Raw genomic sequence first — 56,587 nt, 5'->3', positions numbered from 1 at the left:
GCCAGCAACCCCCAGGGCGCGGTCGCCAGGGACAACGGCATGATGGCCGCGGCGCCACGAAGGAATGCAGTGCGCGGCATGAATGAGTTGGACATAACGCTCTACAACCAGGAAAAGTCTTCAGACTGTGCCAGCAGTCATGGCCGATGGCTTGAACAATCTTGCGCACTTGCAACGACTTCACGATTGACAAATACCCCGTCGGCTTTTAAAACTGGGCGCCTCATTCAGGGTGTAAGCAACCATGTCCGCAACCTTCAACCTCAACACTGTCGTCATTGGCTTGATTGCCAAGGCGCAAGGTTGCGTTGCGCACGCCCCTAAATCGAAGAAACAGTCGCTCATGTGACCGGGGCGCGCTGTCCCGTCAGATGAGCTGACAGGACATTGAGCGCGACGGACACCCCTCCTCTTGCTGACTTCCTTCTACGCTTCTGACGGTGACGAAATCGGTCAACCTTCAGGAGAAAGTGCATGTCATCGTTTCAAGGTATCTGGGTTCCCATCGTTACGCCGTTTCACAACGGTGCGATCGACTTTGCCGGATTGCGGCGGCTGGTCAGTCATCTGCTGGAAAAAGGCGTCGATGGCATAGTGGTCTGCGGCACCACCGGGGAAGCCGCGGCGCTGGCCAAACATGAACAACTGGCGGTGCTCGATGCGGTGCTGGAACAGGTTCCACCAGAACGCGTGGTCATGGGCCTGGCCGGCAACAACCTCACCGAGTTGCTGCACTTTCAAAGCGAAATCCTGAAGCGTCCCCTGGCGGGCTTGCTGGTGCCGCCGCCCTACTACATCCGCCCTTCCCAGGCCGGCCTCGAAGCCTTTTTCAAGACCGTCGCCGATGCGTCCAGCGCCCCGACTATTCTCTACGACATCCCCTATCGCACCGGCATAGCCTTCGAGCAGGCGACCCTGCTCCGGATCGTCGCCCATGAGCGGATCGTCGCGATCAAGGACTGCGGCGGCAACCCAGCCAACACCTTGGCACTGCTCTCCAGCGGTAACGTCGACGTGCTGTGCGGCGAAGATAATCAGATCTTCGGCGCGCTATGCCTGGGGGCCAAAGGCGCAATTGCCGCCTCGGCCCATGTTCATCCCGAGCTGTTCGTGACGCTGTATCAACAGCTTCGCGACAACCGCTTAGCGGCCGGCCGAACGACCTTCTTCCAGTTGCTGCCACTGATCCACAGCCTGTTCATCGAGCCCAATCCCGCCCCGGTGAAAACTGCCCTGGCCCTTGAAGGATTGATCCGCGACGAGCTGCGAGCGCCAATGCAACGCAGCAGTGAAAGCACGACGGTGCGTTTGAAAGAAGTACTGGCAGCGCTTGAAGGCGGCAATCGATAGAGCACAAGCGTCCAGCCCGAGTACCATGGAGCGATTCACCCAACACGTCAGGGAATCGACATGCTTTACCGAATCGCCGCCGACGGGCTGGTGCTGTCTCACTTGTTGTTCATTCTGTTCGTGCTGTTCGGCGGGCTGCTGGTGCTCAAATGGCGCCACCTGATCTGGTGGCACCTGCCCGCCGCTGCATGGGGTGTGATCGTGGAAATCTTCCACCTGGCGTGCCCACTCACCGAATGGGAAAACTGCATGCGCCACGCGGCCGGGCAAACCGGTTACGGCGGCGGTTTTATCGAACATTACGTGTGGCCGATTATTTACCCGGCCGGGCTGACGCCCACGATTCAACTGGCACTGGGCAGCGTGGTGCTGGCGCTCAACGTGCTGATCTATGTGCGGCTGTTCCGGCAATGGAAGCATCCGACCCGTTCAGGCAGTAACCACCGGTCCGGTTGAACTCAGTTGGCGATAACACTCATGTTCCGGCCACTGGCCTTGGCCACATACAGCGCCTTGTCCGCGGCGCCGACAATGTCGTCGGGCTGGGCTTGCGAGGCCGGGTCGTAAGCGCAGACACCCACGCTGACCGTGACCACGCCCCCCACACCCTCAACGTGTTTGATGCCGGCCTGCTGAACCGCACGGCGGATGTTTTCCGCTACCAGAAACGCCCCCACGTAGTCGGTACCAGGCAGCACCACCGTAAACTCCTCACCACCGAAGCGAGCCGCGAGATCGCCGGGGCGCTTGATGTTTTCGGTGATGATCGTGCTGATTTTGCGCAAACACTCATCGCCCGCCAAATGACCGTAGTGATCATTGAAGTTCTTGAAGTGGTCGACATCGATCATCAACAGCGCAAGATGGGTCTGGCTACGCCTGGCGCGGCCCATTTCCGCGAGAATGAACAGGTCGAATTGACGCCGATTGGAAAGCCCGGTCAGTGCATCCTCCAGTGCCAGCAACTCCAGGCTGCGGTTGACCTCAATGAGTTTGTCCTGAGTCTCCAACAGATTGTTCTGAATATGATTCTGCTGCTTCATGAGGCGGATCAGGCGATAACCGAGAGCCCCCAGAAACCCCAGCAGCAACAGGACGATGCCCGCACTGAATATTGATTCCTGCCGCCAACTGGCCAGGACTTCATCCTTGTCGAGCCCGGCAAAGACGACAAGCGGATACCCCTCGACCCGTCGAAACCCCACGACCCGCACCACCCCGTCGACAAAGGACCTGACCGTTGCCGTACCGGAATCGCCCTTGGGCAACAGCTGGGTAAACAGCGGCCCTTTGGCAACACTGGTGCCAATATCGGCTTCGTTGAACGGGCGCCGAACGACAATGGTGGTGTCATCGGAGATCAGGTTGATCACGCCGTTATTGCCCATGTCGATGCTGTTATACAAATCCAGGAAATGCTTGAGGTAGATCGAAGCCACCACCACGCCGGCAAACCGGCCATCAGGGTGATTGATCCGGCGTGACACGGTCATGATCCACTCACCGGTCGAGCGACTTTTTATCGACGGACCGATATGAGGACCGCGGTCGGGATGATCACGGTGGTAGATGAAATATTCACGGTCGGAATTATTGGCATTGGGCGGTATGACGTTAATGGCGTTGGCGAGCCAGCGTCCTTCTTCGTCGAACACGAACAGCCCATGGATCTGTACCAACTCACTGCGCTGAGCCTGGAGCAAACGTTGCAGTCGGGGAAATTTTTCCGGTTGCATGCCATCGATTTCGAGGCGGTCCACCAGGGAGAACAGTAGCGTGTCGGCCTGTTTGATCGATGCCTGCGCCTGCGAGGCCAGGGTTTGCGCCAGGTTGGACATCGCCACTTCGCTCTCACGCAGATGGTACTGACGCGAGTTCCAGCTTTCACCGATCACAATGGCCATCAAGGACAGGCACACCGCAATCAGCAGAGAAACCGCGTATCGAACCTTGAGCGTTGTCTCAACCGGCTCGGGCACCCAAGGCGTGGCGAACCGGGTGTGTTCAATACGATCTTTGACGGACGGATGCCCCATGACGCTCCCTGAATCCCTTATGACATGGCGAATTTTCCCGTTCGCCCTTTTAGCGCCAGCCAGCCGTGACCGGCGCTCAAACCATTACAACTCGACACCGATACGATAGGTGATTTACACAAAAACGCTCATTGCCAGCGATCGTAATCGCTACATCGGCGTCTGTTTGATCGCCTCAAACCAGGCCGGATTCAATCGCCTCTGTTCGGTCTCGATGCCCAACGCGTCCATCCGTGCCTTGTGCTGATCCATCTCTCGGGTCAGCTGACTTTGGTCGCTGGAGTTGCCGTCCAACTGGTGCATCTGGCTCAGCCCCAAGTGATAAAAGCGCAGCAGCTTCATGGCGGCAGGGTCGCCCTGCTCCACCGCCGCCGTCACCTGGTGCATGACGTTGGTGACGCTCATCAGGCTGCGCTTGAGCTGCCAACCATAGACCGCTGGCGCCATCCACTCCTGGCTCCAGAACTTGCCGCGCATCAGCGCCACCGTCAGCAACAACGCGGCAAACACACCGCCCACGTTGAACCGCAGATTATCGCCGCCGGGTTCACCGAACAACGTCACCGCCGCCGTCGACAGCTCCATCGCCAGCGCCAGGAACATCAGGGCGATGATCACCGTGCTGCGCCGCGTCTGGCGTCGATAGGTTTCGGCATTCATTGGCTGGATTTCGAACATCGCGACGGGGTTCCTTGCATCGATGGTAAAAGGCGCTGTGACAAAAAGACTGCGAGGCATTATCGCCTCCCCGAAGGATTTAGCTATGCTGGAGCTCCTTTTCATCTTTTCATCGTCAAACGGGAGCATGGCGATACAGCGCAGTTCGTGCCATCTTCATCATGGATACACACTATTCGGATGCCATGCGCCGTTGCTGGCGGGTGACATCGTTTTAAGGATCATTGAATGACCCAACGACATGTAATCAACGCCTCGGTCAGCCCTAAAGGCAGCCTGGAAACGCTCTCCCAGCGTGAAGTGCAGCAACTGAGCGAAGCATCATCCGGCATCACCTACACCCTCTTCCGCCAGTGCGCCCTGGCCATCCTCAATACCGGCGCCCACGTCGATAACGCCAAGACCATCCTGGAAGCCTACAAAGACTTCGAAATCCGCATTCACCAGCAAGACCGTGGCGTACGCCTGGAACTGCTGAATGCCCCCGCCGACGCTTTCGTCGATGGCGAAATGATTGCCAGCACCCGTGAAATGCTCTTTAGCGCCCTGCGCGACATCGTCTACACAGAAAACGAACTCGACGCCTTGAGCATCGACCTGAGCACCTCCCAGGGCATCAGCGACTACGTCTTTCACCTGCTGCGCAACGCCCGCACCCTGCGCCCCGGCGTCGAGCCGAAAATCGTGGTGTGCTGGGGCGGCCACTCGATCAACACCGAAGAATACAAATACACCAAGAAAGTCGGCCACGAACTCGGCCTGCGCAGCCTGGACATCTGCACCGGTTGTGGCCCTGGCGTGATGAAAGGCCCGATGAAAGGCGCGACCATCGCCCATGCCAAGCAACGCATCCACGGCGGTCGCTACCTCGGTTTGACTGAACCTGGGATCATCGCCGCCGAGGCGCCGAACCCGATCGTCAACGAACTGGTGATCCTGCCGGACATCGAGAAACGCCTGGAAGCGTTCGTGCGGGTTGGCCACGGCATCATCATTTTCCCGGGTGGCGCGGGCACGGCCGAGGAATTCCTGTACCTGCTCGGCATCCTGATGCACCCGGACAACCAGGACCTGCCGTTCCCGGTGGTCCTTACCGGGCCGAAAAGCGCCGCGCCGTATCTGGAGCAACTGCACGCCTTCGTCGGCGCAACCCTCGGTGAAGAAGCGCAGCAGCACTACGAGATCATCATCGACGACCCGGCCGAAGTAGCGCGGCAGATGACTCAGGGCCTCAAAGCGGTCAAACAGTTCCGCCGTGAGCGCAACGACGCGTTCCATTTCAACTGGCTACTGAAGATCGACGAAGGCTTCCAGCGCCCGTTCGACCCGACCCACGCCAACATGGCCAACCTGCAACTGAGCCGCAACCTGCCGCCCCACGAACTGGCCGCCAACCTGCGCCGCGCGTTCTCCGGCATCGTCGCCGGCAACGTCAAGGACAAGGGCATCCGCCTGATCGAAGAACACGGGCCGTACCAGATTCGCGGTGATGCCGAGGTCTTGCAGCCGCTGGACCATTTGCTCAAAGCCTTCGTTGCCCAGCACCGGATGAAACTGCCGGGTGGCGCGGCGTATGTGCCGTGTTACCAAGTGGTGGCTTGATACGCGAAACCCTGTGGAAGCAGGCCCGCGATGGCCCGCTTTCCCGAACCACCGGAAACAAGAAACCCCGCGTGATGCGGGGTTTCTTGTTTTTGGGGACTGAGTCAGTGGAGCCCACTGTGGCGAGGGAGCTTGCTCCCGCTGGGTTGCGAAGCGACCCCAAATCCAGCAACCGCATTTTTTTGGCACACCGCATATGCCGGTTTTGCGACTGCTGCGCAGCCGAGCGGGACGGTGCGGCGATCCGACAAGCTCCCTCGCCACAATGGGTCACTCAGTTCTGAGGATCGAGGTTATCCAGCACCCGGTTCACCGCCAACTCCCCAAGCATGACCACCGATTGAATCCCCAACATCACATTGCGATGTGGCATGTCCATCAGTCCGGCGAACTCACTGAGCATCATGCTCGCTGACGCCAGGGATTCGCAGGCGTTGACCAGCAGGGTTTCGTTATCGACCTTCGTACCCACATGGTAAATGGTGCTGGGTTTGCGCTTGGTGGCTTTGGGGATGGGTGGTTTGAGGTAGTGGTCGAGGGCGCGGTCGGCGGCTTCGTGGAGTTTTTTCGAATCGAGGGATTCGTAGGGGGAAACGTCGTCGGTTTCCGGAGGATTTGGTGTTGGTTTGAACATAAATGAAGCTCCTTGATCAGTGGAGCCGACATCTATCGCTGCTAAACGAAGAAGGTGGCGGCTGTACGCGGGTTAGCAGACCAGGGATCAAGGAACCCGGCGCACCGAAGTGCCCCACGCATAGCCGCCATAACGCGAATGGCGACACTGACGTGCCTTGATATTCATCGAGCTGCTAAACCCGATCGCTGATTCGTCAGCGACCCGGAAACGATAGAGCCCGGCCTCAAGGCGCACAAGCCGGCGGATTCTGGCGTAGTCGTAGGCAACGGCGCAAGGCTGTGTAGCCTGAGTGAGTATCTGGAGATGTCGATTAAACATCGCCTGTTTATTGGTCTTACTGTGGATTTTGCGGTGGATGGGCTGGCCTCTTCGCGAGCAAGAGACTTGGCCTGCCCGTAGCAGCTGCCTCGCGGGCTCGGCAGCTGCTACAACAGATCGCTTACTAATCGCGCCGCAAGAGACTTGGCCTGGCTCGCCACATCAGTTACCGCCGTGCTCTCCCACCACATGCCGCGCAACGGCGGCCCCATGGCGAACAAACGGCTGGCGACCTGCCCGTCGGCGCTTAACACTGCACCGTCAACCGCGGCGGCAATGCCCAATCCCAACGGCCCCGGCCGTACCAGCCCGCGAGCGAGCAATTGCTGGGGCAACGGCCGCGCCACCCGGCGCCAGTCGTATTCGATGCCGCTGGAGTTGATCAGCGCCGCGCCATGCACCACACAGGTTTGCGCCTCACCACGACGACGAATGCGGATGCTGACCTCACCGTCCGACGCAGGCTCGAGCCCCTTGAACGATGCGGCATGAATCCGCAACCGCCCTTCCCCGTGTAGCCGCGCCACCAACTCGGCACTCAGCGGCGGCGAGCGATGGTGATGGCTTTCCCACCATGGCCGTACATGCCGCACAAATTGCCGGCGTTGCACATCGGTCGCCTGACTCCACAACCGCCCGATATGCGCCCGAACGGTATCCAACGGCGCTTGCCAGTCGATGCCCTGAGCGATGGCATCGCGGCAATGCCGGCGCAGTTCGCGCACCAGCTGACGCGGTGTGCGAATACTGTGGTCCTCGGCGAGAAAATCCACCCACGCCGGCGGTTGTCGGCGCACATGCGGCAGCAAACCATGACGGGAGAACACTTCGATCGGCCCACGATGCCCGGCCTGCTCCAGCGACACCACGGCATCGACCATGGTCAGGCCCGAGCCGATGATCAGCACCGTCGACTGCGGATCGAGTTGACGCATGGCGGCCACATCCCACGGGTCGAGTGCAGCTGCATTCAAACCGCTGGACTCGGTCTGCGGCGTGCGGGCGGCGGGAAACATTCCGGTCGCCAACACTGCGTAAGCGCCCTGCAATTGCTGCCCATCACTCAGGCTCAACCGCACCGAATCGCTCAACGTTTCCAGGTCCACCACCTCGGCCCGCACATGTTCGACACGCGCCCCCTTCAATGCGCCCACCGCCTGCGCTTCAGCAAGACGCTGCTGCACATAAACGCCAAACAGCCCGCGCGGCGGAAACAGTTCGCTGACCGGCACATGTTGCTCATCCGACTCCGGCCAGCCACCGGCGGCGATGTGTTCGGTCAGCCATTGGGTCAGGTCATCGGCGTTGTCCGGGTCGACGCTCATCCGCGCCGCGTTGCCATTGAGCGTATGCCCCAGTTCCACCGCGCTATAGGCTTCGCCACGGCCCAGTTCTGCCCGCGGCTCGATCACCAGAACCCGGCGCTGACCGGGCAAACGCAACAACTGCGCCGCCAGCATCGCGCCACTCAGGCCGCCACCGATGATCAGGATGTCAGCGTGGCGGATGGCGTCGCTCGCCTGTCCGCGTGGGGTGTCAGTCATGGCGTTCTCACTGGTCAATGTTTACCTGAATAGAAGTCGTACAGATCGCCCCGTGTCAGTCACTCACCGGACGCTAGCCTGTGAAGCGTACTTGAGTGCCACGTTAATATTTTGCTCGGCCATCAGGAAGCTCACCTGCTCGTCTCGATGCCATCCCCACTGCTTCCCAGGAGCCGAACCTGAATATAATTTTCTTTTATTTCAACAGGTTGAATAATTATTCAAGAAACGCTTGCAGCTTTAAAACAGCAAAGTGTTTATCCAGTGTTAGCCGGTAAACAGTCAAATCACCACATTACGCACAAACCGCGCCGCCACGTCCCCATCATTGCGATAAGAATGCGGTTGATGACTGGCAAACATAAAGAACTCGCCAGCCGCAATTTTCTGCGGCTGACCGCCAAGCATCAGGGTCAGGCAACCTTCGAACACATAAAGCTGTTCGCTGTAGCCTTCGGCATCCGGCTCCGAGGGGTAATGCTCGCCCGGTTCCAGGCGCCATTCCCAGAGTTCTACTTCGCGGGTGGCGGTGGCTTTGGCCAGCAGCACCGCTTTACTGCCCGGGATCGTACCGGCCCAGGCCAGTTCGTTGATGCGGCTCGGGTCGCGAGCGTCGGGGGCCTGGATCAGGTCGCTGAAGGCCACGTCCAGCGCTTCGGCCACGCGGTCGAGGGTGGTCAGGCTGACGTTCTTCTCGCCGGCCTCGATGGCCACCAGCATCCGGCGGCTGACCCCGGACTTTTCGGCCAGGGCGCTCTGGCTCATGTCGGCGGCGTGGCGCAGACGTCGCACGTTCAGGCTGACGTGCTGGAGGACCGAAGCCCGTTGGGTGGAATCTTTGTGCACTATATTGCTCACTGGGTGGCGTTGCGCAGTATACTGCCCAACTTCGGGCGCATTGTGCGTCTCCCTCAGATGGGGCGCAAGGTCATGACGTCAATGAACGCTTCTCATACTTCCCCCCGTTTCTCCCGGTTCAGCAAGGCCGAGTGCGTGCTGGTGCTGATTACCATGGTCTGGGGCGGGACCTTTTTGCTGGTGCAGCATGCGATGACCGTCAGCGGGCCAATGTTCTTCGTCGGCCTGCGTTTTGCCGCGGCGGCGAGCCTTGTGGCGCTGTTCTCCTGGCGCCATCTGCGTGAACTGACGCTGTTCGAACTCAAGGCCGGGGCGTTTATCGGCGTGGCGATCATGCTTGGTTACGGCTTGCAGACCGTGGGTTTGCAGAGCATTCCCAGCAGTCAGTCGGCGTTTATTACCGCGCTGTATGTGCCGTTCGTGCCGCTGCTGCAATGGCTGGTGCTGGGGCGTCGTCCGGGGTTGATGCCGAGCATCGGGATCATGCTGGCCTTTACCGGGTTGATGTTGCTGTCGGGGCCTTCCGGCGCGTCGCTCAATTTCAGCCCCGGTGAAATCGCTACATTGATCAGCGCCGTGGCGATTGCCGCGGAAATCATTCTGATCAGCACCTATGCCGGCCAGGTCGACGTGCGCCGGGTGACGGTGGTGCAATTGGCGGTGACGTCGGTGCTGTCGTTCCTGATGGTGGTGCCGACCCAGGAAGTGATTCCCGACTTCTCGTGGTTGCTGTTGTGCAGCGCTTTGGGCCTGGGCGCGGCGAGTGCGGCGATCCAGGTGGCGATGAACTGGGCACAGAAGAGTGTTTCGCCGACCCGGGCGACGTTGATCTATGCCGGGGAGCCGGTGTGGGCCGGGATTGCCGGGCGGCTCGCCGGGGAACGCTTGCCGGCGATTGCGCTGGTTGGGGCGGGGTTGATTGTGGCGGCGGTGATTGTCAGTGAGTTGAAGACCAAGGGGAAAGTTGTTCCCGAGATCGAAGAAGATTCGGTACAGGAAACCGAACACTGATCGTTCCCACGCGTGGGAACGATCGCGATCTCCTTTGAAACAATGATAAACAGGGTTTCTGCGTCTATCTTGTAGGATTCTGCGACAGCTTGGCGTTTGGTGATCGGGGAGCTGGCACGTATGATGCTTCACAAACTTCCGCAGATTAGAAGCCTATGTCCCTGATAGTTCTACTGCTTCTGCCTTTTATCGGCAGCTGTCTGGCAGCCTTACTGCCGCACAACGCGCGTAATACCGAATCGCTGTTGGCTGGCCTGGTTGCCTTGATCGGCACCGTCCAGGTCGCCCTCTTGTACCCGCAAATCGCCCATGGCGGCGTGATCCGTGAAGAGTTCTTCTGGCTCCCCAGCCTGGGCCTGAACTTCGTGCTGCGCATGGACGGTTTCGCCTGGTTGTTCTCGATGCTGGTACTGGGCATCGGCACGCTGGTTTCGTTGTACGCCCGTTATTACATGTCACCGGACGATCCGGTGCCGCGTTTCTTCGCGTTTTTTCTGGCGTTCATGGGCGCCATGCTGGGGCTGGTGATCTCCGGCAACCTGATCCAGATCGTGTTTTTCTGGGAGCTGACCAGCCTCTTCTCGTTCCTGTTGATTGGCTACTGGCACCACCGCGCCGATGCGCGACGGGGTGCTTATATGGCACTGATGGTCACCGGCGCGGGCGGTTTGTGTTTGCTGGCGGGGGTCATGCTGCTCGGCCATGTGGTCGGCAGCTATGACCTGGACAAGGTCCTGGCCGCCGGCGAGCTGATTCGCGCGCATGCCCTCTACCCTATTCTGCTGCCCCTGATCCTGATCGGCGCCCTGAGCAAAAGTGCGCAATTTCCCTTCCACTTCTGGTTGCCCCACGCGATGGCGGCACCGACACCGGTCTCGGCGTATCTGCACTCGGCGACCATGGTCAAGGCCGGGGTGTTCCTGCTCGCGCGCCTGTGGCCGTCGCTGTCCGGCAGTGAAGAATGGTTCTACATCGTCAGCGGGGCCGGCGCCTGCACCCTGTTGCTCGGCGCTTACTGCGCGATGTTCCAGAACGACCTCAAGGGCCTGCTGGCCTACTCGACCATCAGCCACCTGGGCCTGATCACCCTGCTGCTGGGCCTGAACAGTCCGCTGGCCGCCGTGGCCGCGGTGTTCCACATTCTCAACCACGCCACGTTCAAGGCCTCGCTGTTCATGGCCGCCGGGATCATCGACCACGAAAGCGGCACCCGGGACATTCGCAAACTCAGCGGCCTGGTCAAACTGATCCCGTTCACCGCCACCCTGGCCATGGTTGCCAGCGCCTCCATGGCCGGCGTGCCGCTGCTCAACGGCTTCCTGTCGAAAGAGATGTTCTTCGCCGAAACCGTGTTCATCAACGCCACGGCCTGGATCGAGATGACCCTGCCGATCGTCGCGACCATCGCCGGGACGTTCAGCGTCGCCTACTCCCTGCGCTTCACCGTCGACGTGTTCTTCGGCCCGACCGCCACCGATCTGCCGCACACCCCGCACGAACCGCCGCGCTGGATGCGCGCGCCGGTGGAGTTGCTGGTGCTCACCTGTCTGGTGGTGGGGATTTTCCCCGCTCAAGTGGTCGGCTCGCTGCTCGCCGCCGCCGCATTGCCGGTGGTGGGCGGCACGCTGCCCGAGTACAGCCTGGCGATCTGGCACGGCTGGAACGCACCGATGTTCATGAGCCTGATTGCCATGTCCGGCGGCATCGTGCTTTACCTGTTGCTGCGTAATCAACTCAAGCAAGGGCGCTTCACGCACCCGCCGGTGATCAGCCGTTTCAATGGCAAGCGGCTGTTCGAGCGCAGCCTGGTGGTCATGATGCGTCTGGCCCGTCGCCTGGAGCGGCGGATCAGCACCCGGCGCCTGCAAACCCAACTGTTCCTGGTGGTACTCGCCGCGGTGCTGGCCGGGGTGATCCCGATGCTGCACAGCAGCCTGAGCTGGGGTGACCGGGCGAAAATTCCGGGCTCGATCGTGTTCGTGATCCTCTGGCTGCTGGCGATTGCCTGTGCACTCGGCGCGGCGTGGCAAGCCAAGTATCACCGGCTCGCGGCCCTGACCATGGTCAGCGTCTGCGGCCTGATGACCTGCGTGACCTTCGTCTGGTTCTCGGCGCCGGACCTGGCCCTGACGCAACTGGTGGTCGAAGTGGTGACCATGGTGCTGATCCTGCTCGGCCTGCGCTGGTTGCCGCGACGGATCGAAGAGGTGTCACCGTTGCCGAGCAGCCTGCGCAAGGCGCGGGTACGGCGGGTTCGCGACTTGCTGCTATCGACAGCGGTCGGTGGCGGCATGGCGCTGTTGTCCTACGCGATGCTGACCCGCCAGACGCCCAACGACATTTCTTCGTTCTACCTCAGTCGCGCCCTGCCCGAAGGCGGCGGCAGCAACGTGGTCAACGTGATGCTGGTGGATTTCCGTGGCTTCGACACCCTCGGCGAAATCACCGTGCTGGTGGCCGTGGCCCTGGCGGTGTTCGCCCTGCTGCGACGCTTCCGCCCTCCGAAAGAAAGCCTGCAACTGCCGGCCCAACAGCGTCTGCTGGCGCCCGATGTGGTCACCGATCTGGTCAACCCGCGTCACGCCAGCGACACCGCGCTCGGTTTCATGATGGTGCCGGCGGTGCTGGTGCGCCTGCTGTTGCCGATCGCTCTGGTGATCTCCTTCTATCTGTTCCTGCGCGGGCACAACCAACCGGGTGGCGGTTTCGTCGCCGGACTGGTGATGTCGGTGGCGTTCATCCTGCAGTACATGGTCGCCGGCACCCAGTGGGTCGAGGCGCAAATGAGCTTGCGGCCGCTGCGCTGGATGGGCACCGGGCTGTTGTTCGCCACCGTTACCGGGCTCGGGGCGATGGCGGTCGGGTATCCGTTCCTGACCACCCACACCTGGCATTTCGAGCTGCCGCTGTTGGGTGACATTCATATCGCCAGCGCGCTGTTCTTCGATATTGGCGTGTACGCCGTGGTGGTCGGTTCGACGCTGTTGATCCTCACCGCCCTCGCCCACCAATCGGTACGCGGTCATAAAACCAGCGCGCAAATCAGGCCCGCGGCCAAAGCCGTTGCCACCCAAGGAGCCATCTGATGGAAGAAGTCATCGCAATCGCCATCGGTGTGCTGGCCGCGTCCGGCGTATGGCTGATCCTGCGGCCACGGACGTTCCAGGTGGTCATGGGCCTGTGCCTGCTGTCCTATGGCGTCAACCTGTTCATCTTCAGCATGGGCAGCCTGTTCATCGGCAAGGAGCCGAACATCAAGGACGGCGTGCCTCAGGATTTGCTGCACTACACCGACCCGCTGCCGCAGGCGCTGGTGCTGACCGCAATCGTCATCAGTTTCGCCATGACCGCGCTGTTCCTGGTGGTGCTGCTCGCCTCCCGGGGCCTGACCGGCACTGACCATGTGGATGGCCGGGAGCCTAAAGAATGATGGCGATGACTCACCTGATCGTTGCACCGATTCTGCTGCCGCTGCTGACCGCCGCCGTGATGCTGATGCTGGGCGAGAAACACCGCCCGCTAAAGGCCAAGATCAATCTGTTCTCCAGCCTGTTGGGGCTGGGCATTGCCGTAATGCTGCTGCAATGGACGCAGACCACCGGTGTGCCCGGCTCCATCGGCGTGTACCTGCCGGGCAACTGGCAGGCGCCGTTCGGCATTGTGCTGGTGGTTGATCGCCTGTCGGCGTTGATGCTGGTGCTGACCGGGATCATCGGCGTCAGCGCCCTGCTGTTCGCCATGGCCCGCTGGGACGGCGCCGGTTCGAGTTTCCACGCACTGTTCCAGATTCAGTTGATGGGCCTGTACGGCGCCTTCCTCACGGCGGACCTGTTCAACCTGTTCGTGTTTTTCGAAGTGCTGCTCGCCGCCTCTTACGGGCTGATGTTGCACGGTTCGGGCCGGCCGCGGGTGTCGTCGGGGTTGCATTACATCTCGATCAACCTGCTGGCCTCGTCGCTGTTCCTGATTGGCGCGGCGCTGATTTACGGCGTCACCGGCACGCTGAACATGGCCGATCTGGCGCTGAAAATCCCGCTGGTGCCGGAAGCCGATCGCGGCCTGCTGCATGCCGGCGCGGCGATTCTGGCAGTGGCGTTCCTGGCCAAGGCTGGCATGTGGCCGCTGAACTTCTGGCTGGTGCCGGCGTACTCCGCAGCCAGCGCGCCGGTAGCGGCGATGTTCGCGATCATGACCAAGGTCGGCGTCTACACCCTGCTACGCCTGTGGACGCTGCTGTTCTCCGGTCAGGCCGGGGCCTCCGCGTACTTCGGCGGCGACTGGCTGATCTACGGCGGCATGGCGACCATCGTCTGCGCCGCCGTGGCGATCCTCGCCGCGCAACGCCTGGAGCGCTTGGCCAGCCTGAGCATCCTGGTGTCGGCAGGCATTTTGTTGTCGGCCATCGGTTTCGCCCAGCCGAACCTGATCGGCGCGGCGCTGTTTTACCTGGTCAGCTCGACCCTGGCCTTGAGCGCGCTGTTCCTGCTGGCGGAGTTGATCGAGCGTTCGCGTTCGGCCAACGAAATGCCACTGGACGATGACGGCGAGCTGCTGCCACGGCCCCGGGAATCCTTGCAGCCGCCCAAAGGCTTCAACCTCGATGACGACCAGAAAGCCGTGGTCGGTCAGGTGATTCCCTGGACCATGGCCTTCCTCGGCCTGAGCTTCATCGCCTGCGCTTTATTGATTATCGGCATGCCGCCGCTCTCCGGTTTTATCGGCAAACTCAGCCTGCTCAGCGCCCTGCTCAACCCGCTGGGCCTGGGTCATGGCAGCGACGAGCCGGTATCGAACGGCGCGTGGGGGTTGCTGGCGTTGTTGATCCTGTCCGGATTGGCCTCGTTGATCGCTTTCTCGCGTGTGGGTATCCAGCGTTTCTGGACCCCGCAAGAGCGGCCATCGCCCTTGCTGCGTCGTCTGGAATGCGTGCCGATCATGGTTCTGCTGGGGCTGAGCATTGCGCTGACGTTCAAGGCTGGACCGCTGTTGCGCTACACCCAGGCCGCCGCTCAAGCATTGAATAACCCTCAGCAATACGTGATGGCGGTGCTCGGCACCCGTGCGGTGCCGAGCCCTGAAGCCAGGGCAGCACTGGTGGAGGTGCAACCATGAAGCGTCTGTTTCCTGCGCCGTGGTTGTCACTGTCCTTGTGGCTGCTGTGGCTGCTGTTGAACCTGTCGATGAGCCCCGGCAATGTGCTGTTGGGCGCGGTATTGGGCCTCTGTGCCCCACTGATGATGCGCAAGTTGCGGCCGTTGCCGATCCGCATTCGTCGCCCAGGGGTGATTTTGCGTTTGTTCTTGCTGGTCGGGCGCGATGTGCTGGTGTCCAACCTCGCCGTGGCCTGGGGCGTGCTCAATGCCGGGCGGCGTGCGCCTCGCTCGCGGTTCATCAAGGTGCCGCTGGACTTGCGCGATGCCAACGGTCTGGCGGCGCTGTCGATCATCTGCACGGTGATTCCCGGCACGGTCTGGTCGGAACTGGCGCTGGATCGCAGCATTCTGTTGCTGCACGTTTTCGATCTGGATGACGAAGGCCCATTCATCCAGCACTTCAAGGCGACCTACGAGCGCCCCTTGATGGAGATCTTCGAATGAGCGCATTGCTGTCGAACGCGATCCTGCTGAGCCTGTTCATCTTTTCGCTGGCGATGATTCTGACCCTGATCCGCCTGTTCAAGGGCCCGTCAGCCCAGGACCGGGTTCTGGCCCTGGATTACCTGTACATCATCGCCATGCTGATGATGCTCGCGCTGGGCATTCGTTATGCCAGTGACACTTACTTCGAGGCGGCGCTGCTGATCGCCCTGTTCGGCTTCGTCGGCTCGTTTGCCCTGGCCAAATTCCTGTTGCGTGGCGAGGTGATCGAATGAACGCTGAACTGTCTTTGTGGGTGGAAATACCGGTGGCGATTCTGCTGGTGCTCAGCAGTCTGTTTGCACTGATCGGCGCGGTCGGGCTGCTGCGGATGAAGGATTACTTCCAGCGCATGCACCCACCGGCGCTGGCCTCGACTTTGGGCGCGTGGTGTGTGGCTCTGGCTTCGATCATTTACTTTTCGGCGCTCAAGTCGGGGCCGGTGTTGCATGCCTGGCTGATTCCGATTCTGTTATCGATCACGATGCCGGTGACCACGCTGCTGCTGGCCCGGGCGGCACTGTTCCGCAAGCGCATGGCGGGGGATGATGTGCCGGCGGAAGTGAGTAGTCGGCGCACGGAACCCGGGAGTTAGTTCAGGGATTTGTGTTGATTGGCGGGATCTCTTCGCGGGCTTGCTCGCGAAAGCGATTGACCGCCCCCCCCTCAGATCCAGGCCACTGCCAGCAACCCGGCCCCCAACACCAAGCACAACGGCGAATACGCCCAAGTGTCGAGCCGGGCAAACTTCGAATCCTTGACCTGCTTGAAGAACCCCACCAGATTCGAATCGCCGATCGCCCGAGCGAACATCAGCAGAGCAATCGCGCTAATTACCCATTGCAACGACCAGTGATGCACCGTGGGCAGATACAGTCCGACCCGCAGGCACACCAGCATCGCTATCAGCAGCAAACCCACCGCCACCAGCAGCGTGCCAAAGCCCGATGGCTTGAACGCCGGCCTTGATGCCTCACCGTCCTCCCCGGGTACGCTCGGTACCACCGCCTCGCTACCCCACTTGCCACCCACCGCCCAATACAGGTGGATCAGGCTGATGACCAGAAAGATTGCAGCAATCCATTGCGCGACCAAAAGGCTCATATTCAGACGTCCCGTGTGAAATGTTGCAGCAGAATGAACTTCCTTGCGCGATTTTAAAAGCGCCCGGCACAAGCTGGCGAAGCCTGCAATCTTTTGACTTTGCTTCCAACGGCAAAATCAAAAGATCGCAGGCTTCTACGAGTTTTATGTACACCCGAGCAGTTTATTTCAGCTGGGCAGCGACTTTATCCGCCACATCCTTGGGCACCCAGGCCTGCCACACCTGCGGGTTCGCCTTCATGAACGCCTCGGCCGCTTGACGTGGCGGAGTGTGTTTTTCACTCATCTCCGCCAGGGCCTTGTTCAACGCTTCGATCGGTAAATCGACCTTGCTGAAGAACTCGGTGAGCTGCGGGTACTGTTTCTGGAACGGCGCGGACACGCCGATGGACAGCTTCGAGGGCAGTGAGCGAGTCGGTTTCGGATTGGGGTTGTCAGCCTCGGTCAGGGTTTTCCAGGCTTCGGCGTCGAATGGCGGCTCTTGCAGTTGAATCAGCTTGAAACGGCCGAGCAATGGCGTCGGCGACCAGTAATAGAACAGGACTGGTTTGCCGCGACGAATCGACGAACTGATCTCCGCGTCCAACGCCGCCCCCGAACCACTGCGAAAGTTCACGTAGCTGTCGTTCAGCCCATAGGCCTTGAGCTTCTGCTTGTTGACCACCTCCGACGTCCAGCCGATCGGGCTGTTCAGGAAGCGCCCCTTGCTCGGGGTTTCCGGGTCTTTGAACACATCCTTGTAGCGCGGCAGATCACTGACACTGCGCAGCCCCGGCGCCAGCGGCTTGATGCCCTTGGCCGGGTCGCCCTTGATCACGTATTCCGGCACCCACCAGCCCTCGGTGGCGCCCTTGACCGTATCGCCCAGGCTCGCGACTTTGCCCTCGGCCTCAGCCTTGACCCAGACCGGACTGCGGCCCGCCCACTCTTCGCCAATGACCTGAATGTCATTGTTGGCCAAGGCGGTTTCCAGGGTAATGGTCGTTCCGGGCAAGGTATCGGTCGGCAAGCCGTAGCCCTGCTCGACGATGATCCGCAGAATCTCGGTGATCAGGCTGCCACTTTCCCAATTCAGGTCGGCAAAGTGAATCGGTGCCTGGGCAGCGAATACCGGAACGGGTGAAACCAACAAGCCGAACGTGGCCAGGGTAGCGGCCAGTAACCGTCGTAATCCCTTCATGCTCTTGCACCTCGTGCTGTTCACAGCAATAGCAGGATGGCCTGACAAAGAAGACCACAAGCCTCTGAATACTCAGTCAACTGACTGTAGTAGAGGTTTCTGCTTTCGAGGGGCGAGGATTATTTTTCGGAAGGTTCCTGCAAGCGCGCAAGCTCTCTTCTGACCATGCTGGCGTACGCCGCCGGGCGCAACATATAAATCTGTGACGCTACCCAACTCAGCCAGGCTCCCTGCAGAACGGTCTTTTCAGCCAACAGGCGCTGGGCCTCGGTGTGTGCACTGGCCTGGTTCTGTTCATGGAAATCGGCGCGGGTCTGGGTCATTACTCGCTGGCCTTGAAGGTCACCAGTTCGCCTTTGCGCCACTTGGCGGCCTTGGCAGTCACGGCTTTCAGTGTCTTGGTCAGGCCTTCCTGCAATTGTTGGTGGGCCGCAAACACCATCACCACGCTATGACCTTCCTTGAACACAATGCCGTGGCCGTCTGCGGTGGTCACGAACGCATAATCCCCCAGTCCGTAGACCGTCAATTTGATTTCGCGGAACTTGATATCCAGTTTTCCGCCTTCGCGGCTGGGCAATACGGAAGCGCTGAAATGATCGCCGACCTTGAGTTTCAGCCCGGGCTTGTCGTCTACCACCAGCGCGGCTTCGGTGTCGATCTCGGCAATGTAAATGCCTTCAGCGTTCTGTTCGGTGATGTAGACGAAACGTGACTGAAACTGTTTAACCAGCTTTGCGCGCAAATCACCCAGTACGAACAAAGCATGCATATCGAGATTACTTACTGCCAAGGAAACATCCCCACATCTGAAAATGATGCCGTACGCAGGAAACGCGCACAGCAGAAAAAAGCGGCAATGCCGAGGTTTAGCCAAATGACCCGGGTCGTAATCCTGGAACGAGCAGAGGGCTCATTCATCGCGAGGTTTGGGAAGATTACTGGAACATCCCCCGCGTCGTCTTGCCTGGCGGTCGTCAGAGGTTGAAGGAAAACGCCCTTCTGACGGCCAGAAAAACCGGATCACCAACTTTAGGGAAAAATCTCTTTAAAAAAAGCACTTTTCTGACATATCGCCAGTAAAAAATTGCTTTAGATGGGCAGCAATCGCCAACCAGTGAGAGCGATTCTAGAGCAGCCATGCTCACCGAGACTACCCAAAACAACGTACGCACGTCGGTAAAACCACGAAAAGGACTTCATATGTGCACACTGACTCACTTCGCCCAGCCTCACACACACCACACAAACGGCTCGTCACTTCTGCAATCGATAGTACTCCACCAGCAGGATTTCCTCCCTGAGGCGCATCTGCTCCCGCGTTTTCAGGTGGTATTGGCCGGCAACGCCTTTTTCCACATCAGGGAAATATCCACCGGACGTGTCAGAGGTTTCCGCGCCGACCATAACGAAGCCTGCGCCCTTGCCCGCTCGCTCGAGTCTCGCAACTGACTCATCTTGCGGCATTCACATTTATAGACGTTTCGTCACGCCGGCGACTTAACTCAGCCGCCGGCAGGCAACTACTGCCATACTGCCCGCCCCATGAAACCCGTCTCCAGAGTGGACGGCGCTCAATACAACATAATATTTCAAAGGGAAGACTGCTACGTGACGGAATTTGATATCGGTGAATTTTTTATCCGGGGCGAAGCCAGAGAGGTCGACGGTGAATTCCAGGCAGTCATTATCATGCGCGCCAAACCACCGTTGACCACGGTGTCGTATCACCAGGTCGAAAAGGATCGCTGGTTCAAGACTGCGGAAGTCGCGACGATTGCCGCCCAGGAGTCCGCCAAAGCCCTGAAGCTTGCCGTCGATGAGGGTGCGTTGAAGGGCTGACCATCGGGTTTACAGTCTATGCTCATCCCTGCTTTGAACATCGTTATCGAACTCCCTGGCGCGCGGCCCCCTCAGATGCAATGAAGCCGCACCTCAGACCTCACGCCCGAGGCGATTGATTATCTGCAAGGAGATGAAGATGGATTCACCCACACATGACTTGAAAGGCTTGTTCGACCAGCTCGGCCTGGACTCCAGCGAAAAGGCCATCGACGATTTCATTGCCCTGCATTCACCGTTGCCCGATGACAAGAAACTCATCGATGCCGAGTTCTGGACTCCGCAACAAGCCGGCTTCCTCAAGGAACAACTGCGTGAAGACGCCGATTGGGCGCACGTGGTCGACGACCTGAACCTGCGCATGCACCAGATTCACTAGCTGAGGCTCAATGCAGGCTGTCGGGCATTTCGACGTTCAATTGTGCCAACCAGGCAGCCCTGCACTCCTCGGCTTCATTACGACTGGAGAACACCGTCCCCCGGCGCTCACCGTTGAGCAGCACCACCCAACAGACGCTCTGCCCCATCGCTCGCAAACTGGCGGGCACGCCGCTGCCAATCATGACCGCGACATCGACTTTGCTTTGCATGTTGACCTCTCGAATTTCATTAGCGACCTAACTATACAGGCATGTTAATGAGTTCATCCTCGAGGAAACAGCAACAGCGCTGCACAGCTTCGTTGCATATGCGGTAACAATTGCCAGGCTATCAGCGAGGCTTTTCCGGTTTGTAGCCCAACCGCAATCCACCCCAATGACGACCCTTGAGCATGATCGGCACCGAGAGGTCGTGCATCAGTTCACCGGTGTCGCGGGTGTAGGTCTGCAACAGTACGGCCTGCTGGTGGCTGCCACAGCGAATCCCGGTGCGGTCGGCGAACTTGCGCTTGGTGCGGTTTTGCAGGGTATCGACTTGCACGTCGCCGGTCAGTGGCTGACTGAACACCGTGTTGTGGGTCGGCACATACCCCTGCTGCGTGCAGGCAATGGCGAACACCAGGCCTTCGTGACGCGGCAGCAACGGTTCCTGAATCGCCGGCAAGACCTGATCGGTGTAACGGTCGAAGCGGGTCTGGTATTTGGTTGGGCTGGTGTTGGGGATCGTCTGATAATTGCGATCAAACAGGTCGTCGAGGCTGATCCGCCCCTGGTCGATATCCGCCTCGAAACGCGCGGCAATCTGACTCGCCCCTTCGCGGGCCAGGTCGTAAATCCGCTGGTGATAGTCATCCAGCCCGACTTCGGCAAGGCGTTCGCTGATGGTTTCGGCCTGCCCTTCCATTTGCACCGCCGCCTGGGCCAGGCGCTGGGTTTGTTGGTCACTGATCGCCAGGTCGCTGCGCATTTGTTCGATGGCGTGGAACAGGCTGTCGAGTTGTTCGCGATTAGTGTCCGCGCCCAGAGCGATTTCCCCGACCTGCCTTTCAACACCGGCCGCCAGGCGCGCGATGTTTTCCAGGTGCTGCCCCGTGTGCTCGACCTGCGCAACGCCAGTATTGAGGTCGCTGGCCAACTGACGAATCTGCTCCACCACTTGCGCCGTGCGTTGTTGAATGTCAGCGACCATCTCCCCGACTTCGCCGGTCGCCGTCGCCGTGCGCGCGGCCAGGCCACGAACCTCATCGGCCACCACCGCAAACCCGCGACCGTGTTCCCCGGCCCGCGCCGCTTCGATGGCTGCGTTCAACGCCAACAGATTGGTCTGGCTGGCGATGGACTGGATCACCAGCGTGACCCGCTGGATATCGTCACTGCGCAGGCTCAGGGCTTCGATCAACTCGTGGCTGTTGCTGGCACGCTGACTGAGTTGATGCATGCGCGCGATGGACTCGATCAGTTCCGTACGCCCTGCCGCGCTGCTCTGATGGGCTTCGCTCGCCGCGCTCAAGGCTTCCCGGCTGAGTGTCGAGGTAGCCTGTTCGGTGGCGATCATCACTTCAGCGCTGCTGACAATCTGTGCTGCGGCGCCGAGTTGCGATTGCAGCTTGTCGGCCAGCTGCTTGACCGAAAAGGCCACGCCGGCGGCCGACAAGGCGTTATGACTGGTGGTGTAGGAAAGATCGCGAGTCAAACCGGCGATGGCGCTGGCGTTGTCAGCCGGGGTTGCCTGCGGCAGCGTGCGCGAGCGCAGGCGCGGCAGCCAGATAATCAGCACAGCCAATGGCAGGCCAAGGTAAAGCGACCAGCCAGCCAATGCCATGCCACACAGCAAGAGCATCAGGGCGATGCTTTGCAGAGTCGGCGTGAGCCACTGGTTTTTCGGCAAAAGTACGGCTGCGGGCACTGCCCCAGCCAGAGACCCGTCTCGCATCATCGTTTGTCACCCCAGGCATCTTCTAATTGTTGTATCCGCATTAAACGCCACCACAAGGCCATTATCTATGGTCCGTTAGTAGTGGGGGGTTGCAGCAGATCAATAGAAGTGCACGGGTGTTTTCGCAGACGTCGAAAAGCAAAGATCGCAGCCTTCGGCAGCTCCTGCACGGGTTCACATAAACCTGTAGGAGCTGCCAAAGGCTGCGATCTTTTCAAGGCAGCCAGTTATTAGCTGGCTGCCTCACAGAATCAGGCCTGACGCTGGTGCTTGTCGATCTGCTCGTGACGTTCTTGAGCTTCGATGCAGTACTTGGTGGTCGGGCTGATCAGCAGGCGCTTGAGGCCAATTGGCTCGCCGCTGTCATCGCACCAGCCGAAGCTGTCTTCCTTGATGCGTTCCAGGGCCTGTTCCAACTGAGGCAGCATGCGCTGGTCGCGATCGATCGCGTTCACCAGCCAGGTGCGCTCTTCTTCGACAGAAGCCGCGTCAGCCGGATCGGCCGGGGTGTCCAGGCTCTCGATGGCGATGCGATTCTGTTCGATGCGCTCATGGGTTTCGACTTTCATGTTCTGCAACAGCTCAGAGAAAAAAGCATGTTGCTCGGCATTCATGTAGTCATCCGCCGGCATGGCCAGCAACTTGTCCTTTGTCATTGATATCTCTATAAAAAAACGTGCATTAAGGCGAATTAGGGAGCGTTCCGTTGAGCCTTGTGCGGTCATTGGAACGGCGCCGTTTATTCCAAGCGCCACCCGGCACTCAATTTACGAGGGGCGGCAGTCTAAGGCCGACTTGAGGCCTCAGCAACTGAAAAGACAGCAAATCTGTCCGACAAAGCCCTGAAAGTGCTCTATGGCGAGCTTTGAGGCGCTTATCGGAGTGCGTTTATAGCAAGAAATTCAGTCCAGCGGCTGTATATAGAAGACAAACGGCTGCGCCACGCGGGTCAGGCGTGGCGCAGTTTCGTCTTTCGCGTGGTTTAGCGCTTGAGTTTGCGCTTGTTGCGGTACTGGTCGATGACCACCGCCACCACAATAATCAGCCCCTTGATAATGTCTTGAATATAAGCGTCAACACCGACAAAGGTAAAGCCGCTGGCCATGACCCCGAGAATCAATGCCCCGATTACGGTGCCAGTGATGCGCCCAACGCCACCGGCCAGGCTGGTGCCGCCGATGACCGCCGCGGCAATCGCGTCCAGTTCATAAGACATGCCCATCCCGGCCTGCCCGGTCGCGGCCCGTGCCGACGCCACCACCCCGGCCAGGCCGGCAAGCAACCCGGCGATGCTGTAGACAATCACCAGATGCCGCTTGACGTTGATCCCGGAGGTGCGCGCCGCTTGCATATTGCCGCCGATGGCGTAGGTGTATTTACCGTACTTGGTGTAGCGCAGGGCAATGTGAAAGATCACCGCCACCACCAGGAAGATGATCACCGGCATCGCGCCATGCCCAATGGCTGTGTAGGAATCCGAGAGCATGCTCACCGGCTGACCTTCGGTGTAGTAGCGCGCCAGACCGCGCGCCGAGACCATCATGCCGAGGGTGGCAATGAATGGTGGAATCCCGGTGATCGCAATGATGCTGCCGTTGATCGCCCCCGCCAGCAATCCCACCCCCAGCCCGGTGATCACTGGAATCCACACCGGCAAGTCAGTCAGGGACGGAAACACCGCCCGGGCAAAGTCCGAGGTCTGGGCCAGGCTGGCGGCAATCATCGCCGACAGCGCCAGCACCGAACCGGAGGAAAGGTCGATACCGGTGGTGATGATGACCTGGGTTACCCCGATTGCCAGCAGGCCGATGATCGACACTTGCAGGATCATCAGCACCAGGCGCTGAGAGTTCATCAGGAAGCTCTGGTCCCGCACGATCCAGCCGAACAGCTCGAAGACCAGGCCGATGCCGATCAGTACCAGGAAGATACTCAGCTCGGTCGGGAAGCGCCGGCGACTCTTGACCGGTGCCATTGCAGGCTTGTTTTCCAGTATCGCGTTCATAACCACTCACCCTTCTATTGCGTCATCGACGGCGGCCATGGCCACCGCCGGCATCCATTAGTGAACCGCGGACATGCCCGAGGCCAGTTGCATCACTCGTTCCTGGGTCGCTTCGCTGCGGTCGAGGGTGCCCATCAGGTCGCCCTCGTGCATGACCATGACCCGGTCGCTCATGCCCAGCACTTCCGGCAGTTCCGAGGAAATCATGATCACCGCCATGCCTTCGCTGGCCAGGTAAGCGATAAGCCGGTAGATCTCGGCCTTGGCGCCGACATCGATGCCCCGGGTCGGCTCGTCGAGAATCAGGATTCGCGGGTTGGTCATCAGCCAGCGCGCCAGCAACGCCTTCTGCTGATTACCGCCGGACAAGGTATCGATGCACTGCTCCAGCGACGGCGTTTTCACCCGCAGCTTCTTGCACATGTCTTCACACAACGCGCGCAGGGCTTTCTGCTGGATGAAGCCGTTGCCGACGTAATGGGGCAATACCGCCATTTCCATGTTTTCCAGCACCGACAGGCACGGGAACAGGCCGCTGAGCTTGCGATCTTCGGTCAACAACGCGAAGCCCTTCTCGATGGCCATGTGCGGATCGGTGATGCGCACCACCTCGCCGTCGAGCCGGATCTCGCCACCGTCACTCGGAGTGATGCCGAAAATCGCCTCGGCGACATTGGTCCGCCCCGAGCCCATCAATCCGGCGATGCCCAGGATCTCCCCGGCATGCAGGTCGAAGGAGACGTCCTTGAAAATGCCGTCCAGCTTGAGGTCGCGTACCGACAGCAACAGATCGCCGATCGGCTTCTCGCGCACCGGGAACAACTGGCTCAGTTCGCGACCGACCATCATCGAAATCAGGCTGTCGCCGTCCATGCTGTCGGCCCGTTGCAGGCCGATGTAGGCGCCGTCGCGGAATACCGCCACTTCATCGGCGATGCTGAACACTTCGTTCATTTTGTGAGTGATGTAGATGATGCCTTTGCCCTGGCTCTTGAGGTCGGCAATGATCGAGAACAGGTGAGCGACTTCCTTATCGGTAATGGCCGAAGTCGGTTCGTCCATGATCAGGATGTCGGAGTCGTAGGACACCGCCTTGGCGATCTCGACCATCTGCCGTTCGGCGATGCTCAGGTTGCCCACCTGCTCTTCCGGGTCGAGATTGATCCGCAGCCGCTCCAGCAGTTTGGCGGTGCAGCGGTGCATTTCGCGGTGATCGATCATGTGCAGGCCGTTGAGCTGCTCCCGGCCGATCCAGATGTTCTCGGCGATGCTCATGTGCGGCATCAGGTTGAGTTCCTGGTGGATCATCGCAATCCCGGCCTGGAGCGCAGCCAGGGGTGTTTCAAAGACCACCGGCTTGCCCCGCAGGCGCAACTCGCCGGCGTCCGGCTGGTAGATGCCGGCAATGATTTTCATCAGGGTGGATTTGCCGGCACCGTTTTCGCCCATCAACGCCAGCACGGAACCGGGACGCACCCGCAGCTGTACGTCGGACAAGGCCACCACACCGGGAAAACCCTTGCTGACGTTGATGATCTCCAGCAGGTACGGCTCATCGACAGATGTTGCGGTTGGCTGGATACCCACCAACGGGGTGCTCGAAGCAGTCGCTGAAGCGAACATGATCAGGTACTCCATCAGCAAGGTCGCGTCGCAACCTTGCGTGCTTATTGTTGTTATCGAACGGACGGACTATTTGAACTGGTCAACGTTTTGCAAGGTGATCAAGCGATACGGCACCCACACGGCCTGTTCGACCGGCTCGTTCCTGGCCATTTTCACCGCCGTGTCGACCGAACCATCAGCCTGCCCCTTGGCGTCCTGGAACACCGAGACCAGCAGAGAGCCCTTCTTCACCGCGTTCAAACCGTCGGGCGTACCATCAACACCGGCGATCAGCACACTGCCTTTGGCGACACCCGCCTGTTGCAGGGCCATGGCCGCGCCAATCGCCATCTCGTCGTTGTTGGAGACGACCGCGTCGAACTTGCGGCCCTGGGTCAGCCAGTCGTTGACCAGGGTCATGCCCTTGTCCCGCGACCAGATGCCGCTCTGCTCTTGCTCGATCTTGATGTTCGGGTACTTGGCCAGCACCTCTTTTACGCCCTTGGTACGGTTGGTGGTGGAGTTGTTGGCCAAATCACCGAGCAGAATCACGATGTCGCCCTTGCCGCCCATTTTTTCCGCCAGGTACTGCATCTGCATCTGACCGGCCTCCAGATCGTTGGAGGCGACAGTGACCACGCCTTTGGGCAGGTTCAGGTCGTCGGGACGACGATTGACGTACACCAGCGGAATGCCGGCCTTGACCGCCGCTTCGGTAATTTTCTTGGTGGCGGCGGTATCCACCGGGTTGACCACAATGGCGTCGACCTTCTGGCTGATGAAGCTTTCTACCTGGCTCAACTGCCTGACCACGTCGCTGCGCGCATCTTCGAACTGCAGCTTGACGCCATCGGGATAGGACTTGGCTTTGGTGTCCATGGATTCGCGCAGGTAGGTCAGCCAGGTGTCATCGAACTGCGCCATGCTGACGCCGATCTTCATGTCCGCGAGTGCGGCACCGCTGGCGAGCATCAGGGACAAGGCGAGCGAGGCGAAACGGATCTTGGTCTTCATGAAAGGTCTTTCTCCACATTCTTGTTGGTTTTATGGATAAGGCGTGACGATTTCAGTAAGCGGGCAAGCGGACTATCGGCGCTCCCGGAATGCAGCAGACCAGGGCGCCCTTGCGTTCGACGCAAAGCAAGCGAGAGACGGAATGAAACGAGACGCGAGGCAGGTCGCGAGAGAGGTGCAGCGCGGAACGTAAAGCATGCAGAGCAGAGTTGAAGGTTTTCATCGACGGTACCTGGCTTTGTTTCTTGTTTTTGGTGCGTCCTTCACTCGTTCAAGGCCTGCTTGAGCGTGATCGGACGTTGATAGTCGGCAACCTGGAAACGACTTTATTGGAAAATAATTTCTATATCAACTCATTTTAGAATTTTATTCTGATTTTGTTCCATGGCTTTCAAATGCGCTCAACGCCACCACTTGATGGCGCTCGAAACTGAGCCGCGCAGCGTCTAGCACGCGGGTGGTCGCCAGTGCATCACGGGCCTCGACCGGCAGTGGGCCACCGCTCTGTAACGCGGTTTGTAGCTGCAAATAGAACTGGTTCCAGCAACCTCGCTCGGACGGCACCCGCTCGCGCACCTCGCCCTGTTCGAACCATCCCCAGCGACGATGCTCTTCGACGCCCCAGCGCTCGCCCTCGGATTTGGGCGTGAGCCCGGCCAGGGCCGACGCCTCTTGCCCGTCCAGACCGTCGACGCTGTAGCAGCCCTGGGTGCCGGTCACGCGAAAACGCGGGCCGGGGGTGTTTTGCAGGCAACTGCCACTCAGGTGCGAGATCACGCCACTGGCATGGGTCAGGGACATGAAGAAGCCGTTGTCGAAGGTCTGGCCTTTTTCGAGGTAATCCAGTTCGGCGTAAACCCGGGTGACGGGGCCAAACAACAGCAACGCCTGATCCACCAGATGGCTGCCCAGATCGCGCAGGAAACCACCGCCGCTGCCGTTGTTCACCGACAGTGGCGAGTAGCGTTCGATCCGCGACTCGAAACGGGTGACCTGGCCCAGGGCCCCAGACCCGATGAGTTTGCGTACGGTGAGGAAATCCGAATCCCAGCGCCGGTTCTGGTAGACGCTCAAATGCACGCCCTGACGCTCGGCCATGGTGATCAGGGTTTGTGCCTGTTGCGTATCGGCGGCGAACGGCTTGTCGCTGACCACCGCCACCCCGTGTTCGATTGCGTCGAGCACCAACGCCGGACGACCTTTGAGCGGCGTGGACACCACCAGCACATCAACCCCGGCTTCGACCAGTTGGCCAATGCTGTCGAAGGCCGGCACACCGGGATGTTCCGTGGCCAGCAGTTGTCGGCGCTCGGCGGAACGGGTGACCACGCCCACAAACGTCGCCGCCGGCAAGCTGCTGATCAGCGGAGCATGGAAAAACCGGCCGCCATGGCCGTAACCGACAAGTCCGATACGCATAATTAATTCCTGTGTTCACATGATCCGTAGGAGCGAGGCTTGCCCGCGAAGCTTTTAGCGATCTTGAGGGCCTCTTCGCGGGCAAGCCTCGCTCCTACAGGGGGTGGGGCTATTGACAGAGTTCGCGGGTCACGCGTTCGAGCATCATTCGGTTGGACTCGTCCGGCCGGTCTTCCCAGGCGAATACCGAGACGGTGGCGATGCCATCGAACTTGATCTCGCGCAAGGTGCCGAAAAACGCTTCCCAGTCGACCTCGCCCTGGCCGATGTCCAGGTGCTGGTGCACGGTGGCGGTGACGCCCGGCGGGTTGACGATATAGCGCAAGCCCGAGGAAGCCTTGTGGTTGTAGGTGTCGGCGATGATCAAGTGACTCAGCTTCGAGCCGGCGTACTTGAGCATCGAGGCGATGTCACCCACGCCATCGTCATAGAAAAACGTGTGCGGCGCGGCGTAGAGGTAGTTGATCCAGTCGCGGTCCAGACCGCGAATGATGTCCACCGACTCGTTGTTGCGCTCGCAGAAATCATAAGGATGGGCCTGGATATCGAGCTTGATGCCTTCGCGTTCGAACTCGGGGATCAGTTCGTCCATAGAACGCATGAACTGGTTCTCGCAGACCAACGGGTTGTCCGACTGGCCGGTGAACTCGGTGTTGACCAGCTCGCAGTCCATCTCCACGGCAATCTGGATCGCCCGCTTCCAGTTGCGCACGGCAGCTACGCGCAAACCTTCATCGGCGGCGGCCCAGTGGTACATGGGTAATAAGGAAGAGAGTTTGACCCCGGTGTCGCTCAGGGCTTTGCGAAATTCCTTGATCCGCGCCTTGTCGACTCGCGGGGCTTTATAGAACGGCAGGAAATCTTCTCGGGGCGACAGCTCGATGTGTTCGTAACCGAGCTCGGCGACCTTGTCGACCATCTTGCCCAGGGACAGGTTGCGGTACATGTAGGGGTCTAGTGCGATGCGCATGTTTTTTTGTTCTCCTTAACCAGAAATCGACACCATCCCCTGTAGGAGCGAGGCTTGCCCGCGAAGACGGACCTTCAGCCGACATCAATGTTGAATGTGTCGACGTCTTCGCGGGCAAGCCTCGCTCCTACAGGGGTCAGTGGTTAACCGTAGAAGTGTGGGCGATCAGGGAGTGCGACTTTGATAATCTGGCCACTGTTCTGCGCCTCGATGCAGGCATCCGCAGCGACGGCGGCGGCGAAACCGTCCCACGCCGATGGCCCGCCGACCTGCCCGGCGCGCACGCCATCGATGAACGCCTGCAACTCGACGTCGTACGCGGCGATGAACCGATCCTTCCAGTCCATCAGAATCGCATTGGACAGTTTCGCTCCGCTGCGCAGCTGAACCTGCGACGGCTCCGGCAGTTTGGCGATACCCGTCTCCCCTACCACTTCGCACTGGATGTCGTAGCCGTACTGGCAGTTGACGAACACTTCCACGTCGATGCGCGTGCCCTTGGCAGTTTCCAGCAACACGATCTGCGGGTCTTTCAAATGGGCGTGGGCCTTGCTGGTCTTGCGCGGGAACACCACTTGCACCGACACATAGTCGTCGTCGAGCAACCAGCGCAACACGTCCAGCTCATGGATCAGCGTGTCGGTGATCGCCATGTCGGTCTTGTAGTTTTCACCCACGGTCGGGTTGCGGTGGGCGCAGTGCAGCATCAGCGGCTCGCCGATCTGGCCACTGTCGATCACCGATTTCAATGCCCGATAACCTTCATCGTACGGGCGCATGAAACCAACCTGCACCAATCGCTTGCCGTGGGCCACTTCGGCCTCGACGATCTTGCGGCAGCCTTCGGCGGTGACCGCCAGCGGTTTCTCGCAGAACACCGGTTTGCCCGCCGCAATGGCCGCCAGCACGAACTCTTCGTGGCTCGGGCCCCAGGAGGTGACGAGGATTGCGTCGACGTCCGGCGCCTTGATCAGCGCGTGGCCATCGGGATAGACCTCGGCGGTCAGCTTCAGATCGGAGACGACCTTGGCCGCTTGCTGCAAATTGATGTCAGTGACCGCGACAACCTGACTGTTGAGCAAGGTCTGGCTGCAACGACGGATATGGTCCTGGCCGATGGCCCCGGTGCCGATGACGCCAATGCGCAACGAATTGGAAAGCGAAGACATATAAACACTCCTGTTGTTCGTTTCAGGGCAATCAGTATTGACGGGCCTTGGCCAATCGTTCGTTGAGGGTCTTGGCCACTGCGTCAGTGCGTGCGCTGGTGGAGACTTGCGCCACACCGACCCGCCACCACGACAGGTATTTGTGAATCATGGTTTTGGGCAGGACCTTGATGTCGATCAGCGTCGACACCGTCTGCAACCGCGCATCTGCCAACGCGGCTCGCAGCTCTTCAACCGTGTTCACCTTGTAGGTCTTGCAGCCGTAAGCCGCCGCGCTCATGGCGAAATCCACCGGCACGAAACCGCCATCGAGCTTGCCGGTTTCAGGATTGCGGAAACGGAACTCGGTGCCGAAGCTGTCCATGCCGTGTTCCATTTGCAGGTTGTTGATGCAGCCGAAGGTCATGTTGTCCAGCAACACCACGTTGATCTTGCGGCGCTCCTGGATCGAGGTTGCCAGCTCCGAGTGCAGCATCATGTAGGAGCCGTCGCCCACCAGCGCATAGACCTCGCGCTCAGGCTCGGCGAGCTTCACTCCCAGTGCGGCGTTCACCTCATAACCCATGCACGAATAACCGTACTCGACGTGGTAGGTGTTCACACCCTTGCTGCGCCAACTGCGCTGCAAGTCGCCGGGCAGGCTGCCGGCGGCGGCGACGATCACCGCGTCATCGGCCAGGGTTTCATTGAGCACACCGAGCACCCGGCTCTGGGTCAGGCAGGAACCGGTCAGCTCGATGAATTCGCGCAGCACCGCCGGGTCCTGGTGATCGTTGATTTCCGGGACGAAGTCTTGAGTCTGGTACTCGACCTGATAGAGGCGGTCGACTTCCTCGTCCAGTTGCGCCCGGGCCTGTCGGGGTTGATCGCCCCAGCCGGAGCGATAGTCGCCCAACACAGCGGCCAAGGCGTTCAAGCCGGTTCTGGCGTCCGCCAGCAGTTGCACGCCATCGAGTTTCAGGGCGTCGCAAGGGCTGATGTTGAGGTTGAGAAATTGCACGTCCGGGTGTTTGAACAAGGATTTCGACGCGGTGGTGAAATCGCTGTAGCGGGTGCCGATGCCGATGATCAAATCTGCGTCCCTGGCCAACAGGTTCGCCGCCAGGCAACCGGTTTCGCCGATCCCGCCGACGTTCAGCGGATGGCTCGACACCACCGCGCTCTTGCCGGCCTGGGTTTCGGCGAAAGGAATATCGAAGCGCTCGGCAAAGGCCTGCAACGCTGCATTGGCACCGGAATACTTGACCCCACCGCCGCAGATGATCAGCGGTTTGCGCTTGCCTTCAAACAACGCCACGGCATCGTCGAGCATCGCTTCGGTGGCCGGACGGCGCTCGATGCGGTGCACGCGTTTTTGCAGGAAGTAATCGGGATAGTCGTACGCCTCGGCCTGCACGTCTTGCGGCAAGGCCAGGGTCACGGCGCCGGTTTCGGCGGGGTCGGTGAGCACGCGCATGGCGTGGATCGCCGCAGTCATCAGTTGCTCGGGACGGTTGATCCGGTCCCAGTATTTGCTCACGGCCTTGAACGCATCGTTGGTGCTGATGCTCAGGTCGTGGAACTGCTCGATCTGTTGCAACACCGGGTCTGGTTGGCGGCAGGCGTAGACGTCGCCGGGCAACAGCAGCAAGGGAATACGGTTGGCGGTGGCCGTCGCGGCAGCAGTCAGCATGTTCGCCGCGCCCGGGCCCACCGATGAAGAGCAGGCGTAGATCTTGCGCCGCAGGTGTTGCTTGGCAAAACCAATGGCCGCGTGGGCCATGCCTTGCTCGTTGCGGCCCTGATGGACGATCAGGTCGCCGCTGTCCTGTTCCAGGGCTTGCCCCAGACCCAGCACATTGCCGTGGCCAAAAATGGTAAAGATCCCGGCGACGAATTTGCTCTGGACCCCATCGACCTCGATGTACTGGTTATCGAGGAATTTCACCAGGGCCTGGGCCATGGTCAGTCTTGTTGTGGTCATGCTCGCACCTTTTCCGTATGCAAATCCGATGTCAGCTCAGGGATTTCTGCAGGTGATCCATACTCGCGCCGATCGCCGTCTGGATATCCGCCAGGCCATGGACGCTGTCGGCAAACGGTTCGAACGACAGGTAGCCGCTATAGCCGCTACTGAGCAAGGTGTCGATCTGCGCCGCATTGCCGAGGATGTCGCCCTCGCCCACCAGCACCCGATGGCCGTCACGAATGGTCGCCAGTGGCGCCTCGGCATCTTCGACGCCGGAGATGTGCACCAACCCGGTCAGTTCAGGGAAGAATTCATGCTCGCTGGCCAGGTGATGGTGGAAGGTGTCATGCACCAGACGAAACACATCCAGCCCTCCGATGGCCTTGATCGCATCGACTGCCGTGCGTTTGCGCCGCAGCGAGCATTCTTCGAAACCCAGCGGTTCGATGAAGCCGAGAATGCCGTGATCGCGCAGGATCGGTGCCAGTTCACTCAACGCCGTGCGCAGGCCGGACGCACGCTGCGCTTCGGTTCGTGGATCGGCGCGGTCGTTCAATGGGCACATCACCAAGCCCCGTGCGCCACAGTCACGGGCATAAGCGGCAAGCTTCAGGGCGTGTGCGCGGCGCTCGTCATTCCAGACATCGAACGGATACAGCGCGTTGATCGACAGCACAGTGATGCCTTTGGCCGCGCACAGCTCACGGACGTGTTCGGGTGCGGTGCCATCCTCGATCTCGACGCCTTTGAGGTCGTTGCGAATCTCGATGGCGTCGGCCTTGAGGGTCACCGCCAACTCGATGAACGCCGGCAGGGACAAACGTGGGGCGACCATACGGTTCAAGGCGAAACGCAGGGGTTTGCTCATTTTTTGTTGTTCTCCGCACACGTGAATTATTTGGCTGTCGGCATGCTGAATTCAGGGCCCTTGGCGATGCTGTCGGGCCAACGCTGCATCACGCTTTTGTAGCGGCTGTAGAAGCGAATGCCTTCTTCGCCATAAGCGTGGTGATCACCGAACAGCGAGCGCTTCCAGCCGCCGAACGAGTGCCAGGCCATGGGCACCGGAATCGGTACGTTGATGCCGACCATGCCGACCTTGATGCTGCGGGCAAACGAGCGGGCGATGCCGCCGTCGCTGGTGAAACAGGACACGCCGTTGCCGAATTCATGGGCGTTGATCAGCGCCACGGCGCTGGCGAAGTCCGGCACGCGCACAATGCCCAGCACCGGTCCGAAGATCTCTTGCTGGTAAATGCTCATCTCGGTCGTGACCTTGTCGAACAGCGTCGCACCGACGAAGAAACCGTTCTCGGCGCCTGGCACCTTGAAGTTGCGCCCGTCGACAATCAGCTGCGCGCCCTGGGCCACGCCTTCGCCGATAAAACCCTCGACCTTGGCCTTGTGTTCGGCAGTCACCAGCGGCCCCATGTCGCTGTCACCCTGCATACCGTTGCCGACCTTCAGTTGATCGATGCGCGGCAGCAGTTTGGCAATCAACTGGTCGCCGACATCACCCACGGCCACGGCAATCGAAATCGCCATGCAGCGCTCACCGGCCGAGCCGTAAGCTGCGCCGATCAGTGCATCCGCCGCCTGGTCCAGATCGGCATCGGGCATGACGATCATGTGGTTCTTCGCCCCGCCCAGCGCCTGTACACGCTTGCCGCGCGAGGTGGCTTGCTGGTGGATGTACTCGGCAATCGGCGTCGAGCCGACAAAGGAAATCGCCTCGATGTCCGGGTGTTGCAGCAAGGCATCGACCGCCGCCTTGTCGCCCTGGACCACGTTGAACACACCGTCCGGCAACCCGGCTTCGGTGAGCAAACGAGCCATCAACAAACTGGCAGATGGATCACGCTCGGACGGTTTGAGGATGAAGCAGTTGCCGGTGACCAGCGCCAGCGGGATCATCCACAGCGGCACCATCACCGGGAAGTTGAACGGCGTAACGCCGGCGCAGACGCCCAATGGCTGGCGCAGGTTCCAGTTGTCGATGCCACCGCCGATGTTGTCGCTGAAATCGGTTTTCAGCAGGTTCGGCGCACCGCAGGCGTATTCGACGATTTCGATGCCACGGGTCACTTCGCCCTTGGCGTCGGAGAACACCTTGCCGTGTTCGCGGCTGATGATTTCGGCCAGTTCGTTGTGATGGCGGTCGAGCAACTCCTTGAACTTGAACATCACCCGCGAACGGCGCAGGGACGATTGCTCGGACCAGGCCGGGAACGCCTTCATGGCCGAAGCGACGGCCTCGTCCACGGTCTTCTGGCTGGCCAGCCCGACCCGCGCCTGAACGCTGCCGGTGGCCGGATTGAAGACATTGCTGAACCGCTCGCTACCGCTGTCCTGCACCTGACCGTCGATGTAATGGCCTATGACCGGGGCGTCGCTCATTGTTCTTGTTCTCCCTTTGAATGTTGGAATTTAGAGATCCAGTAGCCAGCTGTGCTGCGGATCGTTATGGAACTGCCAGACGCGTTTCGGGCCGGCCATCACGTTCAGGTAATACGACTCATAGCCGTAGGGCACGCTGACCGGGTGATAACCCTTGGGCACCACAACCAGGTCGCTGTTTTCCACCGCCATGGCCTGATCGATACTGCGATCGTCGGTGTAGACCCGCTGAAACACGAAGCCCTGGGGCGGGTTGATCTGGTGGTAATAGGTTTCTTCGAGAAAGCTCTGGTGCGGCAGATCATCGGTGTCGTGCTTGTGCGGCGGGTAGCTCGACGAGTGACCGGACGGCGTACGCACTTCCACCACCAGCAGCGAATGGGCGGGCTCGGTGTCCGGCAAAATGTCGCAGACATAACGGGTGTTGGCACCCTTGCCGCGCACGCTGCGTTTCATGCTGTCGGGTTTGATCAGCCGTGGGCCAAGGTTTTCGGCGATGGAACCGGGCGCCGCGCACACGGCGATTTGCACGTCGCTCAACGCCACCACCTGGGCCTGGCTGCCGGGTGGCAAATACACGGCGAACGGTGATTTGTCTTCGAACACCGACTGACGATCGCCGATGTTGTCCCAGTCGAACGCGCCCTGCCCCGGTGCTTCACCCTTGATGCCGACCCGACCGCTGAGCAGCACCAGGCACAATTCCTTGTCGCCCGCGCTGACCGGTAGGGTTTCGCCAAGACTCAGGCGGTAAGCGGCAAAACCGACGTATTCCAGCTCTCCCTGCCCCAACTCGACCATGGTCCGGCCACGGGCATTGCTTTTGACCAGCAGGCTCATCGCGCGGTCCTCTCGTCGAGCAAGGCACGCAAGGTGTCGTAGCCTTTCTTCGCGTAGACGTAACTTGGTGCCACCGCCGGATCCTGCTCGGCTTCCACCACCAGCCAGCCGTGGTAGTCGGCGCCCAGCAGCACGTCGAGCAAGGCGCCGAAGTCGATGTCGCCATCGCCGGGCACGGTGAAGGTGCCGTTGATGATGCAGTCCGGGAAGCTCCACAGGTTGTTGCGCGCCAGTTGCACCACCGGTTTGCGCACGTCCTTGAAATGCACGTGGCAGACCCGTTCGATGTGTTTGCGCAATACCTGCAACGGCTCGCCGCCGCCCATGTAGCAGTGGCCCGAATCGAACAGCAGGCCGACTTCGCTGCCAGTCAACGCCATCAGTTTGTCGATGTCGGCCGGGGATTCGACGTAGGCCCCCATGTGATGGTGATAGGCCAGACGCACGCCCTGAGACAGGGTGAAGCGCGCCAGTTCGGTGAGTTTGTCGGCGTATTCTCGCCAGGCCTGCTCGGTGTGGAAACGTGGGCGCTCGACCAATGGAATGCGCTGGCCTTGAATGGAGTCGGCGACTTCGCCATAGACCAGCACCTTGGCGCCGTTCTTCGCCAGCAGCTCGACATGGCTGCCGATGGCGTCGATTTCCTCGGCCACGGAACGGCGGGCCAGACGGCTGGAATACCAACCGGACACCAGCGCCAGGTCATACGGGCGCAATACATCGCCGACGCCCTTGGCGTCCTTGGGAAACTTGCCGTTGAGTTCGAAGCCTTCGTAGCCAATGTCCTTGCCTTCACTGAGGGCGGTGCTCAACGGCGTCTCGCCACCGAGGGACGGCAGGTCGTCGTTGCTCCAGGAGATCGGGTTGATGCCAATTCGGATAGCGGGCATGGCTGCACCTTTTATTGTTTTCTCAAAAATGTTCAACCGATCACCTGTGGCGAGGGAGCTTGCTCCCGCTGGACTGCGAAGCAGTCCCGAATCAATCAGCCCGGTGTATCAGGTAAACCGCATTCACAGGTTTGCGACTGCTTCGCAGCCGAGCGGGAGCAAGCTCCCTCGCCACAAAAGCCCCATCAATCAATTAATGTGTTCAGGCTCGGGCCGTGCGCCAGGCATCGATCAGTTCGACGAAGGTGCCCTGCACCTGGCGAATCAGTGCCTCGTCGTCGATTTCACCGGCCAGCCACGCGCGGCTCGGTTCCTGGAAGATCGTCCGGCCCACGGCGAAACCACGGCAGGTCTGGCTCTGGCTGGCCTGTTGGAACCCTTCGGCCAAGGTCGCCGCCGGGGCATTCAGGCCCAGCAGCACCACGCCACGGCAATACGGGTCGCGTTCCTGGATCAGCTCGTCGAGTTGTTTCCACTCCTCGGCGCTTTGCGCTTCGATCTTCCACCACGCCGGGTAGATGCCCAGGTTGTAGAGGCGTTTGAGGGCGCGATAGAGCACGTCTGGATGCGGTGATGGGTGATCCTTGGGCGGAATGATCTCCAGCAGCAATTCATGCCCGCTGACCTGCGAGGCCTGGTACAGGCCCTTGATCTGCGCCTCCTGCTCCAGACGCAGCAGAGGCTCGTCGTCGGGATGGAATTGCACCAGGCATTTGATGATCTGTTCTTGCGGCCAGGCGATCAGGTTGCTGCCGATCGAGCGCCCGTGTTCGAACGCCAATGGCCGCGAACCCTGCACTTCCACCGGCCGCGCCACCCACCAGCCACGACCGGTGGCGGCGTTCAGCGAGTCCTGGCCGAAACGTTGATCGGCCAGCAAGCCGACATCGGCGTCGACGCCCTGCTCACGCAAATCTGCCTCGACCCGTTCCACGGCTTTGATAAAGAGTTGTTTGAGTTCGCAGATAGCGTTCAGGTCGCGCCCGCCCTTGTGGGCCAGCTCCACCAGTTGCCCGCGATGATCGAAGGCAAAGATGAACAGCTGCTTCCACTGTTTGCGCGGCACGCTGACCTGATGCAGACGCTGCAATGTCACGTCCTGATCCGGCCGGGTGATCGGCACCGGGCTGTTGAACAGGTAATCGAGTTCGGCGCGGGTCGGCATCGCCGGGGCGCAGGCATGGCGCGACACCACCAGACCGCCGCAGGCATTGGCCAACTGGCAGCAGCGCTCGTCGCCGGCGTCCTCCAGCCAGCCACTGAGGAAACCCGACATGAAGGCATCACCGGCCCCCAGCACATTCAGCACTTCGACGCGCACACCGGGATAGATCGCGCCGTCTTCGAGACGCGCCGGGATCGCCCCGTGAATCACCGTGCAACCTTGCGGGCCGAGCTTGACCACCAGGGTTGCCGCGCTCAGGCGCCGGACATTGCGCAGCGCGGTGAGCAGATCCTCGGAGCCGCCGGCGATCAGGAATTCTTCTTCAGTACCGACGATCAGGTCGAAACGCGGGAGGATTTTCTGCACGTGCTGGCTGACGTTCTGGTCGGCGACGAAACGGGTTTCGCCGTCCGCCTTGCCGGCCAGGCCCCAGAGCACCGGGCGGTAGTCGATGTCCAGGACCCGTTTGACGTTGTGCTTTTCGGCGTAGTCCAGCGCCTGAATGCTCGCCTTGTAGACACCGTCGGTGGAGAAATGGGTGCCGGTGATCAGCAGGGCTTTGCTGGAAGCGATAAAGGCTTCGCTGATGTCTTCGGCGCGCAACGCCATGTCGGCGCAGTTTTCGCGGTAGAACACCAGGGGAAAGGTTTCGCGATCCTTGAGGCCCAGCAGGACCATGGCGGTCAGGCGTTCCGGATCGACCTTGATGCCGCTGACGTCGCAGCCTTCACGGACCAGGGATTCAACGAGGAAACGGCCCATGTGGTCGTCCCCTACCCGGCTCAACATCGCCGACTTCAGCCCCAGTCGCGCGGTGCCGAAGGCAATGTTGGCGGACGAACCGCCCAGGTACTTGGCGAAGCTGCTCACATCCTCCAGCCGCGCCCCGACTTGTTGCGCATAAAGATCGACGCCAAGGCGTCCGAGGCAAATCAGATCCAATTGACGCCCACTGGCAAAACGAGTCTGGCCCATGCTGGCTCCTGTTATTTTTATCAGCCTGCGTCCGGGGCGATGAAGGCGCCGAACACTCTTGGTGGATGCAGACTAAAACGACCGGGGCCGAACAATCAATATTTATTCTATATATTTTTTACGTGGAATATTTTTTCCAATAAACTTTGATACAAGCGTTCCAGACAGCGTGCATCGTTTCAGCAGGCCCCAGGCCGATTGCAAGCTCAAGATTTTATTCCGGCCTACCCTGTAGACTGCGCACAGCCAACCTATTGTCAGGGGATGACGAGAACCGTCATCCCTATAAGAACAAGCCAGAAGGATTTCTTATGTCCCGCACCGATCAGCCGGCTACGACCGAGAGCTCGCCCGACAGCGATCTCGCCAGCCCTCCGATCAATGCCGAGCGTCTGTTGCAGCTGATCACCGAGGAGTACGAAAGTCTGCCGCGCCAGCTCAAACGCATCGCCAGCTACATGAGCCAGCAGAGCGACCGGATCATGGTCGACCGCATCAGCGACATCGCCCGCGAGTGCGAAGTGCACCCGTCGGCCATCGTGCGCTTTTCCCAGCGCTTCGGCTTCAGCGGGTTCAGTGAAATGCAGGCGCTGTTCCGCGAGGCCTACACCCACAAGACCACGCCGGTGCAGAACTACCAGCAACGCATCCGCAGCATGATCGCCAACAAGTCACAGAAGGCCAGCGGCGGCGACCTGGCGCGCGAATGCATCAACGCCACCCTGTCAGGCATCGAACGATTGGGGCTGGAACTCGATGACCAGGCTTTCGACAAGGCCGTGGACCTGGTGGTGAATGCCGACAACATCTACGTGGTCGGGGTGCGCCGCTCGTTCGCGGTGGCCGATTACCTGGTCTACAACCTGCAACACACCAACAAGCGCATCCACCTGGTGTCGGGCCTTGGCGGCAGTTACCGCGAGCAGATGCGCAGCGTGCGCGCCAACGACCTGGTGATCGCCATCAGCTTCACGCCCTATGGCAAGGAAACCCAGCACTGCCTGCGCATCGCCCAGCACCATCAGGCGAAAACCCTGATCATCACCGACAGCAACCTCTCGCCATTGGCCAAGCGCGCCAACACCGTGCTGCTGGTCAACGAGGGCAGCTCGTTTGCCTTCCGTTCATTGAGTGCCACCTTGTGCCTGTGCCAGGCGCTGTTCATCGCCGTGGCTTATCGACTGGAATTGAAGGTCGATGAGATTCATGAGCAGGCAGGCTTTGAGGATTAGCCTTCGAGGATGAACAATAGGCCTGAGGATCAGCGCGAAATCGTTTGCACGTCGCTGAACCTCGGCTAAGGTTGTCCATCCCCAAGGACCGTCTGTAAGGAGAGGCTCAATGAAACTGATCGGCATGCTGGATTCGCCCTACGTGCGGCGCGTCGCCATTTCCGCCAAATGCCTGGGCATCCCGCTGGAACACGCGTCGGTTTCGGTGTTCAGGCACTTCGAGCAGTTCCAGCAGATCAACCCGGTGGTGAAGGCGCCGACGCTGGTGCTGGATGACGGTGAGGTGTTGATGGATTCAACGCTGATCATCGATTACCTCGAAGCCCTGGCCGCTCCGGGTAAAAGCCTGATATCCGACAATCCGGTTCAACGCTTGCGCTCGCTGCGGCTGATCGGCCTGGCGTTGGCCGCGTGCGAGAAGTCGGTGCAGCTTTACTACGAACGCAACCTGCGGCCAGCGGAAATTCAGTACGCGCCTTGGGTGAAACGGGTCGAAGGACAATTGGCGGCAGCGTATTCGGCGCTGGAGCGGGAGCTGGAAAAGCAGCCGCTGAAGACCGATGGCTCGATTGCTCAGGATGGGATTAGCCTGGCGGTGGCCTGGAGTTTTACCAACCTGGTGGTGCCGGATCAGGTGGATGCTGCGCAGTTTCCACTGATCAACGCGTTCACGGCGTATGCCGAAGGGCTTGAGGTGTTTATCGATACACCGATCGAGTAGGCGGATGGGTTGCGCCTGAACTGCCGTCTTCGCGGGCAAGCCTCGCTCCTACAGGATTTTGCGCATAACTTGTAGGAGCGAGGCTTGCCTGCGAAGTTTGTCGATCAGCGGGCAGTGTGGCTTATTGCTTGGCCAATTCCATAATCATCCGCGACAGCAAATAAATCCGCGGCGCCACACTTTCTACCTCGGCATATTCCTCGGGCGTATGGATATTGCCGCCGACAATCCCGAACCCGTCCAGCGTCGGAGTGCCAACACCCGCGGACAAACTCGCATCTGCCGCCCCGCCGCTGCCTTCTTCCGTCAACTTGCGGCCAATTTCGCCGTAAATGCCTTGAGCCATGGCCATCAAGCGATCCGATTCCGCCGTTTGCGGCATCGGTGGCAAGCCGCGCTTGAGGCTGGTGGTGACTTGCGTATCGGCAATCAGTTTGTCCTTCGACACCCGCGCCAGGTCCTTTTCGATCCGGTCGAATTCCTCCGGCACCGCCGCCCGCACATCAGCCTTGGCCGTAGCCTGATCCGGAATCACGTTGGTGCGGTCGCCGGCCTTGAGCACGGTGAAGTTGATGGTGGTTTTCTTCGCTTCATCGCCCAGTTTGCCGAGTTGCAAAATCTGGTGCGCGGCTTCCATGGCAGCGTTACGCCCCAATTCCGGGGCAACGCCCGCATGCGCAGCCTTGCCTTTGACCTCGACCACGGCGGTGGCGCTGCCTTTGCGCCAGACCACCAGGCCATCGGCCGGGCGCCCCGGTTCGAGGTTGAGGGTCACGTCGTGGGCCTTGGCGGTTTTCTTGATCAGGTCAGTAGCGACGTCCGAGCCGGTTTCCTCACTGGCATCGAGCAGGAAGGTGATCTGCGCGTAGTCCTTGAAGTCGAGGTTCTTGAGGATTTTCAGCGCGTAGATCCCGGCGACGATGCCGCCCTTGTCGTCCATCACACCCGGCCCATAGGCGCGGCCGTCCTTGATGTGGAACGGACGCTCGGCGGCGGAGCCTTCCTTGAACACAGTGTCCATGTGCGCCATCAGCAGGATCTTCGCCTTGCCGGTGCCTTTGAGGGTAGCCAGCACATGGTTGCTCTCGTCCGGGGTGTTGGGCACCAGTTCGATGGTGGCACCCAGTTTCTTCAACTCTTCGATGGCGATGTCGCTCACCTGGGTCAGGCCCGGTTCATAGCCGGAGCCGGAGTCGATGTTCACCAGCCGTTCCAGCAGTTTCAGGGCTTCAGCCTTGTACTGTTCAGCATCGGCGAGGACTTGTTTGTGGGGTTCGGCGAAGGCTGCGGGGGTGAAGGTGCCGAGGGCGAGGGTCAGGCCAAGACTGGTGGCCAGGAAGGAACGCGGGAGCTTGAACGTCATGAATCGATCCTTGTTTCGTGTCGGGGGTCTTTAGACCCTACCTGACTACGACGCAAGGCTCTACACCGGATGCGACACATACAAACCTGCATGACCACACATTCCCTGTGGGAGCGGGCTTGTGTGGTTATTGGGTTACACAGAATCCAGCAACTCTTTACGCGGCTTGCCGTCGCCATGGCAAATGACGCGGTTACGGCCGGTGCTCTTGGCTTCGTAGAGCGCCTGGTCGGCGTCGTTGAGCCACAGGGTCGCTTCGTCGTGGGCCGGGTTGAAGGCCGCCAGGCCGATGCTCAAGCTGACCTTCAGCGCCGGGTTCTGCTCGTAACCCAACGTGGCGAAACGAGCACGCAGCGCATCCATCGCCACGGCGGCACGTTCCAGCGGCAGGTCCGGCAGCAGCACGCAGAATTCGTCGCCACCATAGCGGCCGGCGACATCGGCTGCCCGCAGGTTCTGCTTGAGAATTTTGCTCAGCTGACGCAAGACGATGTCCCCGGCGACATGGCCGTAGGTGTCGTTGATGGTCTTGAAATGGTCGATGTCGATCAACGCAATCGCCCCACCCTTCTGCTGGCGCCGGCAACGCTGAAACTCGATTTCCAGCTGGTCTTTCCAGGCGCCGTGATTCAGCAGGCCAGTCAGGCTGTCGGTGCGGCTCAGGGCCAGCAACTCGCGCTTGTGTCGGCCCAGAGTGTGGGCCTGACGGAAGCAGACCCAGCCCAGGGACATCGGATAAATCGACAGTAAAGGTAAACAGGCGTATAGCTGAAATGGACTGGTTTGCGGGACAAAAGCCGGCATGAACACCAGCAGCCCGAGGCCGATCCCGAGGATCTGCGCGACGGCGCCCGCCAACAGAAAACGCAAGCCACCGATGGCCACGTTGTGCATCGCCATCATCGACAGCGTAGCCGCGCTGGGTAGCGGATTGAACTGCATGGCGGCCACCCAGAAACCGCCGAGAAACGCGTCCACCAGAATGTTGCGGTGTTCGGCGTGATAAGGAATTTTCGCCCGACGCGCCCATTGATAGGCCACATGCGGCCAGATGACGCCGTTGAACAGCATCACCACCCAGACCCAGGGCGCGGGGTCAAGTGGATACATCCCTGCACCGACACACAATAGTCCAAGGGCCAGACCCAGGATGCGCGACCCATAAAGCCTCCTGGCCAATGAAAGTCCCTTTCCTCCCTTTTTTTCCATAGAGGCCTCTGTACTACTGAACCGAGCCTGACATCACATGGGTGAAAGTGATTGAAGTCTATCAGGGGAACGGCGAATAGCCATCACCGGATGACGGTCTGACAGCTGGTAGCTCCAATAGTGTGGTATCGCGATGAGGCGAGTGCCCAATGTTTGTCTATACATGAAGTAAGGGATCGATAAACCACGATAAACAGGAGGCCGCTGCAGAGGCTCCGCCAACCACCTTCCGTCCTGATCACTGCAAAAGGAATAGCCTGATGCTTTTGTTGGTTGTCGCTATCGCCGTTTTCGCGGCCTGGAGCTGGTTGAGCTACCCGGCCATCGGTTACTGGCTCTATGACTTGAACATGGCGCTGGAGGCCCGGCTGTATCGGTTGCACAAGCTTATCGTGCCGATCACCGAAATGACCGTCTCGACCTGGCAAGGCGGCCCCTACGAAGCCTCCAGCAACATACTGATGCTGCACGGCTACAGCGCCGACAAGAATATCTGGCTGCGCTTCGCCCGGCATTTCGTCAACGACTACCGGGTGATCATCCCCGACCTCGCCGGCCATGGCGAAACCGGCTTCAAGGCCGGTGGTGGCTACGACATTCCGGTCCAGGCCAAACGATTGATCCAGTTGCTCGATGTCTGCGGCGTCGAGAAGGTGCACGTGATCGGCAACTCCATGGGTGGCTACATCGCGGCGTGGCTGGCGGTCAATTACCCCGAGCGTATCGTCTCGCTGGCGCTGCTCGATCCGGCTGGCGTCACTGCCCCGGAACCCAGCGACATGGATCGCCACCTGGCTCGCGGCCATAACCCGTTCCTGATTCATTCCCGTGAAGAGTTTCAGCATTTCTACGCCATGACCATGGCTTCGCCGCCATGGGTACCGGGGATCGTGCTGGACGCTGTCGCCCAGCGCTATGAACAGCAGCGCGACGAGCTGGAAGAAATCTTCAGGGACTTCCGGGCCAGCCCGCCGATGGAACCAAAACTGCCCGATATCAAATGCCCGGCGCTGCTGCTGTGGGGGCGCAAGGACCGCTTGATCGACGTCAGCAGCGTGCCCGTCTGGAGCAAGGGCATCGCCGATCTGCGGGTGGAAATCTGGGACGGTGTCGGCCACATGCCGATGGTTGAGCAGCCGACCAAAACCGCACGCTTGTACCGGGAGTTTTTGCGGGCGCATCACATGACCCCCACCGCCTCATAGCAGCTGCTACGGGTTGGCAGATAATTCGGGGGGATGCTCGGCGATTCATACGAGGCGCGATTGATGAACATTCTTTACGACGAACGCATCGACGGCGCCCTGCCCAATGTCGACAAGGCCGTGTTGCTCAAGGCCTTGCAACAGGAGGTGCCGGACCTGGACATTCTCTGGCGCGAGGAAGAACTCAAGCCCTACGAATGCGACGGTCTCTCGGCCTATCGCACCACGCCGATGCTGGTGGCCCTGCCCCGGCATCTTGAACAGGTGCAGGCACTGCTCAAGCTCTGCCATGCCCGGAACGTGCCGGTGGTGGCGCGCGGGGCCGGCACCGGGTTGTCCGGCGGTGCGCTGCCGCTGGACAAAGGCGTGTTGCTGGTGATGGTGCGATTCAACAACATCTTGCACATCGACCCCGCCGCCCGCACCGCACGGGTCCAGCCAGGGGTGCGCAACCTGGCGATTTCCCAGGCAGCGGCGCCCTTCGGTTTGTATTACGCGCCGGACCCGTCCTCGCAAATCGCCTGTTCCATCGGCGGCAACGTCGCGGAAAACGCCGGTGGCGTGCATTGCCTCAAGTACGGCCTGACCGTGCACAACCTACTGAAACTCGAAATCCTGACCCTTGAAGGCGAACACCTGACCCTCGGCGCCGACTCGCTGGACGCGCCGGGGTTTGACCTGCTGGCGCTGTTTACCGGCTCCGAAGGCTTGCTGGGGATCATCACCGAAGTCACGGTCAAACTGCTGCCCAAGCCTCAGGTCGCCAAAGTCCTGCTGGCCAGTTTCGATTCCGTGGAAAAGGCCGGTCGCGCGGTGGCCGAGATCATCGCCGCCGGGATCATTCCCGGTGGCCTGGAGATGATGGACAACCTGGCGATCCGCGCCGCCGAGGATTTCATCCACGCCGGTTACCCGGTGGAGGCCGAAGCGATCCTGCTGTGCGAACTGGACGGCGTCGAAGCCGATGTCCATGACGACTGCGAGCGAGTCCGCGAGGTGCTGCAACAGGCCGGCGCCAGCGAGGTGCGCCAGGCCCGGGACGAGGCCGAGCGCGTGCGGTTCTGGGCCGGGCGCAAAAACGCCTTCCCGGCCATCGGCCGTCTATCGCCGGACTACTACTGCATGGACGGCACCATCCCCCGTCGCGAACTGCCCGGCGTACTCAAGGGCATCGCCAACCTGGCGCAAGAATACGGCTTGCGGGTGGCCAACGTGTTCCACGCTGGCGACGGCAACATGCACCCGCTGATCCTGTTCGACGCCAACCAGCCCGGCGAACTGGAACGGGCCGAAGCCCTTGGCGGCAAGATCCTCGAACTGTGCGTGAAAGTCGGCGGCAGCATCACCGGCGAGCACGGCGTGGGCCGGGAGAAAATCAATCAAATGTGCGCGCAGTTCAACAGTGATGAGTTGACCTTGTTTCACGCGGTGAAAGCCGCGTTCGATCCGCAGGGTTTGCTCAACCCCGGCAAGAACATCCCGACCCTCCACCGCTGCGCGGAATTCGGCGCGATGCACATTCACGCAGGAAAACTGCCGTTCCCTGAGCTGGAGCGTTTCTGATGGCGGATTTCGATGCCAGTGAAGCCCTGCTCGATCAGGTCAGGCAGGCGCTGGAAAACGCCACGCCGCTGCGTATTCAGGGGGGTAACACCAAAGCCTTTCTTGGCCGTGAAGTGGCCGGCGAAGTGCTCGACACCCGCGCCCACTGCGGCATCGTCAGCTATGACCCGACGGAACTGGTGATCAGCGTTCGCGCCGGCACGCCGCTGAGCGAACTGTTTGCCGCGCTGGATGCCGCGGGGCAAATGCTGCCCTGCGAGCCGCCGTCGTTCGGCGAAGGCGCCACGGTCGGCGGGATGATCGCGGCGGGGCTGTCCGGGCCTCGGCGCCCGTGGGCCGGCTCGGTGCGGGACTTTGTCCTCGGTACGCGGGTGATCAGCGGTCTGGGCACTCACCTGCGCTTTGGCGGCGAAGTGATGAAAAACGTCGCCGGTTATGACCTGTCGCGCCTGATGGTCGGCAGTTACGGCTGCCTCGGCGTGCTGACTGAAGTCTCGCTCAAAGTGCTGCCCAAACCCCGGCAATGCCTGAGCATCAGCCTGGACATCGACTGCGCCCGCGCCTTGGCCAATCTGGCGCAATGGGGCCAGCAACCGCTGCCCATCAGCGCTGCCAGCCACGATGGCCAGCGTTTGTACCTGCGCCTGGAAGGTGGCGAAGGCTCGGTCGCGGCGGCCCATCAACGGCTCGGCGGCGAACCGTTGGACTCGGCCTATTGGTCCGACCTGAACGAACAACGACTAGACTTTTTCAATGAAGGCCTGCCGTTGTGGCGCTTGTCATTGCCCAATAACCTCGGGCCACTGGACTTGCCCGGCGAGCAGTTGATCGACTGGGGTGGCGCGCAACGCTGGTTGAAATCAGCAGCCGATAACATTCAATCACTGGCTCAGCAGCACGGCGGCCATGCCACCTGTTTCAGCCATGGCGTCACAGAAATGCCTTTCCAGCCCCTGGCCCCGGCGCTGCTGCGCTATCACCGGCAACTCAAGGCGCAACTGGACCCGCAAGGGTTGTTCAACCCCGGCCGGATGTACGCGGAGCTGTAAGATGCAAACCAATCTCAGCGAAGAGGCCCGCCAACTGCCCCGCGCCGAAGAAGCGGACAAGATCCTGCGCACCTGTGTGCACTGCGGGTTTTGCAACGCTACATGCCCGACCTATCAACTGCTCGGCGACGAACTGGACGGGCCGCGTGGGCGCATCTACCTGATCAAGCAAGTGCTCGAAGGCGCCCCCGCCACGGCCCAGGCCCAATTGCACCTGGATCGCTGCCTGACCTGCCGCAACTGCGAAACCACCTGCCCGTCCGGGGTGGATTATCACAACCTGCTGGACATTGGCCGCGCCGTGATCGATCAAGCGGTGCCACGCTCGGCCAGTCAACGACTGTTGCGTCAGGGCCTGCGGGCATTGGCGCCAAACCCGAACCTGTTCAAGACCCTGCTGCAGATCGGCGCCACTTTCCGGCCGTTGCTGCCACGGGGGGTTGAGGCGAAGTTACCCCACGACCTCCCTGCTCCGGGCGAACGCCCCGTCCCTCGGCATGCGCGCCAGGTGTTGATGCTCGAAGGCTGCGTACAACCCGGTCTGTCACCGAACACCAACGCCGCGACGGCGCGGGTGCTGGATCGGCTGGGAATCAGTGTGATTGCGGTGCCGGAAGCTGGCTGCTGCGGTGCGCTGGACTATCACCTCGACGCCCAAGCCGTGGGCCTGGACCGCGCCCGACGCAACATCGACGCTTGGTGGCCGTACCTGGAAAGCGGCGCCGAAGCCATCGTGCAAACCGCCAGCGGCTGCGGCGCATTCATCAAGGACTACGGGCATCTGCTGGAGCGCGACCCGGTTTATGCGGCCAAGGCCCGGCGAGTCAGCGAAATGGCCCTGGACCTGGTGCAAGTGCTGGCCGATGAACCGTTGGAACGGGTCTGCGCCGCCACCGACCGGCGGATCGCCTTTCACTGCCCCTGCACCTTGCAGCACGCACAGAAACTCGGCGGCGCGGTCGAGGCCGTGTTGACGCGGTTGGGCTTCAATCTCACAGCTGTACCCGACAGTCATTTGTGTTGCGGCTCGGCGGGCACCTATTCGATCACCCAACCGGAGTTGGCCCGGCAACTGCGCGACAACAAACTCAACGCCCTGGAAAGCGGCCACCCAGAAGTCATCGCCACCGCCAACATCGGCTGCCAGAGCCACCTCAACAGCGCCGGGCGCACCCCAGTCAGGCACTGGATCGAATTGGTGGACCAAGTGCTGCGTTGACCGAGCAGCCTGAGTGGCAAGAACAGTCCTTGGCAGAATGAAGTTCGTCAGAAACTTCGTTTGTCGGCGCCGCCGAAGGCTGCGATCTTTTCCGGCATCCGTTACGTCACTGCGCCAGGAATTTTTTTCATGAGCCACCCGAATTTCGTCAGCCCTGACCTGATCCGCCAACGCTTCTCCAAAGCGATGTCCGACATGTACCGCGAAGAAGTGCCGCTGTACGGCGCGCTGATGGAACTGGTGGAACAGACCAACCGCCACGTGCTGGACAACGACCCAAAAATCGCCCGACAGCTGCACAGCACCGGGGAAATCCAGCGGCTGGACCTGGAGCGCCACGGTGCAATCCGCGTCGGCACCGCCACTGAACTGGCGACCCTCGCCCGCCTGTTCGCGGTGATGGGCATGCAACCGGTGGGCTATTACGACCTGACCCCGGCCGGCGTGCCGGTGCATTCCACCGCGTTCCGTGCCGTGCATGAGGCGGCGTTGCAAGTCAGCCCGTTCCGGGTGTTCACCTCGCTACTGCGCCTGGAACTGATCGAAGACACCGAACTGCGGGCCTTTGCCCAATCAGTGCTGGACCAGCGTTCAATCTTCACCCCGGCCGCGCTGACGCTCATCGAGCGCGCCGAAACCCAGGGCGGCCTGACCGAATACGAGGCGCAGGACTTCGTCGCACAAGCCCTGGAAACCTTCCGCTGGCACCACAGCGCCACCGTCACCGCCAAGCAGTACCAGCAACTCAGCGCCCAGCATCGACTGATCGCCGACGTGGTGGCGTTCAAAGGCCCGCACATTAACCACCTGACGCCGCGCACCCTGGACATCGACATCGTCCAGGCACAAATGCCCGCCCATGGCATTACCCCCAAAGCGGTGATCGAAGGCCCACCCCGCCGCCAATGCCCGATTCTGCTGCGTCAAACCAGCTTCAAGGCGCTGGACGAGCCGATCGCTTTTACCGATCAAGCCGAGATGCGTGGCAGCCACAGCGCCCGCTTCGGTGAAATCGAACAGCGCGGCGCAGCGCTCACGCCTAAGGGCCGGGCGCTTTACGACCGTTTGCTCAACGCTGCCCGGGATGAGCTCAAGGAGTTCCCCAACGAAGCCAATGCCGCACGCTACAACGCGCTAATGACGCAGCACTTTGGCGAATTCCCTGACACCGTTGAGGATATGCGCCAACAGGAACTGGCGTACTTTCGCTACTTCGTGACCGAAAAAGGCCTGGCGGCGGATGGGCTGAAAGACGCGTCGCTGGAGGATTTGCTCCGCGACGGGTATGTGCGGGTTGAACCGCTGGTGTACGAAGATTTCCTGCCGGTCAGTGCGGCGGGGATTTTTCAGTCGAACCTGGGGGACGCGGCGCAAACCCACTATGGCGTGCATTCGAACCAACAGGCGTTCGAAAAGGCGCTGGGACGGTCGACGATTGATGAGTTGGGCTTGTATGCCGAGACGCAGCGGCGATCGATCGAAGAGTGTTTTGCAGCATTGGGTTTGAAGGTGACCGATTAGGCGTTATGGCCGCGAAAAAGATCGTGGGCCTCGCCAGCTCCTGCAGGAAGGAATACTTACTTTCTGCAGGAGCCGCCGCCCGTCGTTCGTGACGTCGTTGCAGGTACGGCAACCGGACATTCCGCCAACTCCGTCTGGCTGACGCCAAAAGGTGCCCATTCACACTCCTGACAGAAACTGACAGCGCCTCCTTTTATGCTGCGTCCACCTTCTAATGGAGCAATCCCATGATCACTCCCCGTTTCATTTTGCTTTTCGTGGACAACCCCGCCGTCAGTGCACGGTTTTATGAGTTTCTGCTGGAGCGCAAGCCCGTGGAAGAATCGCCGACCTTCGCCCTGTTTGTCCTGGACGACGGCTATAAACTGGGGCTTTGGTCGCGGCATACCGCCGAACCTGCAACGACTGTAACGGGCGGCGGGACCGAGCTGGCGTTCCCGGTGGAGTCTGCCGAACAGGTCGATGCACTGTTTGCCAAGTGGAGCGCCCTGGGGCTGACCATGCTGCAAACACCGACCGAACTCGACTTCGGACGCACCTTCGTCGCCCTTGACCCGGATAACCATCGGCTGCGTGTGTTCTTTCCTCATTAAGCTGACAACACTGGCATACAAGGCTCATGACGTACCCCGGATATTTCCGGGGTATTTTTTTGTGCGGCGTCTAAGATTCAAAGGTGGTGAACCTTATCCCCGAAAATCCGGTCGATACCTGCAACCCGATCCGGTTTGCCGACGCCCTCAATAGCAGGGTGATAACTGGCTTGCTTCATTTTCTGGAGAACGCCCCCGTGATATCCACCGTACACATCGCCAGGCTCAAAGCATGGGGCGCCCATGGTTTTACCGCCACCGGCGTGGTCACTGCTTTCCTCGCGACCCTCGCCCTGCTGGAGAACCAGCCCACCCATTGCCTGCTGTGGCTGGGCGTGGCGCTGATCGTCGACGGGCTGGACGGCGCGCTGGCACGCAAGGTCAATGTGCAATCGGTGCTGCCAAGTTTCGACGGCTCGATCCTCGACCTGGTGATCGACTACCTGACGTACGTGTTTATCCCGGCGCTGTTCATCTACCGTTACATCCCGTTGCCGGACTACACCCTGCTGCTGACCGTGTCGCTGATTCTGGTGTCGTCGCTGTTCTGCTTCTGCAACGTCAACATGAAGAGCAAGGACAACTACTTCCAGGGCTTCCCGGCCGCGTGGAATGTGGTTGCGTTGTGCCTGTACATCATCGGTCCGTCGCCGTGGATCACGTTGCTCACCGTGATCGGCCTGGCGCTGTTGACCGTGACTCGAATGAAATTCCTGCACCCGTTCCGCGTGCGCCGCTTCATGCCGATCAACATTGCCGTGACGGCCATCTGGTTGCTGTGCAGCTTGTCGCTGGTGCTCAACCATCCGGTCATCAATCCACTGGTGATGGGCCTGTGGCTGCTGATGTCGGCGTACTTCCTGGGGATCTGCATCTGGCGCACGGCGCTGGAGTGGTTCGACGGCTCGCGGCTCAAATAGGCACTGCATTCATGCCCATCCATATCGTGCGACTCGGTTCACCTCGCACCGCAAATGAAGGCCTGCGCCTGGGCACGGTACGCCGCCCGCCCCGTGGCGTACCGAAGGCCGAATTCGCCAGCCGTGATTTCTATGATGTGTGGCAACCGCTGCTGTCCCCCAGCCCCGAACTGGTGGCCGAAGCCAAAGCGGCAGAAGATGCCAAAGCCTGGGAGACCTTCAAGCGCAAGTTCAAGGCCGAGATGAACCATCCCGCGCCCAGTCAGCTGCTGGACCTGCTGGCCGCCCTCTCCCATCAAACCTCACTGGCCGTGGGGTGTTATTGCGAAGACGAAGCGCACTGCCATCGCTCCGTATTACGGGAGTTGCTGGAGGCACGGGGCGCAAAAATTGTTTAGCCAAGATGCAGATTTGATCGCTCGCCCGAATGTTCACGGGCAAGCTGAATACACTTCATAGCCAGAATGGTCGTCGGGTCGATCAATGCCACTTGATGCCCCTTGATCATGAAGGCCTCGCTATGCTGCAGCACCAGCGGCAACTCCGTGCATCCCAGGATGAGCACATCGGCGCCCAGTTCACACAAGTGCTCGGCGGCGATCAGGAGTTGGCCCCTGCAAAGGCCCTCGGTGAACCCGGCCTTGATCCCGAGCGACCCATAAATCGCATCCATGACCAGCGCCTGGTAATCCACCCCGGGGGCGACTATGTGCAACCCGACTCGCCGGGCCGCCTCGTGGTAGACCTGACTCTTGATCGTGCCCGACGTCGCCAGCAGCCCCACTGTTTTCCCGGCGCCATACCGCTGAACGATGGCCTCTACCGTCTCGGCAAGCATGTTCACAATGGGTACGCGCAAGTGTGCCTGGATGCGCTCGACGAATGCGTGGGCGGTGTTGCACGGGATCGCAATCGCATTGGCTCCTGCGCTTTCAAGCCGCTTGCAGGTGGCATACATCGCCATCGTCGGATCAGTTTCGTCATTCAACAAATTGGCGGTGCGATCAGGAATCTGGGGGTTTTGTTCGACCACCATCTTGATGTGCTCCTGGTCACGGCCGGCCGGTGTATGCGCAACCACCTTGCCCATGAAATCGACCGTTGCCGCAGGCCCCACCCCGCCCACGATCCCAAGCTTGAAGGGTGGGCGATTCGACTGACCTTTCTGCTGGGTCGCGAAGCCGGCATAAATCTCATTGATGTCCAGCACCGTGATGCCCCGCCGCTGCAGGTCGCCGCAGACCAACGAAAGCTCGGTCATGCCCGGCAAGACCATCGTGGCCCCCTGCTCCTGAAGCGACAGACAGGCCTGATACACACATTCCAACGGTACACCGTCAAGGTATCCATCCTTGATGCCGTTGACGCCATACATCGCTTCCATCAACCCCGATTGTTCGTCAGCACCTGGATAAACAAGTTTGAAGTCGGAGCCGAAGTAGCGTTCGAACAAACCGGCGTGACGAACATAGTCTGAGGCGAGAATGCCCAATACCGTGCCGGGTTCAACAACATGATCGATGTGCCTGCGCAATGCGGCCATCATGTCCAGAACCGGTATGCCTATCTCCTGCTGTATCTCTTCGCGGAAAGTGTGACTGGCAAAACACGGCAGTACGATCGCGCTGACCCCGCTGGCCTCGAAGGTCTGACAGACCTGGAAAACATAGAACTTTCTGGAGGTCATGCTCGCGCCCCGGTCCAACGGCATCAGCACATCTTTGAACGGGTGCTGCTCGAACAGGAAGTGATAGCGACCTTGATCCTCCAGCACCGCCCTGGACTTCACCAACTTATAGAAAAGATCGCCGCCGGCCAGTGAGCCAAGCCCGCCGACGATGCCCAGTTTGTGTACCAATGAAGACTCACGGGATGGCTTTGATTTCGTTTTCATGGTGATAGCGCTCAGACGGTGGCTACAGAGCGAACAGGCAGTGGGGACGCCTCGGATTGCGGCACGTCGTCCGGCTCTTCGAGAGGCTCGGATTTAGCGATCACGGCCGTTGCGATGCTGTTGCCCACCACATTGGTGGCCGTCCTGGCCATATCGAGGAACTGATCAATACCGATGATCAGCAAAATGCCAGCCTCTGGCAGATTGAACATGGGCAACGTCGCCGCCACGACCACCACCGAAGCCCGGGCAACACCCGCCATGCCCTTGCTGGTAATCATCAGCGTCAGCAAGATCAGCAGCTGCTGCGTAAAGCTCAAATCAATGTTGTAGGCCTGAGCGATGAACATAATGGCGAAGGCTTGATACATCATCGAGCCGTCGAGGTTGAATGAGTACCCCAGTGGCAGTACGAAACTGGATACCCGCTTGGGTGCGCCGAACTTCTCCAGGGCTTCCATGGTTTTTGGATAGGCGGACTCACTACTGGCTGTCGAGAATGCCAGCAGAATGGGTTCGCGGATCAACTTGCCCAGGGTAAAGACTGAACGCCCCAGAAACAGGTAGCCGGCAGCGAACAACACACCCCATAGAATCACAATGCCCAGGTAGAACTCGGCAATCAGTTTTCCATAATCGACCAGCAAGCCGAGACCTTGGGTGGTGATGGCCGAAGCGATGGCGGCAAAGACACCAACTGGCGCAAAGGCCATGACATAGTCAGTGATCTTGAACATCACCTTGCCCAGTTCTTCAATGCTGTCGGTGATCTTCGTATAGCCAGCGCGCTTGATGCCTGCCAGCGCAAAGCCGAAAAACAAAGAGAACACTACAATTTGCAGAATCTCATTGTTGGCCATGGCTTCTGCGATGCTTCGAGGGAACACGTGACTGATGAATACCTTGAGGCTGAAGTCACCCGTGCTGACAACGGCCGGCGCCGCTGCGCCTTGAGTCACCTGCAGATCCAGACCCGCGCCTGGCTGGAACACATTCACCAGCAACATGCCAATGAACAGCGAAATGATTGAGGCCGACACGAACCAGATCATCGCCCTCGCGCCGATCCGCCCTACGGATCGGGAATTACCCATGCTGGCAATACCACCGACCAGTGTGGCGAACACCAAAGGCGCGATGATCATCTTGATCAACCGCAGGAAAATGTCCGTCACCATCGAGAAGTAGGAGGCGATCTCCCGGGCGGCTTTCTCATCCGCTGCGAAATGATGGCAGGCCCAACCTGCAAGGACGCCCAAGGCGATAGCCATCGCAATCTGGCGGGGTAGTCTGTTTCTTTTCACGGTGCATTTCCTCAAGTGGTTTTGTAGGTCTTTTTACTTGGCAGGAGACAAGATTGAAGTGCCCCGATGTTCTGCGGCAGCGGGGTTGTGGCAACGATTCTAAGGACGCCCTTCACGCCGGATGATGAGTAATCACCATAGGCTGATGCGTTTTTGGAATAGTTTGCGAAATTCCCTCAATGGCGCCATCGCACCGCAGTAAACTCTTCGCCAGAGACGCAATGAGGTGCCAGCATGCAAACCAAATGGTTAGACGATCTTCTGGCGATTGCCGAATGGAAGAACTTTTCCCGAGCGGCGGAAGTGCGTTGCGTCACGCAGTCCGCGTTGTCCCGGCGGATTCGTTCACTTGAAGAATGGGTGGGCGCCGAACTGGTGGATCGCGGCACTTATCCTGTCCAGCTGACTCAAGCGGGCCGCAGCTTCTGTGAAGAGGGCCGCGAGGCGCTGTCGGCGTTGCTGCAATTGCGCCTGGCCCTTCGCGAAGGCGAACGAATGCCGGGGCGCTCGATTCAGGTCACCGCCGGGCACAGTCTTTCAATGACCTTCCTGCCTAAATGGCTCACCCAGTTTCAACAGCAGAATGAGCCCTTCAATGCTCGCGTGGTGGCTGCGAACATCCACGATGCGGTGATTGCGCTGGAGGAAGGCAGCTGCGATTTGATGATCGTCTACCACCATCCCCTCGCCCCGATCCAGCTCGACCCCGAGAAGTTCGGCAGCTTGACCCTGGGGCATGATTCGTTCGTTCCACTGTGCGCGCCGGACAATAACGGCAAACCGTTGCATCGGCTGCCGGGGACGGCCGCCAAGCCAGTGCCGCACCTGGCCTATACCGCGACCACTTTTTTGGGTCGCGTGGCCGATATCGTCATCAAGAATGCACCGACTGCTTGCGTGCTTGATCGTTGCTTTGAGGCGGACATGGCCATGTTGCTGATGAGAATGGCGATCGAGGGCTACGGCGTTGCCTGGCTGCCCCTGAGCGCCGTGACCGATGAGCTGGAGCGAGGGCAATTGGTGCTGGCCGGCGGCGATGAATGGAAGACCCGGCTGGAGATTCGTTCGTATTGTTCGATCGCCAATCAGAACCCGACGATGCGCGAGCTTTGGAAGACGCTTGAGACCGCATCGCGAGCAAACCCGCTCCCACATTAGAACCGGACGAGGGGTTGATCATGGTCAATAATGAAAGGATTGAGATGTATTGAACGACCACCGTCTGCTCGCTTACCCACGGGAGGTTTGTCATGTCTGGTGAATCACGCTTCATGCTGGTCGCTTCACCGCTGATGGAACACAGCCCCGCCTTCGACCGGGCCGCGATGCTGGCCAAGGCCGAGGGGGCGGCCCTGCACATCGTGGCCTTCGACTATCTGGAAGGTCTGGCGACCGCCAGCCTGGTCAACGAAAAAGCCCTGGAACAGATGCGCCTGGGCTACATCGAGCGTCACCGCCAGTGGCTTGAGGAACAGGCCCATCCCTTGCGCAAGATCGGTGTGCACGTCACCACCGAGGTAGCCTGGGTCGAGCATCCGCTGGAGGAAATCCTGATTCACCTCAAAGAGCAGCCGATGGACGTGCTGATCAAGGCGCTGGAGCATCAATCGCGGCTGTCGCGACTGGTGTTTACGCCCCTCGACGTGCATTTGCTGCGCGAATGCCCGGTGCCGCTGCATTTCGTCAGCCATGCCACTCGCGCGTTGCCGCGCAAGATCGTCGCCGCGGTCGACCCGCTTCATCGCGACGATCACTACAAAAGCTTCAACGACAGAATCCTTCACGAAGCATCGAAACTGGCGAGCGCCTGCAATGCCGAGCTCGATGTGGTCTACGCCTGTGACCTTTCAGCCATCAGCGCGGATGAGTTCAACTTCTATAACGGTTCGGCGCTTTTCTCTTCAGGCCAGATTAAGACCCTGTTCGACCTCCAGGAGGATGCGTTCAACGAGCTGGCCGCGCGCAACGGCATCGCGCCGGAGCAGCGGCACATGATCATGGGCAACCCCACCAAGGTACTGACCCACTACACCGAGACCCATGATGTGGATGTGATCGTCATGGGCCGGATCGGCCATCGCGGCATGGGCCGGTTGATCGGCAGCACGGTGGAGCATGTGCTGTACAAAATGCCATGCAGCGTGTGGGTGGTGTATACCGAATCACTGGATGAGTGACAATGCCATTAAGTTAAGGCACAGAACCTGTAGGAGCGAGGCTTGCCCGCGAAGAATGCACCGCGGTTTTTCAGTTATTACGCGTCATCGTTCTTCGCGGGCAAGCCT

General features: G+C 60.3%; 54 protein-coding genes and 1 pseudogene (1 of these 55 running past the window's edge). 25 read left to right on the top strand and 30 right to left on the bottom strand.

The window, feature by feature from the left end:
- A protein-coding gene (locus AC07V0_RS22800; RefSeq protein WP_457326998.1) for an AzlC family ABC transporter permease crosses the window boundary here: on the bottom strand, positions 1–95 show its beginning. The gene continues 604 nt to the left of window position 1, outside the view; the window shows 95 of its 699 coding nt (coding positions 1–95); it begins with the start codon at positions 93–95; its stop codon lies beyond the left edge, outside the window.
- A gap of 379 nt (positions 96–474) precedes the next feature.
- Between AC07V0_RS22800 and dapA the strand changes: the two genes are divergently transcribed.
- Together dapA and AC07V0_RS22790 are read left to right on the top strand one after the other, a co-directional pair.
- Positions 475–1,350, top strand: coding sequence for a 4-hydroxy-tetrahydrodipicolinate synthase (gene dapA / locus AC07V0_RS22795; protein ID WP_457326996.1), 876 nt, complete (start codon positions 475–477; stop codon positions 1,348–1,350).
- A gap of 60 nt (positions 1,351–1,410) precedes the next feature.
- Positions 1,411–1,806: a DUF2784 domain-containing protein gene (locus AC07V0_RS22790; RefSeq protein ID WP_457326995.1), complete on the top strand. Its 396-nt coding sequence runs from the start codon at positions 1,411–1,413 to the stop codon at positions 1,804–1,806.
- A gap of 2 nt (positions 1,807–1,808) precedes the next feature.
- Here AC07V0_RS22790 and AC07V0_RS22785 read toward each other — a convergent pair whose 3' ends face one another.
- On the bottom strand, positions 1,809–3,386 hold the full coding sequence (locus AC07V0_RS22785; RefSeq protein WP_457326994.1) for a sensor domain-containing diguanylate cyclase: 1,578 nt from the start codon (positions 3,384–3,386) through the stop codon (positions 1,809–1,811).
- A gap of 150 nt (positions 3,387–3,536) precedes the next feature.
- Positions 3,537–4,064 carry a DUF3087 domain-containing protein gene (locus AC07V0_RS22780; RefSeq protein ID WP_457326993.1) on the bottom strand — a complete coding sequence of 176 codons (528 nt, stop codon included), beginning with the start codon at positions 4,062–4,064 and terminating at the stop codon, positions 3,537–3,539.
- 228 nt (positions 4,065–4,292) lie between these two features.
- On the opposite strand from AC07V0_RS22780, the gene ppnN reads away from it, so the two are divergent.
- Positions 4,293–5,666: a nucleotide 5'-monophosphate nucleosidase PpnN gene (gene ppnN, locus AC07V0_RS22775; protein WP_018928007.1), complete on the top strand. Its 1,374-nt coding sequence runs from the start codon at positions 4,293–4,295 to the stop codon at positions 5,664–5,666.
- 274 nt (positions 5,667–5,940) lie between these two features.
- Here the strand turns inward: ppnN and AC07V0_RS22770 are convergent, their stop codons facing one another.
- The 4 genes and pseudogenes from AC07V0_RS22770 to AC07V0_RS22755 all read right to left on the bottom strand — a co-directional run bounded on the left by AC07V0_RS22770 (position 5,941) and on the right by AC07V0_RS22755 (position 9,011).
- Positions 5,941–6,300 carry a DUF6124 family protein gene (locus tag AC07V0_RS22770; RefSeq protein WP_018928008.1) on the bottom strand — a complete coding sequence of 120 codons (360 nt, stop codon included), beginning with the start codon at positions 6,298–6,300 and terminating at the stop codon, positions 5,941–5,943.
- Positions 6,301–6,728: 428 nt separating this feature from the next.
- Positions 6,729–8,165: an FAD/NAD(P)-binding protein gene (locus tag AC07V0_RS22765; protein WP_138867235.1), complete on the bottom strand. Its 1,437-nt coding sequence runs from the start codon at positions 8,163–8,165 to the stop codon at positions 6,729–6,731.
- Positions 8,166–8,224: 59 nt separating this feature from the next.
- Positions 8,225–8,315 (bottom strand): annotated as a pseudogene (locus tag AC07V0_RS22760) (ABC transporter ATP-binding protein); the annotation flags it as partial.
- A 132-nt stretch (positions 8,316–8,447) separates the two neighbouring features.
- Positions 8,448–9,011 (bottom strand): helix-turn-helix domain-containing protein, encoded by a 564-nt coding sequence (locus AC07V0_RS22755; protein ID WP_018928010.1) that lies wholly within the window; start codon positions 9,009–9,011, stop codon positions 8,448–8,450.
- On the opposite strand from AC07V0_RS22755, the gene AC07V0_RS22750 reads away from it, so the two are divergent.
- The 7 genes from AC07V0_RS22750 (at position 9,006) to AC07V0_RS22720 (ending at position 16,265) form a co-directional block, all read left to right on the top strand.
- Positions 9,006–10,034 carry a DMT family transporter gene (locus AC07V0_RS22750; protein WP_457326992.1) on the top strand — a complete coding sequence of 343 codons (1,029 nt, stop codon included), beginning with the start codon at positions 9,006–9,008 and terminating at the stop codon, positions 10,032–10,034. The genes AC07V0_RS22755 and AC07V0_RS22750 overlap by 6 nt on opposite strands.
- A 155-nt stretch (positions 10,035–10,189) precedes the next feature.
- Positions 10,190–13,120, top strand: coding sequence for a monovalent cation/H+ antiporter subunit A (locus AC07V0_RS22745; protein WP_457326991.1), 2,931 nt, complete (start codon positions 10,190–10,192; stop codon positions 13,118–13,120).
- On the top strand, positions 13,120–13,464 hold the full coding sequence (locus AC07V0_RS22740; protein WP_007935994.1) for a Na+/H+ antiporter subunit C: 345 nt from the start codon (positions 13,120–13,122) through the stop codon (positions 13,462–13,464). The genes AC07V0_RS22745 and AC07V0_RS22740 overlap by 1 nt, the downstream gene beginning before the upstream one ends.
- The gene (locus AC07V0_RS22735) at positions 13,461–15,146 is read left to right on the top strand and encodes a monovalent cation/H+ antiporter subunit D (protein ID WP_495019939.1); all 1,686 of its coding nucleotides are present in this window, start codon (positions 13,461–13,463) and stop codon (positions 15,144–15,146) included. The genes AC07V0_RS22740 and AC07V0_RS22735 overlap by 4 nt, the downstream gene beginning before the upstream one ends.
- On the top strand, positions 15,143–15,631 hold the full coding sequence (locus tag AC07V0_RS22730) for a Na+/H+ antiporter subunit E (RefSeq protein ID WP_064617038.1): 489 nt from the start codon (positions 15,143–15,145) through the stop codon (positions 15,629–15,631). The genes AC07V0_RS22735 and AC07V0_RS22730 overlap by 4 nt, the downstream gene beginning before the upstream one ends.
- Entirely contained in the window at positions 15,628–15,906 is a 279-nt protein-coding gene (locus AC07V0_RS22725) for a K+/H+ antiporter subunit F (protein WP_008151692.1), read from the top strand. Before AC07V0_RS22730 ends, AC07V0_RS22725 begins: the two co-directional genes overlap by 4 nt.
- On the top strand, positions 15,903–16,265 hold the full coding sequence (locus AC07V0_RS22720; protein WP_018928015.1) for a Na+/H+ antiporter subunit G: 363 nt from the start codon (positions 15,903–15,905) through the stop codon (positions 16,263–16,265). Before AC07V0_RS22725 ends, AC07V0_RS22720 begins: the two co-directional genes overlap by 4 nt.
- 71 nt (positions 16,266–16,336) lie before the next feature.
- Here AC07V0_RS22720 and AC07V0_RS22715 read toward each other — a convergent pair whose 3' ends face one another.
- From AC07V0_RS22715 to AC07V0_RS22700, 4 genes are all read right to left on the bottom strand, one after another.
- Positions 16,337–16,774: a DUF3995 domain-containing protein gene (locus tag AC07V0_RS22715; RefSeq protein WP_495019938.1), complete on the bottom strand. Its 438-nt coding sequence runs from the start codon at positions 16,772–16,774 to the stop codon at positions 16,337–16,339.
- A 163-nt stretch (positions 16,775–16,937) separates the two neighbouring features.
- Positions 16,938–17,954: an ABC transporter substrate-binding protein gene (locus AC07V0_RS22710; protein WP_064617035.1), complete on the bottom strand. Its 1,017-nt coding sequence runs from the start codon at positions 17,952–17,954 to the stop codon at positions 16,938–16,940.
- Positions 17,955–18,073: 119 nt separating this feature from the next.
- A complete protein-coding gene (locus AC07V0_RS22705; protein WP_495019937.1) occupies positions 18,074–18,277 on the bottom strand; it encodes a hypothetical protein in 204 nt (67 codons plus the stop codon).
- A complete protein-coding gene (locus tag AC07V0_RS22700; RefSeq protein ID WP_026286571.1) occupies positions 18,277–18,747 on the bottom strand; it encodes a hypothetical protein in 471 nt (156 codons plus the stop codon). Before AC07V0_RS22700 ends, AC07V0_RS22705 begins: the two co-directional genes overlap by 1 nt.
- A 410-nt stretch (positions 18,748–19,157) precedes the next feature.
- Here AC07V0_RS22700 and AC07V0_RS22695 point away from each other — a divergent pair, with 410 nt between their 5' ends.
- From AC07V0_RS22695 to AC07V0_RS22685, 3 genes are all read left to right on the top strand, one after another.
- Positions 19,158–19,406 (top strand): hypothetical protein, encoded by a 249-nt coding sequence (locus tag AC07V0_RS22695; RefSeq protein ID WP_457327010.1) that lies wholly within the window; start codon positions 19,158–19,160, stop codon positions 19,404–19,406.
- A gap of 159 nt (positions 19,407–19,565) precedes the next feature.
- On the top strand, positions 19,566–19,796 hold the full coding sequence (locus AC07V0_RS22690; RefSeq protein ID WP_018928020.1) for a hypothetical protein: 231 nt from the start codon (positions 19,566–19,568) through the stop codon (positions 19,794–19,796).
- A 139-nt stretch (positions 19,797–19,935) separates the two neighbouring features.
- The gene (locus AC07V0_RS22685) at positions 19,936–20,175 is read left to right on the top strand and encodes a DUF2789 domain-containing protein (RefSeq protein ID WP_018928021.1); all 240 of its coding nucleotides are present in this window, start codon (positions 19,936–19,938) and stop codon (positions 20,173–20,175) included.
- Between the two features lie 7 nt (positions 20,176–20,182).
- On the opposite strand, the gene AC07V0_RS22680 is transcribed toward AC07V0_RS22685, so the two are convergent.
- The 15 genes from AC07V0_RS22680 to AC07V0_RS22610 form a co-directional block, all read right to left on the bottom strand.
- A complete protein-coding gene (locus tag AC07V0_RS22680) occupies positions 20,183–20,386 on the bottom strand; it encodes a hypothetical protein (protein WP_064617034.1) in 204 nt (67 codons plus the stop codon).
- Between the two features lie 121 nt (positions 20,387–20,507).
- Positions 20,508–21,731, bottom strand: a complete 1,224-nt coding sequence (locus tag AC07V0_RS22675) for a methyl-accepting chemotaxis protein (protein ID WP_495019943.1) — start codon at positions 21,729–21,731, stop codon at positions 20,508–20,510.
- Between the two features lie 632 nt (positions 21,732–22,363).
- Complete coding sequence (locus AC07V0_RS22670) at positions 22,364–22,768, bottom strand: TraR/DksA family transcriptional regulator (protein WP_007935965.1); 405 nt, start codon at positions 22,766–22,768, stop codon at positions 22,364–22,366.
- A gap of 326 nt (positions 22,769–23,094) precedes the next feature.
- Complete coding sequence (locus AC07V0_RS22665) at positions 23,095–24,117, bottom strand: ABC transporter permease (RefSeq protein WP_018928024.1); 1,023 nt, start codon at positions 24,115–24,117, stop codon at positions 23,095–23,097.
- A 57-nt stretch (positions 24,118–24,174) separates the two neighbouring features.
- Positions 24,175–25,740, bottom strand: a complete 1,566-nt coding sequence (locus AC07V0_RS22660) for a sugar ABC transporter ATP-binding protein (RefSeq protein ID WP_457326989.1) — start codon at positions 25,738–25,740, stop codon at positions 24,175–24,177.
- 69 nt (positions 25,741–25,809) lie between these two features.
- On the bottom strand, positions 25,810–26,736 hold the full coding sequence (locus AC07V0_RS22655) for a sugar ABC transporter substrate-binding protein (RefSeq protein WP_064617031.1): 927 nt from the start codon (positions 26,734–26,736) through the stop codon (positions 25,810–25,812).
- Positions 26,737–27,102: 366 nt separating this feature from the next.
- Positions 27,103–28,155, bottom strand: a complete 1,053-nt coding sequence (locus AC07V0_RS22650; RefSeq protein ID WP_495019936.1) for a Gfo/Idh/MocA family protein — start codon at positions 28,153–28,155, stop codon at positions 27,103–27,105.
- A gap of 109 nt (positions 28,156–28,264) precedes the next feature.
- Positions 28,265–29,125 carry a sugar phosphate isomerase/epimerase family protein gene (locus tag AC07V0_RS22645; protein WP_007939382.1) on the bottom strand — a complete coding sequence of 287 codons (861 nt, stop codon included), beginning with the start codon at positions 29,123–29,125 and terminating at the stop codon, positions 28,265–28,267.
- 143 nt (positions 29,126–29,268) lie between these two features.
- The gene (gene iolG, locus AC07V0_RS22640) at positions 29,269–30,294 is read right to left on the bottom strand and encodes a bifunctional inositol 2-dehydrogenase/D-chiro-inositol 1-dehydrogenase (RefSeq protein WP_457326987.1); all 1,026 of its coding nucleotides are present in this window, start codon (positions 30,292–30,294) and stop codon (positions 29,269–29,271) included.
- Positions 30,295–30,325: 31 nt separating this feature from the next.
- Positions 30,326–32,257, bottom strand: coding sequence for a 3D-(3,5/4)-trihydroxycyclohexane-1,2-dione acylhydrolase (decyclizing) (iolD, locus tag AC07V0_RS22635; protein ID WP_457326986.1), 1,932 nt, complete (start codon positions 32,255–32,257; stop codon positions 30,326–30,328).
- Between the two features lie 31 nt (positions 32,258–32,288).
- On the bottom strand, positions 32,289–33,110 hold the full coding sequence (locus AC07V0_RS22630; RefSeq protein ID WP_018928030.1) for a TIM barrel protein: 822 nt from the start codon (positions 33,108–33,110) through the stop codon (positions 32,289–32,291).
- A 26-nt stretch (positions 33,111–33,136) separates the two neighbouring features.
- On the bottom strand, positions 33,137–34,639 hold the full coding sequence (locus AC07V0_RS22625) for a CoA-acylating methylmalonate-semialdehyde dehydrogenase (RefSeq protein WP_105341515.1): 1,503 nt from the start codon (positions 34,637–34,639) through the stop codon (positions 33,137–33,139).
- 30 nt (positions 34,640–34,669) lie between these two features.
- Positions 34,670–35,479, bottom strand: a complete 810-nt coding sequence (gene iolB / locus AC07V0_RS22620; RefSeq protein WP_258613692.1) for a 5-deoxy-glucuronate isomerase — start codon at positions 35,477–35,479, stop codon at positions 34,670–34,672.
- Entirely contained in the window at positions 35,476–36,369 is an 894-nt protein-coding gene (iolE, locus tag AC07V0_RS22615; RefSeq protein ID WP_457326984.1) for a myo-inosose-2 dehydratase, read from the bottom strand. The genes iolB and iolE overlap by 4 nt, the downstream gene beginning before the upstream one ends.
- 202 nt (positions 36,370–36,571) lie before the next feature.
- A complete protein-coding gene (locus AC07V0_RS22610; RefSeq protein ID WP_457326983.1) occupies positions 36,572–38,509 on the bottom strand; it encodes a bifunctional 5-dehydro-2-deoxygluconokinase/5-dehydro-2-deoxyphosphogluconate aldolase in 1,938 nt (645 codons plus the stop codon).
- Between the two features lie 311 nt (positions 38,510–38,820).
- On the opposite strand from AC07V0_RS22610, the gene AC07V0_RS22605 reads away from it, so the two are divergent.
- Positions 38,821–39,741: a MurR/RpiR family transcriptional regulator gene (locus AC07V0_RS22605; protein ID WP_007939390.1), complete on the top strand. Its 921-nt coding sequence runs from the start codon at positions 38,821–38,823 to the stop codon at positions 39,739–39,741.
- Between the two features lie 109 nt (positions 39,742–39,850).
- Positions 39,851–40,462 carry a glutathione S-transferase gene (locus AC07V0_RS22600; protein WP_019582695.1) on the top strand — a complete coding sequence of 204 codons (612 nt, stop codon included), beginning with the start codon at positions 39,851–39,853 and terminating at the stop codon, positions 40,460–40,462.
- Between the two features lie 121 nt (positions 40,463–40,583).
- Here the strand turns inward: AC07V0_RS22600 and AC07V0_RS22595 are convergent, their stop codons facing one another.
- Complete coding sequence (locus AC07V0_RS22595) at positions 40,584–41,825, bottom strand: M20/M25/M40 family metallo-hydrolase (protein ID WP_490134932.1); 1,242 nt, start codon at positions 41,823–41,825, stop codon at positions 40,584–40,586.
- 135 nt (positions 41,826–41,960) lie between these two features.
- Positions 41,961–43,034, bottom strand: coding sequence for a diguanylate cyclase (locus tag AC07V0_RS22590; RefSeq protein WP_026286574.1), 1,074 nt, complete (start codon positions 43,032–43,034; stop codon positions 41,961–41,963).
- 260 nt (positions 43,035–43,294) lie between these two features.
- Between AC07V0_RS22590 and AC07V0_RS22585 the strand changes: the two genes are divergently transcribed.
- The 8 genes from AC07V0_RS22585 (at position 43,295) to AC07V0_RS22550 (ending at position 51,502) form a co-directional block, all read left to right on the top strand.
- Complete coding sequence (locus AC07V0_RS22585) at positions 43,295–44,239, top strand: alpha/beta fold hydrolase (RefSeq protein WP_258613683.1); 945 nt, start codon at positions 43,295–43,297, stop codon at positions 44,237–44,239.
- A 63-nt stretch (positions 44,240–44,302) separates the two neighbouring features.
- A complete protein-coding gene (gene glcD / locus AC07V0_RS22580; protein WP_457326981.1) occupies positions 44,303–45,802 on the top strand; it encodes a glycolate oxidase subunit GlcD in 1,500 nt (499 codons plus the stop codon).
- Positions 45,802–46,851, top strand: a complete 1,050-nt coding sequence (glcE, locus tag AC07V0_RS22575; protein ID WP_064617021.1) for a glycolate oxidase subunit GlcE — start codon at positions 45,802–45,804, stop codon at positions 46,849–46,851. The genes glcD and glcE overlap by 1 nt, the downstream gene beginning before the upstream one ends.
- A gap of 1 nt (position 46,852) precedes the next feature.
- Positions 46,853–48,070, top strand: coding sequence for a glycolate oxidase subunit GlcF (glcF, locus tag AC07V0_RS22570; RefSeq protein WP_457326980.1), 1,218 nt, complete (start codon positions 46,853–46,855; stop codon positions 48,068–48,070).
- Between the two features lie 129 nt (positions 48,071–48,199).
- Positions 48,200–49,591, top strand: a complete 1,392-nt coding sequence (gene hglS / locus AC07V0_RS22565; RefSeq protein ID WP_495019935.1) for a 2-oxoadipate dioxygenase/decarboxylase HglS — start codon at positions 48,200–48,202, stop codon at positions 49,589–49,591.
- 227 nt (positions 49,592–49,818) lie between these two features.
- The gene (locus tag AC07V0_RS22560; RefSeq protein WP_064617017.1) at positions 49,819–50,184 is read left to right on the top strand and encodes a VOC family protein; all 366 of its coding nucleotides are present in this window, start codon (positions 49,819–49,821) and stop codon (positions 50,182–50,184) included.
- A 197-nt stretch (positions 50,185–50,381) separates the two neighbouring features.
- On the top strand, positions 50,382–51,104 hold the full coding sequence (pcsA, locus tag AC07V0_RS22555) for a phosphatidylcholine synthase (RefSeq protein WP_018928045.1): 723 nt from the start codon (positions 50,382–50,384) through the stop codon (positions 51,102–51,104).
- Positions 51,105–51,115: 11 nt separating this feature from the next.
- Positions 51,116–51,502 (top strand): DUF488 domain-containing protein, encoded by a 387-nt coding sequence (locus AC07V0_RS22550; RefSeq protein WP_018928046.1) that lies wholly within the window; start codon positions 51,116–51,118, stop codon positions 51,500–51,502.
- Here the strand turns inward: AC07V0_RS22550 and cuyB are convergent.
- Together cuyB and AC07V0_RS22540 are read right to left on the bottom strand one after the other, a co-directional pair.
- Positions 51,499–52,998, bottom strand: coding sequence for a cysteate racemase (gene cuyB, locus AC07V0_RS22545; protein WP_495019934.1), 1,500 nt, complete (start codon positions 52,996–52,998; stop codon positions 51,499–51,501). The genes AC07V0_RS22550 and cuyB overlap by 4 nt on opposite strands.
- An 11-nt stretch (positions 52,999–53,009) precedes the next feature.
- Positions 53,010–54,302, bottom strand: a complete 1,293-nt coding sequence (locus tag AC07V0_RS22540; RefSeq protein ID WP_086945480.1) for a dicarboxylate/amino acid:cation symporter — start codon at positions 54,300–54,302, stop codon at positions 53,010–53,012.
- 234 nt (positions 54,303–54,536) lie between these two features.
- Between AC07V0_RS22540 and AC07V0_RS22535 the strand changes: the two genes are divergently transcribed.
- Complete coding sequence (locus AC07V0_RS22535) at positions 54,537–55,460, top strand: LysR substrate-binding domain-containing protein (RefSeq protein ID WP_018928049.1); 924 nt, start codon at positions 54,537–54,539, stop codon at positions 55,458–55,460.
- A 92-nt stretch (positions 55,461–55,552) separates the two neighbouring features.
- On the top strand, positions 55,553–56,479 hold the full coding sequence (locus tag AC07V0_RS22530; RefSeq protein WP_018928050.1) for a universal stress protein: 927 nt from the start codon (positions 55,553–55,555) through the stop codon (positions 56,477–56,479).
- The last annotated feature ends 108 nt before the right edge of the window (positions 56,480–56,587 follow it).

The sequence above is a fragment of the Pseudomonas sp. GW821-FHT01E10 genome (genome assembly GCF_059422365.1).
Note: the sequence above shows the minus strand (reverse complement) of the source record. Positions and strands in the feature narration are given on the sequence as shown.

What these genes read in the sequence shown, in the direction of transcription:
- dapA (WP_457326996.1), top strand. Translation starts at nt 475, where the DNA reads ATGTCATCGTTTCAAGGTATCTGGGTTCCCATCGTTACGCCGTTTCAC.
- AC07V0_RS22790 (WP_457326995.1), top strand. Translation starts at nt 1,411, where the DNA reads ATGCTTTACCGAATCGCCGCCGACGGGCTGGTGCTGTCTCACTTGTTG.
- AC07V0_RS22785 (WP_457326994.1), bottom strand. Translation starts at nt 3,386, where the DNA reads ATGGGGCATCCGTCCGTCAAAGATCGTATTGAACACACCCGGTTCGCC.
- AC07V0_RS22780 (WP_457326993.1), bottom strand. Translation starts at nt 4,064, where the DNA reads ATGTTCGAAATCCAGCCAATGAATGCCGAAACCTATCGACGCCAGACG.
- ppnN (WP_018928007.1), top strand. Translation starts at nt 4,293, where the DNA reads ATGACCCAACGACATGTAATCAACGCCTCGGTCAGCCCTAAAGGCAGC.
- AC07V0_RS22770 (WP_018928008.1), bottom strand. Translation starts at nt 6,300, where the DNA reads ATGTTCAAACCAACACCAAATCCTCCGGAAACCGACGACGTTTCCCCC.
- AC07V0_RS22765 (WP_138867235.1), bottom strand. Translation starts at nt 8,165, where the DNA reads ATGACTGACACCCCACGCGGACAGGCGAGCGACGCCATCCGCCACGCT.
- AC07V0_RS22745 (WP_457326991.1), top strand. Translation starts at nt 10,190, where the DNA reads ATGTCCCTGATAGTTCTACTGCTTCTGCCTTTTATCGGCAGCTGTCTG.
- AC07V0_RS22740 (WP_007935994.1), top strand. Translation starts at nt 13,120, where the DNA reads ATGGAAGAAGTCATCGCAATCGCCATCGGTGTGCTGGCCGCGTCCGGC.
- AC07V0_RS22735 (WP_495019939.1), top strand. Translation starts at nt 13,461, where the DNA reads ATGATGGCGATGACTCACCTGATCGTTGCACCGATTCTGCTGCCGCTG.
- AC07V0_RS22730 (WP_064617038.1), top strand. Translation starts at nt 15,143, where the DNA reads ATGAAGCGTCTGTTTCCTGCGCCGTGGTTGTCACTGTCCTTGTGGCTG.
- AC07V0_RS22725 (WP_008151692.1), top strand. Translation starts at nt 15,628, where the DNA reads ATGAGCGCATTGCTGTCGAACGCGATCCTGCTGAGCCTGTTCATCTTT.
- AC07V0_RS22720 (WP_018928015.1), top strand. Translation starts at nt 15,903, where the DNA reads ATGAACGCTGAACTGTCTTTGTGGGTGGAAATACCGGTGGCGATTCTG.
- AC07V0_RS22715 (WP_495019938.1), bottom strand. Translation starts at nt 16,774, where the DNA reads ATGAGCCTTTTGGTCGCGCAATGGATTGCTGCAATCTTTCTGGTCATC.
- AC07V0_RS22710 (WP_064617035.1), bottom strand. Translation starts at nt 17,954, where the DNA reads ATGAAGGGATTACGACGGTTACTGGCCGCTACCCTGGCCACGTTCGGC.
- AC07V0_RS22705 (WP_495019937.1), bottom strand. Translation starts at nt 18,277, where the DNA reads ATGACCCAGACCCGCGCCGATTTCCATGAACAGAACCAGGCCAGTGCA.
- AC07V0_RS22695 (WP_457327010.1), top strand. Translation starts at nt 19,158, where the DNA reads ATGTGCACACTGACTCACTTCGCCCAGCCTCACACACACCACACAAAC.
- AC07V0_RS22685 (WP_018928021.1), top strand. Translation starts at nt 19,936, where the DNA reads ATGGATTCACCCACACATGACTTGAAAGGCTTGTTCGACCAGCTCGGC.
- AC07V0_RS22680 (WP_064617034.1), bottom strand. Translation starts at nt 20,386, where the DNA reads ATGCAAAGCAAAGTCGATGTCGCGGTCATGATTGGCAGCGGCGTGCCC.
- AC07V0_RS22675 (WP_495019943.1), bottom strand. Translation starts at nt 21,731, where the DNA reads ATGATCGCCACCGAACAGGCTACCTCGACACTCAGCCGGGAAGCCTTG.
- AC07V0_RS22670 (WP_007935965.1), bottom strand. Translation starts at nt 22,768, where the DNA reads ATGACAAAGGACAAGTTGCTGGCCATGCCGGCGGATGACTACATGAAT.
- AC07V0_RS22665 (WP_018928024.1), bottom strand. Translation starts at nt 24,117, where the DNA reads ATGAACGCGATACTGGAAAACAAGCCTGCAATGGCACCGGTCAAGAGT.
- AC07V0_RS22660 (WP_457326989.1), bottom strand. Translation starts at nt 25,740, where the DNA reads ATGTTCGCTTCAGCGACTGCTTCGAGCACCCCGTTGGTGGGTATCCAG.
- AC07V0_RS22655 (WP_064617031.1), bottom strand. Translation starts at nt 26,736, where the DNA reads ATGAAGACCAAGATCCGTTTCGCCTCGCTCGCCTTGTCCCTGATGCTC.
- AC07V0_RS22650 (WP_495019936.1), bottom strand. Translation starts at nt 28,155, where the DNA reads ATGCGTATCGGACTTGTCGGTTACGGCCATGGCGGCCGGTTTTTCCAT.
- AC07V0_RS22645 (WP_007939382.1), bottom strand. Translation starts at nt 29,125, where the DNA reads ATGCGCATCGCACTAGACCCCTACATGTACCGCAACCTGTCCCTGGGC.
- iolG (WP_457326987.1), bottom strand. Translation starts at nt 30,294, where the DNA reads ATGTCTTCGCTTTCCAATTCGTTGCGCATTGGCGTCATCGGCACCGGG.
- iolD (WP_457326986.1), bottom strand. Translation starts at nt 32,257, where the DNA reads ATGACCACAACAAGACTGACCATGGCCCAGGCCCTGGTGAAATTCCTC.
- AC07V0_RS22630 (WP_018928030.1), bottom strand. Translation starts at nt 33,110, where the DNA reads ATGAGCAAACCCCTGCGTTTCGCCTTGAACCGTATGGTCGCCCCACGT.
- AC07V0_RS22625 (WP_105341515.1), bottom strand. Translation starts at nt 34,639, where the DNA reads ATGAGCGACGCCCCGGTCATAGGCCATTACATCGACGGTCAGGTGCAG.
- iolB (WP_258613692.1), bottom strand. Translation starts at nt 35,479, where the DNA reads ATGAGCCTGCTGGTCAAAAGCAATGCCCGTGGCCGGACCATGGTCGAG.
- iolE (WP_457326984.1), bottom strand. Translation starts at nt 36,369, where the DNA reads ATGCCCGCTATCCGAATTGGCATCAACCCGATCTCCTGGAGCAACGAC.
- AC07V0_RS22610 (WP_457326983.1), bottom strand. Translation starts at nt 38,509, where the DNA reads ATGGGCCAGACTCGTTTTGCCAGTGGGCGTCAATTGGATCTGATTTGC.
- AC07V0_RS22605 (WP_007939390.1), top strand. Translation starts at nt 38,821, where the DNA reads ATGTCCCGCACCGATCAGCCGGCTACGACCGAGAGCTCGCCCGACAGC.
- AC07V0_RS22600 (WP_019582695.1), top strand. Translation starts at nt 39,851, where the DNA reads ATGAAACTGATCGGCATGCTGGATTCGCCCTACGTGCGGCGCGTCGCC.
- AC07V0_RS22595 (WP_490134932.1), bottom strand. Translation starts at nt 41,825, where the DNA reads ATGACGTTCAAGCTCCCGCGTTCCTTCCTGGCCACCAGTCTTGGCCTG.
- AC07V0_RS22590 (WP_026286574.1), bottom strand. Translation starts at nt 43,034, where the DNA reads ATGGAAAAAAAGGGAGGAAAGGGACTTTCATTGGCCAGGAGGCTTTAT.
- AC07V0_RS22585 (WP_258613683.1), top strand. Translation starts at nt 43,295, where the DNA reads ATGCTTTTGTTGGTTGTCGCTATCGCCGTTTTCGCGGCCTGGAGCTGG.
- glcD (WP_457326981.1), top strand. Translation starts at nt 44,303, where the DNA reads ATGAACATTCTTTACGACGAACGCATCGACGGCGCCCTGCCCAATGTC.
- glcE (WP_064617021.1), top strand. Translation starts at nt 45,802, where the DNA reads ATGGCGGATTTCGATGCCAGTGAAGCCCTGCTCGATCAGGTCAGGCAG.
- glcF (WP_457326980.1), top strand. Translation starts at nt 46,853, where the DNA reads ATGCAAACCAATCTCAGCGAAGAGGCCCGCCAACTGCCCCGCGCCGAA.
- hglS (WP_495019935.1), top strand. Translation starts at nt 48,200, where the DNA reads ATGAGCCACCCGAATTTCGTCAGCCCTGACCTGATCCGCCAACGCTTC.
- AC07V0_RS22560 (WP_064617017.1), top strand. Translation starts at nt 49,819, where the DNA reads ATGATCACTCCCCGTTTCATTTTGCTTTTCGTGGACAACCCCGCCGTC.
- AC07V0_RS22550 (WP_018928046.1), top strand. Translation starts at nt 51,116, where the DNA reads ATGCCCATCCATATCGTGCGACTCGGTTCACCTCGCACCGCAAATGAA.
- cuyB (WP_495019934.1), bottom strand. Translation starts at nt 52,998, where the DNA reads ATGAAAACGAAATCAAAGCCATCCCGTGAGTCTTCATTGGTACACAAA.
- AC07V0_RS22535 (WP_018928049.1), top strand. Translation starts at nt 54,537, where the DNA reads ATGCAAACCAAATGGTTAGACGATCTTCTGGCGATTGCCGAATGGAAG.
- AC07V0_RS22530 (WP_018928050.1), top strand. Translation starts at nt 55,553, where the DNA reads ATGTCTGGTGAATCACGCTTCATGCTGGTCGCTTCACCGCTGATGGAA.